Source organism: Gemmatimonadaceae bacterium (genome assembly GCA_036496605.1).
In the GTDB taxonomy this organism is placed as follows: Bacteria; Gemmatimonadota; Gemmatimonadetes; order Gemmatimonadales; family Gemmatimonadaceae; genus AG2.
Window position 1 is genome coordinate 1 of sequence record DASXKV010000014.1, and the last position, 57,671, is coordinate 57,671.

51 protein-coding genes (1 of these 51 running past the window's edge) are annotated in these 57,671 nt (G+C 64.1%); 17 read left to right on the top strand and 34 right to left on the bottom strand.

Going from position 1 to position 57,671, the window contains the following annotated elements:
- Positions 1–321: hypothetical protein (locus VGH98_05240; GenBank protein ID HEY2375359.1), on the top strand; the 321-nt coding region annotated here is incomplete at its 5' end.
- 154 nt (positions 322–475) lie between these two features.
- Here VGH98_05240 and VGH98_05245 read toward each other — a convergent pair.
- The 7 genes from VGH98_05245 to VGH98_05275 form a co-directional block, all read right to left on the bottom strand.
- On the bottom strand, positions 476–799 hold the full coding sequence (locus tag VGH98_05245; protein HEY2375360.1) for a hypothetical protein: 324 nt from the start codon (positions 797–799) through the stop codon (positions 476–478).
- Positions 800–904: 105 nt separating this feature from the next.
- Positions 905–1,180 carry a 50S ribosomal protein L27 gene (gene rpmA, locus VGH98_05250; protein ID HEY2375361.1) on the bottom strand — a complete coding sequence of 92 codons (276 nt, stop codon included), beginning with the start codon at positions 1,178–1,180 and terminating at the stop codon, positions 905–907.
- A gap of 14 nt (positions 1,181–1,194) precedes the next feature.
- On the bottom strand, positions 1,195–1,512 hold the full coding sequence (gene rplU, locus VGH98_05255; protein HEY2375362.1) for a 50S ribosomal protein L21: 318 nt from the start codon (positions 1,510–1,512) through the stop codon (positions 1,195–1,197).
- Between the two features lie 111 nt (positions 1,513–1,623).
- Positions 1,624–3,189 (bottom strand): Rne/Rng family ribonuclease, encoded by a 1,566-nt coding sequence (locus tag VGH98_05260; GenBank protein ID HEY2375363.1) that lies wholly within the window; start codon positions 3,187–3,189, stop codon positions 1,624–1,626.
- A 530-nt stretch (positions 3,190–3,719) separates the two neighbouring features.
- A complete protein-coding gene (locus VGH98_05265; protein HEY2375364.1) occupies positions 3,720–4,937 on the bottom strand; it encodes an acyl-CoA dehydrogenase in 1,218 nt (405 codons plus the stop codon).
- An 8-nt stretch (positions 4,938–4,945) separates the two neighbouring features.
- Positions 4,946–7,000, bottom strand: a complete 2,055-nt coding sequence (locus tag VGH98_05270) for an ATP-dependent DNA helicase RecQ (GenBank protein HEY2375365.1) — start codon at positions 6,998–7,000, stop codon at positions 4,946–4,948.
- Positions 7,001–7,073: 73 nt separating this feature from the next.
- Complete coding sequence (locus tag VGH98_05275) at positions 7,074–9,569, bottom strand: U32 family peptidase (protein ID HEY2375366.1); 2,496 nt, start codon at positions 9,567–9,569, stop codon at positions 7,074–7,076.
- Positions 9,570–10,035: 466 nt separating this feature from the next.
- Here VGH98_05275 and VGH98_05280 point away from each other — a divergent pair, with 466 nt between their 5' ends.
- On the top strand, positions 10,036–10,761 hold the full coding sequence (locus VGH98_05280; protein ID HEY2375367.1) for a hypothetical protein: 726 nt from the start codon (positions 10,036–10,038) through the stop codon (positions 10,759–10,761).
- A 450-nt stretch (positions 10,762–11,211) separates the two neighbouring features.
- Positions 11,212–16,008 (top strand): tetratricopeptide repeat protein, encoded by a 4,797-nt coding sequence (locus tag VGH98_05285; protein ID HEY2375368.1) that lies wholly within the window; start codon positions 11,212–11,214, stop codon positions 16,006–16,008.
- Here the strand turns inward: VGH98_05285 and VGH98_05290 are convergent.
- The 14 genes from VGH98_05290 to aspS are packed head-to-tail and all read right to left on the bottom strand — an operon-like array spanning position 16,005 to position 31,424.
- Positions 16,005–16,205 (bottom strand): hypothetical protein, encoded by a 201-nt coding sequence (locus VGH98_05290; GenBank protein HEY2375369.1) that lies wholly within the window; start codon positions 16,203–16,205, stop codon positions 16,005–16,007. The genes VGH98_05285 and VGH98_05290 overlap by 4 nt on opposite strands.
- Positions 16,206–16,223: 18 nt before the next feature.
- Positions 16,224–16,586 carry a hypothetical protein gene (locus tag VGH98_05295; GenBank protein ID HEY2375370.1) on the bottom strand — a complete coding sequence of 121 codons (363 nt, stop codon included), beginning with the start codon at positions 16,584–16,586 and terminating at the stop codon, positions 16,224–16,226.
- Positions 16,583–17,950 carry an acyclic terpene utilization AtuA family protein gene (locus VGH98_05300; GenBank protein ID HEY2375371.1) on the bottom strand — a complete coding sequence of 456 codons (1,368 nt, stop codon included), beginning with the start codon at positions 17,948–17,950 and terminating at the stop codon, positions 16,583–16,585. The genes VGH98_05295 and VGH98_05300 overlap by 4 nt, the downstream gene beginning before the upstream one ends.
- The gene (locus VGH98_05305; protein HEY2375372.1) at positions 17,947–19,617 is read right to left on the bottom strand and encodes an acyl-CoA carboxylase subunit beta; all 1,671 of its coding nucleotides are present in this window, start codon (positions 19,615–19,617) and stop codon (positions 17,947–17,949) included. The genes VGH98_05300 and VGH98_05305 overlap by 4 nt, the downstream gene beginning before the upstream one ends.
- The gene (locus VGH98_05310) at positions 19,614–20,024 is read right to left on the bottom strand and encodes a cobalamin B12-binding domain-containing protein (protein HEY2375373.1); all 411 of its coding nucleotides are present in this window, start codon (positions 20,022–20,024) and stop codon (positions 19,614–19,616) included. Before VGH98_05310 ends, VGH98_05305 begins: the two co-directional genes overlap by 4 nt.
- 41 nt (positions 20,025–20,065) lie before the next feature.
- A complete protein-coding gene (locus VGH98_05315; protein ID HEY2375374.1) occupies positions 20,066–20,944 on the bottom strand; it encodes a methyltransferase domain-containing protein in 879 nt (292 codons plus the stop codon).
- A complete protein-coding gene (locus VGH98_05320; GenBank protein ID HEY2375375.1) occupies positions 20,857–22,569 on the bottom strand; it encodes a methylmalonyl-CoA mutase family protein in 1,713 nt (570 codons plus the stop codon). The genes VGH98_05315 and VGH98_05320 overlap by 88 nt, the downstream gene beginning before the upstream one ends.
- Positions 22,566–23,657, bottom strand: coding sequence for a methylmalonyl Co-A mutase-associated GTPase MeaB (gene meaB / locus VGH98_05325; GenBank protein ID HEY2375376.1), 1,092 nt, complete (start codon positions 23,655–23,657; stop codon positions 22,566–22,568). Before meaB ends, VGH98_05320 begins: the two co-directional genes overlap by 4 nt.
- A gap of 20 nt (positions 23,658–23,677) precedes the next feature.
- Entirely contained in the window at positions 23,678–24,679 is a 1,002-nt protein-coding gene (locus tag VGH98_05330; protein HEY2375377.1) for a CNNM domain-containing protein, read from the bottom strand.
- Positions 24,676–25,917, bottom strand: a complete 1,242-nt coding sequence (locus VGH98_05335) for a hemolysin family protein (protein ID HEY2375378.1) — start codon at positions 25,915–25,917, stop codon at positions 24,676–24,678. The genes VGH98_05330 and VGH98_05335 overlap by 4 nt, the downstream gene beginning before the upstream one ends.
- Complete coding sequence (gene ybeY, locus VGH98_05340) at positions 25,914–26,405, bottom strand: rRNA maturation RNase YbeY (GenBank protein ID HEY2375379.1); 492 nt, start codon at positions 26,403–26,405, stop codon at positions 25,914–25,916. Before ybeY ends, VGH98_05335 begins: the two co-directional genes overlap by 4 nt.
- Positions 26,402–28,609, bottom strand: coding sequence for an HDIG domain-containing protein (locus tag VGH98_05345; GenBank protein ID HEY2375380.1), 2,208 nt, complete (start codon positions 28,607–28,609; stop codon positions 26,402–26,404). Before VGH98_05345 ends, ybeY begins: the two co-directional genes overlap by 4 nt.
- A complete protein-coding gene (locus VGH98_05350) occupies positions 28,606–29,637 on the bottom strand; it encodes a PhoH family protein (GenBank protein ID HEY2375381.1) in 1,032 nt (343 codons plus the stop codon). The genes VGH98_05345 and VGH98_05350 overlap by 4 nt, the downstream gene beginning before the upstream one ends.
- Positions 29,634–31,424, bottom strand: coding sequence for an aspartate--tRNA ligase (aspS, locus tag VGH98_05355; protein HEY2375382.1), 1,791 nt, complete (start codon positions 31,422–31,424; stop codon positions 29,634–29,636). The genes VGH98_05350 and aspS overlap by 4 nt, the downstream gene beginning before the upstream one ends.
- 420 nt (positions 31,425–31,844) lie before the next feature.
- Here aspS and rlmN point away from each other — a divergent pair, with 420 nt between their 5' ends.
- The gene (gene rlmN, locus VGH98_05360) at positions 31,845–32,948 is read left to right on the top strand and encodes a 23S rRNA (adenine(2503)-C(2))-methyltransferase RlmN (protein HEY2375383.1); all 1,104 of its coding nucleotides are present in this window, start codon (positions 31,845–31,847) and stop codon (positions 32,946–32,948) included.
- On the opposite strand, the gene VGH98_05365 is transcribed toward rlmN, so the two are convergent.
- From VGH98_05365 to VGH98_05415, 11 genes are read right to left on the bottom strand one after another with little or no spacing between them, the layout of a single operon-like run.
- Positions 32,877–33,290 (bottom strand): LytR C-terminal domain-containing protein, encoded by a 414-nt coding sequence (locus VGH98_05365; GenBank protein HEY2375384.1) that lies wholly within the window; start codon positions 33,288–33,290, stop codon positions 32,877–32,879. The genes rlmN and VGH98_05365 overlap by 72 nt on opposite strands.
- On the bottom strand, positions 33,287–33,823 hold the full coding sequence (locus tag VGH98_05370; GenBank protein HEY2375385.1) for an HD domain-containing protein: 537 nt from the start codon (positions 33,821–33,823) through the stop codon (positions 33,287–33,289). The genes VGH98_05365 and VGH98_05370 overlap by 4 nt, the downstream gene beginning before the upstream one ends.
- Positions 33,824–33,841: 18 nt before the next feature.
- The gene (gene folK, locus VGH98_05375; GenBank protein ID HEY2375386.1) at positions 33,842–34,264 is read right to left on the bottom strand and encodes a 2-amino-4-hydroxy-6-hydroxymethyldihydropteridine diphosphokinase; all 423 of its coding nucleotides are present in this window, start codon (positions 34,262–34,264) and stop codon (positions 33,842–33,844) included.
- Positions 34,264–34,701, bottom strand: coding sequence for a dihydroneopterin aldolase (locus VGH98_05380; GenBank protein HEY2375387.1), 438 nt, complete (start codon positions 34,699–34,701; stop codon positions 34,264–34,266). Before VGH98_05380 ends, folK begins: the two co-directional genes overlap by 1 nt.
- A complete protein-coding gene (locus tag VGH98_05385; protein HEY2375388.1) occupies positions 34,698–36,779 on the bottom strand; it encodes a methyl-accepting chemotaxis protein in 2,082 nt (693 codons plus the stop codon). Before VGH98_05385 ends, VGH98_05380 begins: the two co-directional genes overlap by 4 nt.
- Entirely contained in the window at positions 36,776–37,573 is a 798-nt protein-coding gene (gene trpA, locus VGH98_05390; protein HEY2375389.1) for a tryptophan synthase subunit alpha, read from the bottom strand. Before trpA ends, VGH98_05385 begins: the two co-directional genes overlap by 4 nt.
- Positions 37,551–39,050, bottom strand: coding sequence for an HD domain-containing phosphohydrolase (locus VGH98_05395; GenBank protein ID HEY2375390.1), 1,500 nt, complete (start codon positions 39,048–39,050; stop codon positions 37,551–37,553). The genes trpA and VGH98_05395 overlap by 23 nt, the downstream gene beginning before the upstream one ends.
- Positions 39,047–40,741, bottom strand: coding sequence for a HEAT repeat domain-containing protein (locus tag VGH98_05400; GenBank protein HEY2375391.1), 1,695 nt, complete (start codon positions 40,739–40,741; stop codon positions 39,047–39,049). The genes VGH98_05395 and VGH98_05400 overlap by 4 nt, the downstream gene beginning before the upstream one ends.
- Positions 40,738–41,943, bottom strand: a complete 1,206-nt coding sequence (gene trpB / locus VGH98_05405; GenBank protein ID HEY2375392.1) for a tryptophan synthase subunit beta — start codon at positions 41,941–41,943, stop codon at positions 40,738–40,740. Before trpB ends, VGH98_05400 begins: the two co-directional genes overlap by 4 nt.
- On the bottom strand, positions 41,930–42,580 hold the full coding sequence (locus VGH98_05410; GenBank protein HEY2375393.1) for a phosphoribosylanthranilate isomerase: 651 nt from the start codon (positions 42,578–42,580) through the stop codon (positions 41,930–41,932). The genes trpB and VGH98_05410 overlap by 14 nt, the downstream gene beginning before the upstream one ends.
- Positions 42,570–43,391 (bottom strand): indole-3-glycerol phosphate synthase TrpC, encoded by an 822-nt coding sequence (locus VGH98_05415; GenBank protein ID HEY2375394.1) that lies wholly within the window; start codon positions 43,389–43,391, stop codon positions 42,570–42,572. Before VGH98_05415 ends, VGH98_05410 begins: the two co-directional genes overlap by 11 nt.
- A gap of 104 nt (positions 43,392–43,495) precedes the next feature.
- Between VGH98_05415 and lexA the strand changes: the two genes are divergently transcribed.
- Complete coding sequence (lexA, locus tag VGH98_05420) at positions 43,496–44,104, top strand: transcriptional repressor LexA (protein HEY2375395.1); 609 nt, start codon at positions 43,496–43,498, stop codon at positions 44,102–44,104.
- Positions 44,105–44,137: 33 nt separating this feature from the next.
- On the opposite strand, the gene trpD is transcribed toward lexA, so the two are convergent.
- A complete protein-coding gene (trpD, locus tag VGH98_05425) occupies positions 44,138–45,178 on the bottom strand; it encodes an anthranilate phosphoribosyltransferase (protein ID HEY2375396.1) in 1,041 nt (346 codons plus the stop codon).
- Entirely contained in the window at positions 45,168–46,475 is a 1,308-nt protein-coding gene (locus tag VGH98_05430; protein HEY2375397.1) for a GAF domain-containing protein, read from the bottom strand. The genes trpD and VGH98_05430 overlap by 11 nt, the downstream gene beginning before the upstream one ends.
- A 269-nt stretch (positions 46,476–46,744) precedes the next feature.
- Here VGH98_05430 and truA point away from each other — a divergent pair, with 269 nt between their 5' ends.
- From truA to purL, 12 genes are all read left to right on the top strand, one after another.
- The gene (truA, locus tag VGH98_05435) at positions 46,745–47,521 is read left to right on the top strand and encodes a tRNA pseudouridine(38-40) synthase TruA (GenBank protein ID HEY2375398.1); all 777 of its coding nucleotides are present in this window, start codon (positions 46,745–46,747) and stop codon (positions 47,519–47,521) included.
- Positions 47,518–48,177 carry a transaldolase family protein gene (locus VGH98_05440; protein HEY2375399.1) on the top strand — a complete coding sequence of 220 codons (660 nt, stop codon included), beginning with the start codon at positions 47,518–47,520 and terminating at the stop codon, positions 48,175–48,177. The genes truA and VGH98_05440 overlap by 4 nt, the downstream gene beginning before the upstream one ends.
- Entirely contained in the window at positions 48,174–49,580 is a 1,407-nt protein-coding gene (locus tag VGH98_05445; GenBank protein ID HEY2375400.1) for a trypsin-like peptidase domain-containing protein, read from the top strand. The genes VGH98_05440 and VGH98_05445 overlap by 4 nt, the downstream gene beginning before the upstream one ends.
- Positions 49,577–51,022 carry an adenylosuccinate lyase gene (purB, locus tag VGH98_05450; GenBank protein HEY2375401.1) on the top strand — a complete coding sequence of 482 codons (1,446 nt, stop codon included), beginning with the start codon at positions 49,577–49,579 and terminating at the stop codon, positions 51,020–51,022. The genes VGH98_05445 and purB overlap by 4 nt, the downstream gene beginning before the upstream one ends.
- The gene (locus VGH98_05455) at positions 51,019–51,951 is read left to right on the top strand and encodes a phosphoribosylaminoimidazolesuccinocarboxamide synthase (protein ID HEY2375402.1); all 933 of its coding nucleotides are present in this window, start codon (positions 51,019–51,021) and stop codon (positions 51,949–51,951) included. The genes purB and VGH98_05455 overlap by 4 nt, the downstream gene beginning before the upstream one ends.
- On the top strand, positions 51,948–52,601 hold the full coding sequence (locus VGH98_05460; protein HEY2375403.1) for a phosphatidylserine decarboxylase family protein: 654 nt from the start codon (positions 51,948–51,950) through the stop codon (positions 52,599–52,601). The genes VGH98_05455 and VGH98_05460 overlap by 4 nt, the downstream gene beginning before the upstream one ends.
- Positions 52,598–53,725 (top strand): CDP-diacylglycerol--serine O-phosphatidyltransferase, encoded by a 1,128-nt coding sequence (pssA, locus tag VGH98_05465; protein HEY2375404.1) that lies wholly within the window; start codon positions 52,598–52,600, stop codon positions 53,723–53,725. The genes VGH98_05460 and pssA overlap by 4 nt, the downstream gene beginning before the upstream one ends.
- A complete protein-coding gene (purS, locus tag VGH98_05470; protein HEY2375405.1) occupies positions 53,722–53,979 on the top strand; it encodes a phosphoribosylformylglycinamidine synthase subunit PurS in 258 nt (85 codons plus the stop codon). The genes pssA and purS overlap by 4 nt, the downstream gene beginning before the upstream one ends.
- A complete protein-coding gene (purQ, locus tag VGH98_05475; protein HEY2375406.1) occupies positions 53,976–54,668 on the top strand; it encodes a phosphoribosylformylglycinamidine synthase subunit PurQ in 693 nt (230 codons plus the stop codon). Before purS ends, purQ begins: the two co-directional genes overlap by 4 nt.
- A gap of 16 nt (positions 54,669–54,684) precedes the next feature.
- Positions 54,685–55,335 carry a hypothetical protein gene (locus tag VGH98_05480; protein ID HEY2375407.1) on the top strand — a complete coding sequence of 217 codons (651 nt, stop codon included), beginning with the start codon at positions 54,685–54,687 and terminating at the stop codon, positions 55,333–55,335.
- 194 nt (positions 55,336–55,529) lie between these two features.
- Positions 55,530–55,814 (top strand): zf-TFIIB domain-containing protein, encoded by a 285-nt coding sequence (locus VGH98_05485; GenBank protein HEY2375408.1) that lies wholly within the window; start codon positions 55,530–55,532, stop codon positions 55,812–55,814.
- Positions 55,780–57,671, top strand: partial view of a phosphoribosylformylglycinamidine synthase subunit PurL gene (gene purL, locus VGH98_05490; protein HEY2375409.1) — the 5' portion only. The gene runs 415 nt beyond the window's last position; 1,892 of the gene's 2,307 nt are visible here — the first part of the coding sequence; its start codon is at positions 55,780–55,782; its stop codon lies beyond the right edge, outside the window. The genes VGH98_05485 and purL overlap by 35 nt, the downstream gene beginning before the upstream one ends.

The window sequence follows — 57,671 nt, forward strand, 5'->3', positions numbered from 1 at the left end:
CAGCCGGTGTTCGTGGAGAATGGCCGTCCGGAGGACTTCGCCGACGCGCTGGTGGCGGCGGCGGGGGCGGTGCGTGCGTCGGTCGACTCGCGTGCGAACAGCATCACGAGTAAGGCAGGGGCACGCGAGGGAATCAAGACCACCGCGACGCGGGCGCACCTGGTATTGCGGTTGCTCGACGCGCAGGTGAAGAACGCGCTCGTGGATGATCCGAAAGCGCTGGCCGCGTGGAAGTCGGCCAAGCGGATCGGCAAGGGGAAGGTGGTGCCGATCGAGGCGACGCTTCCGGCTCCGACGACGACTGAAGTGAAGGCCGCGTAGGGGCGGGACGAGGGTCGGGGCGGCGGCCCCGGCCCTCGCGCGGATGTGTCGGCTCCACTGCATGAGTGCCGCGCCGTCGTGCGCGTTCGGTTGGCATTGAATGTTCGTTAGGCTACTCGCGCGACGAACAAACCGAACGCCAATTAGAAAGCGCTCACCTAGACCCGGGTCCCGGGTCCGTCGGTTGCGATAAGCTCTGCCGCCGGCGCGCGGCGGCCTCGTCGATCAATCGACGATAGCGCTCGACCTCGGCTTCCGCCTGCTCGATCGCGCGTGCAAGTGCGGTGTACTCGTCGCTCGCGAGCTCGCGCGATTCGCGTTTCGCGCGATAGATGGCGTAGCCGAGGCCCTGCGCGGCGGTGTCGGCGTGGCGACGTGCGCGGAGCATCTCCAGGCGCAGCCGGCCTTCATCGAATGCCTGCTGCGCGACGCGTCCTGCGCGGTCGAGTTCAGTTCGTACGCGATCCCAGAGAGCCATTGTGCGCTCGCGGCGAGCAACCTCACGAAGTGAATACGCGCTGCCGGGAAAACGAAAGCCCCCGCATTGCGGGGGCCAGGAATGCTGCTCGATAGGCTAGCGAACTTACTCGCCGGCGGCGACGGCGCGCTCAGGATACACGCTGACCTTGTACCGCTTGCGGTTCTTGTGCTCGAACTTCACGACGCCGTCGACGAGCGCGAAGATCGTGTAGTCCGTACCAAGGCCGACGTTGGTGCCCGGATGATATCGCGTGCCGTCCTGGCGAACGATGATGTTCCCGGCGCGCACGCGCTCGCCGCCAAAGCACTTGATGCCCTGGTATTTCGGATTGCTGTCGCGGCCGTTGCGCGAAGAGCCGACGCCTTTCTTATGTGCCATCTGCCTATCCTCGCTCAGCCGAGGCTGATGTCGTTGATGCGGACTTCGGTGAAGCCCTGACGATGCCCGCGCTTGCGCGCGTAGTTCTTCCGGCGCTTGTGCTTGAAGACGATGATCTTCTCGCCGCGACCGTGCTTGACGATTTCGCCTGTGACCTTGGCACCCTTGAGCAGGGGCACGCCGGTGCGAGCGTTCTCGCCGTCGGAACCGAACAGGACTTCGTTGAACTCGATGTCGCTTCCGGCGTCGCCGACGAGCGACGGAATGCGATAAGTCTTACCCGGCTCGACACGGTACTGCTTGCCGCCGGTTTTGATGATTGCGTAGGGCATGGAAGTAGAGTCTGTAGAGCCCAGAAACCTAAGTGGAAGAGGAGCTTGCTGGTAGAGGGTAGAGGGTAGAGCGTTCACCCTCTGCTCTCTGCTCTCAACCCTCTACCCGACTCACGCCACCGCGTACTGCTGCGTCACGTCCCTACCTGCCGCCTTCACGACCAGCTTGAACTCGTCGGGCCGAAGTAACGGGTCATCTCGCAGTTCGAGGTTGAACCCAGCCAGCTTTTCGAGCTTCTTGAGCAAGTCTTTCTCGTGCTCGAGCACGTACATCGCGACGTCCGGGTGAAGCTTGACTATGAGATGGTCCCGCTTCCCCTCCACTCCCATCCGCCGAACCGAGCGCTCTACGCGCCTTACGACGGTCTCGGCGGTAAAGACGCGTCCTGTTCCGTGGCAGGTCGGACAGGACTCGGTCATGTTCTGCAAGTGGCTCTGGCGGACACGCTGCCGAGTCATCTCGACGAGTCCCAGGTCGCTGACGGCAAAGGCCTTCGTCCGCGCGCGATCGCGGCCAAGGTGGGTTCGCAGCTCTTGGAGTACGCGGTCGCGGTTCGCCTTTGTCTCCATGTCGATGAAGTCGCAGACGATAATACCTCCGATATCTCGCAACCGAAGCTGACGCGCGACTTCGCGCGCGGCCTCGACGTTGGTCTTCAGAATTGTTTTTTCCGGATCGCGCTTGCCGGTGTAGCGTCCCGAATTGACGTCGACCGAAACGAGTGCCTCGGTGGGCTCGATGATGAGGTAACCGCCCGATGGTAAGTCACATCGACGCTTGAACAGGTCACGGATCTCGTGCTCGATGTTGGCCTTATCGAAGACTGGAACGACGTCTTCGTACAGCTTCACGCGATCGATGAGCTCGGGAGCAATGCCCTTCAAGTACTCGACGATCTCGTTGAAGACCTGACGCGAGTCGACGGTGACTTGTTCGACCTTCGTGCTGAAGACGTCACGCATCAAACCGCGCGTCAAACTCGTTTCGCGGTGCACGAGCGAGGGCGCGCGCACGAAGTGCGTTTTTCGCTTGATGCGCTTCCACGTGTTCATGAGCGTGTTCATTTCACGCTCGAACGTGTCCTCGGTGACATCCTCGCCGACCGTGCGGACGATGATTCCGCCGGAATCGTCGGGCAGCAGCTTCTGCATCTGTTCGCGCAGCCGTTGCCGCTCGGCGCGATCGCCAATCTTGCGGCTCACGCCGACGCGGGACGCGAATGGCATGTAGACGAGGAACCGGCCGGCGAGCGAGATCTGCGCCGTGACGCGCGGCCCCTTCGTCGAGATCGGTTCCTTGGAGACCTGGACGGCGATGTCCTGGCCCCGCTTTAGTAAATCCTGAATCGGCGGCGTCTTGCCGCGGCGGCCGCGAGGCTCACCGTTGGTCTCCTCGCGCGCGTCGTCCTCGGACTCCTCATCGTCGTCGTCGCGATCGTCGTCGTCATCGGGGAATACGAGATCCGAGGCGTGCAAAAACGCGCTCTTCTCAGTTCCGATGTCGACGAATGCGGCCTGGATGCCGGGTAAAACGGCTTCCACGCGTCCGAGGTAAATGTCGCCGACCATGCGACGAGCGTCGGGTCGGTCGACTAGTAATTCAACTAGCTCGTCGTCCTCCAGAATCGCGACGCGGGTCTCCTTTGGCGTCGCATTGATCAATAGTTCTCGTTTCATCGTGAACCGCACGGATCCTCGACATCGGCGACTCAGCGATGTCGGGGGCGCGGCATAGAGGTTTGTCGTTGCTGGCGACGAGAGCGCGTCGATGCGCGCTCACAAAGTCGATGGCGAACGGTGTCGGGTCCCAGGTTGTCCGGTTGATCGTCCACGCCGATTCCGGCTGAGGCGCCAGGGCAGCGCGCTTCAGCAGTGATCGGATCGGCGTGCGATCGACTCTCATCACGAGGTCTCGCACCGGATCGAGGACAAGCGCACGAAGCAGCGATTCGAGGATCGCTAGCCACGTGCGCCATGGACTCGCACGACGCGCCGAGTCGCGGGCCGTCATGCGAGTGGTGAGAACTGCGGTAGTCGTCACGATCGAAAGGATAACCGACTCGCGGGGCTTTATGCAACGATGGCAAGGAGTTATCGGTGGTGGTGGTTTGGTTGTTGGTGGTTGGTGGTTCGGATGAGCCGGCGAGCAAAGCTCGCCGGCCCTCCCTTTCTACCAGCTACCAACGACCAGCCACGAACGACCAACGTCAGTCCGCCAACTCCTTCAGCAGCTGTCTCGCGATGACAATCCGTTGAATCTCGGAAGTCCCCTCCCCGATCTCGCAGATCTTCGCATCCCGCATGAAGCGCTCGACCGGATAGTCCTTCGTGTAGCCGTAGCCGCCGTGGATCTGGACGGCCTTGATCGTCGCACGCATCGCGAGCTCGGAGCAGAAGAGCTTGGCCATCGCGGCTTCCTTGCCGTACGGCCTGCCAGTCTGAGCGAGCCAGGCAGCGTGATACATCAGATGCTTTCCAGCCTCGATCTCGGTCGCCATGTCGGAGAGTTGGAACTGGATCCCTTGGAAGTTGGCGATCGCCTGGCCGAATTGACGCCGCATCGATGCGTACCGCAGCGCGTGCTCGAGCGCTCCCTCGGCGATTCCGAGCGATAGCGCCGCGATGCCGATGCGTCCGGAGTCCAGCGTCTTCATGAAGTTGACGAAGCCGTTGCCCTCCTCGCCGAGGAGATTCTCGGCCGGCACTTCCACGTCTTCCAGGATCAGCTCGGCCGTATCGGACGCGCGCCATCCGAGCTTGTCCTCCTTTTTCCCTGCCCGAAAGCCTTTCATGCGCGGCAGGCTCGGCTCATCGCCGACTCCGACGCGTCGCGCGGACGCGATGTCGCTCGTTTCTTTAGTGAGTATGAAAGAGCTGATACCCTTGGTGCCTTGCGAGCGATCGGTGACCGCGGTGACGACGAAGATCTCGCCGACGCTGCCGTGCGTGATGAATCGCTTCACGCCATTGAGCACGTAGTAGCCGTTCTTACGCACCGCTGTCGTGCGCGTGCCACCCGCGTCACTGCCGGCATCGGGCTCGGTGAGGCCAAAGCCGCCCATCACGCGTCCCGACGCGAGCCAGGGCACGAATCGCCGCTTCTGGTCCTCGTTGCCGAATCGCACGATCGGCGATGTGCCGAGCGTCGTGTGCGCGGATACGGTGAGGCCGTGCGACGCATCGACCTTCGCCAGCTCCTCGATGACAATCATGAAGCTGATCGTGTCGAGGCCGGCGCCGCCGAGCTCCTCGGGCCACGGCACACCGAGTAGCCCGAGCTCGGCCATCTTCTTGATGTTCTCCCACGGGAACTTTCCTTCCGCGTCCCAGTGCGCCGCGGTCGGCGCCACTTCGTTGCGCGCGAACTGGCGAACCATCTCGCGCGTCGCCAGGTGCTGCTCGGAAAAGTAGAGTGCGTCGTCCATGATAGTCGTTAGGCAGCTTCGGTTCCATCGGCGGAACGCAAGACGCTCAGGAAGCGCTCGCCATATCGTTCGAGCTTGGTTGGTCCTACCCCATGAATCCCCGCGAGAGCCGTCAGCGTTCGCGGACGCTGAACCGCCATCTCGGCGAGGGTGCGATCTGGAAACACGACGTAGGCCGGCACCTGCTGCTCCTTTGCAATGGTTCGGCGAAGCACGCGCAGTCGCTCGAGGAGCGCGCCGTCAACGGCATCGATGACGATGTCATCGGATGCCTTCGGCCGCTCGCGCTCGAAGGACCGACGGCCCCTCGCATTCTTTCGCGACGGACGTCGCAACTGCGAGGTATCGACGTGCGTTCCGAGACAATTGTCACAACCACCACACTGGGATCGGGCGGCAGGATCGCCGAAATAGCGCAACACAAAACCACGTCGGCAGCTCTTCAGATACGCGTACTGCTGCATCGCGTCGAGCTTCGCCAGGTCGGCACGTCGCCGGCGATCGAGTGTCTCCCAGTCGACGTTGAACTGCGCGAGCTCTCGCCGCGAATTGTCGACGACGTTGCCACCACCGCCACGTTTCCACTCGAGGAATTGACGACCCTCGAGTGCGTCGAGCAAAGGCGCCACGCCGCTCGCCCCGCCGAACCCCGGAGGCAAGCCGTCGAGATCGATCGACGCGCCTTCGTGGAGCGCAGTACCGGCGACGCGCCACATGGCGCGCAGCAGGCCGAGCTCGAGCGAATCCGGTTCGCTGCCCAACTCGCGCTTGATCCGCTGCGGCGTCGCGAGGAGACGCACCTCCGCGCGCGTGCCGCTTTCGGGCTGGCGGCAATAGGCGCCGGCGTTCGCGAGGATGCGGAGCGCGCCTTCGACTTCGCGCACGTTCACCTTTCCCCGCACACTCGACGCGATGTCCTCGGCACTCAGCTGCGTCTTCCCGGTCGCCGCGCCGCGCCGGAGCACGCGATAGACATCCTCGACGAGCGTCCGCTCCGGATACGAACCCTTGATGAAGAACTCGTGGGTGAAACGGTCCTGGAACGAATGCAGCAAGAAGCAGTCGGCGTGTTCGCCGTCGCGCCCAGCGCGTCCCGCTTCCTGATAGTAGGCCTCGAGGGTGCCCGGCATCGCATAGTGCGCGACGAGCCTCACGTTCGGCTTGTCGATGCCCATGCCGAACGCGTTCGTCGCGACGATGACCCGGACGCGCTCCTTCATGAAGGCATCCTGCACTTCGCGCCGGTTTGCGTCGTCCAGGCCGGCGTGATACGCGACGGCGGCAATTCGCGCGTCGTTGAGCACATTCGTAATTCGCTCGACGGTGCGCCGCGTGGACGCGTATACGACCGCGAGACCTGGCGACTGCCGAAGGATGCCGACGAGGGCTTCATCCTTCTCCTGCTCGGTGCGCGTCGCGACGACGTGGTATCGCAGGTTGCGGCGATCGAAGCCCGTGATGATCGTCCTGGCGCTCTCGAGCTTCAACTGACGCACGATATCCGTGCGGACGTGGGGTGTCGCCGTCGCCGTCAAGGCGACGACCGGAGGCCAGCCGAGCCGCTCGCGCACCTTCGCGATGCGAAGATAGCTGGGCCGAAAGTCGTGTCCCCACTCGCTGATACAATGCGCCTCGTCGACGGCGAGCAGCGAGACGCCAGTGCTCTTCAGTCGCTCGGCCGTGCTTCCGACGTCGAAGCGCTCGGGGGCGACATACAGCAGTTTGAACTCGCCGCGCTGCGCGCGCGCGAGCCGATCGGCAACCTGCGTCGCGGTCAGCGAGCTGTTGACAAAGGTCGCCGGTAATCCGCGCCGCGTCAGCGCATCGACCTGATCCTTCATGAGGGAAATCAGTGGCGAGATCACCACTGTCAGGTGCGGCAACATCAGCGCAGGCACCTGATAGCAGATCGATTTCCCGCCGCCCGTCGGCAATACGACGAGCGTATCCTGCCCCAGGAGGACCGATTCGACCGCCTGCATTTGTCCGGGCCGGAAATCGGGATAACCAAAGTGCTGACGCAGCGCGCCGCGCGCGTCGTCGATCGATGTGGAGGCTGTCATGCGCTCAGATTCGCGACGACACGCAGCATTCCGGTAACCGTTAGGCGGCGCCGCACATCGAAAGCCCGCATCATCATACCGCGCGAACGAAATGACCGCGTGTGAAGGCTCCCAGGAGCACGTCCCGGATCCCATCCGTCTGCGTGTGCTCGAATCGGTCACCCACCGCAAGACGCTCGAGCATGCGACGGTACGAACCGACGACCTTGGCGATCGGCTCTCCGGGAACATTGAACACGAGCTGGTAGCCACGAATGCCCGCGGTCCAGATACGCGCGAGATACTCCGAACCTTCCACGGGGCGCGAATGGAGCAGCCGATTGCGGCACGCCGAGTCGGTGGCGACGGCAAAGTCGTAGCCGGCGGGATCGGTGAGCGTGACGTTCGAATGCTTCTGCACGCACAGATCACGGCAGGTCGTCGGCTCACGATCGAATGCGGCGGAAAGGATGCAGTGCTCGATGGTCATCCCTTCGGGGCGTCCATACAGGAAGACGTCGAAGCCGCTGCCCTGCCATGGTGCGACGACCGCGCTCATTTCGTCCGCCGTGAGCTCGACCGAGAGCACGATGCGGCCCGCACCGAGCTTGAACAGCCGCGCGGCGCTGTGCTGATTCATCACGTTGACCGCGTAATCGGCGACGACGTCGCGTCCAGCGCGCGACAGCTCGGCCACGAGCCCGAGGTGTCCGCTGAGCAAGGGAAGTCCGCTGTCGAGCCACTTGCCAATGCCGCGGCGTTCTTCCGGACGTACGATGGTGGGCGTGCGGAGCCGAAACGTGATGCCGCGTGCGCCTAACGACTCGGCGAAGGTGCGAACGCGCGTAAGCGGCGGCGCCGGGTGACGCAGGAACGGATCGAAGACGATCTCCGTCGCGCCGGCATTCGCGGCCGCTTCGGCGTCCTCGAGTCGGAAGACCTGCGCGGAGAGCGTGAAGGCGACGTTTGACGGCGCGCAAAATGGCGTCGCGACGGTGGAGATGGCGCGCTCGATCCGCTCGGTGCGCTCGGCACGCGTGGCTTCGAGCGACCAGTCGCGTTGCGACGTGAGCTGCACGATGGCGCTCTGCCGCATGTGATTGATCTCGCGCACGGGCAGGAAGAGATCGACGTCGAGCCCGCGGTCGTCGAGCTCGGCGAGCGCGAAAGGCGTTTCGCCCAGTCGGCCGAACTGCTCGCGGAGGACCGTTCGTTCGAGGGCTCGGTTGCTCGCCGGGACGAGCTGCGATTCGCTGCGCACTTCGACGGTGGCCCCCCCACTACAAAATAGCGCTTTGAGGTGCGAGCCCACCGAACCAAAAACGCGCACGTCCAACCGAATCTTCTTCAGCATCGACGCCTGGCTCAGCGCTTCGTAGCTCGCCTTCGAACGCGCGAGGAGACTCGCCTGCGACGTCCGCACGACACGCCAGCCGGCCGCGACGCGAGTCCGCGTGCGCACTGCCTGACGATGACGAGGAGAGCCTCCCAGCTGCCTAACCGCAGTCGCGGCGAAGCCAACCGTTGGACCACCGATCGCATCCGGCGCCTCGAACGCCAGTCCGTCGCCGACCTCCACGGGGCGATCGGTATCGATGAGCAATTCTCCCTTCTCGTAGCCGATCACTTCGCCGATGACGATGCCGCGGTTGTCGGGCTGCGTTCTCGTCACATACTCGCGCCCCTCGCGACCACCATACATACCACTCGTGAATCCGCGACTGAAGATCTGCACGAGTGGCTCGACCTCCGTCGCGGCGGGCGGCGTCTCGTCGCCCCGGCGCAGCCGATCGAGAAGTTCGCGGTACGTGTGCGTGACCGTCGCAACGTACTCGGGACGCTTCTTTCGCCCCTCGACCTTGAGGCAAACAATCCCGAGGTCGGCGATTGCCGGCAGATGTTCGTATGCCGCCAGATCCTTGCTTGATATCAAGTAGCCCCGATCGAGCTCCTCGTCCGTCACCGCATCCTTGAGGACGTAGTCCTTGCGGCACGACTGCGCGCACGAGCCACGATTCGCGCTGCGCTCGGAGATCATTCCGGACATGAAACACTGGCCGGAGTACGAGATGCACAGCGCGCCATGGATAAACGTCTCGAGGCCGAGATTCGGGACACGAGCGCGGATGGCGGCGAGATCCGCGAGCGTATTTTCGCGCGCCAGGACGACGCGTTTGACACCGAGCTCCTCGAGCACGGCGGCGCCCGCTTCGTCGTGCACCGTCATCTGAGTCGAGCCGTGAATCTCGAGATCAGGATAGATCTGGCGAATCAGATCGATGAGACCGAGATCCTGAACGATTGCGGCATCGATGCCGCAATCGATGGCTTCCCCAAGAAACGCGAGCGCCTCGACCAGTTCGGCCGGCTTGACGAGTACGTTCAACGTGAGATAGATGCGGCGGCCGCGGCCGTGCGCGATGCGGCAGGCTTCGGTCAGCTCCTCGAGCGTGAGCTGAGCGCCTTCGTCGCGCGCGTTGAAGCGTTGCGCACCGAGATAGACGGCATCGGCGCCGTTGGCGACGGCCGCGCGAACGGCGTCGAGCGAACCGGCGGGTGACAGGAGCTCGGGAATCGACCGCGTACTCATAAGTCCTGAAAATTAACGCCGCGTTCGCATTTCGCGGCATTCTCTTGCGCTTCGCGAATGCACCGGACGCCGCGATCTCGTCGCCGTGCCCGAAACGCTCGTCGGAATGACCGACAGGCTATGTCGCGCCGCTCGGCGTCGGTGAGGTTGTCCGATTTGGCCGTCGGATGTCGGTCGGCTCGCCTCGTTTCCGTGGCGTTAAGCGCACGGAACAGCGTTTGCCCTAGGTAGCGCCTAACGCGCGGAGCGCAGCCGATTGTGTAGTTGTTAGACAGTTCTAAACCGCGCAAGTGACAAGAATGCGAACAGTTTAGAGCATTCTAAGCTCAGCGTGTGAGGGGCGTCACTGGTTCCGACAAGTGTTTGGTGCAGTTTTGACCGTGTTCATTGGCGGTTCTTTCGAGCTGTCCCTTGCCGCCGACCGCAGTACTCACGGCAGCTCACTCTCATGAGGGCAAAGGCAATTATGCGCGTATCGACGCTGGTACGTTGGTGTACGGCGCTCACCGTGGTGGTTCTTGCCGCGGCGTGCTCCGACACCGCGACCGCGCCACCCACTCCTGCTGCGCGGCCCCGACTGTCCGTCGGGAGCTATGAGCAGTGGCTGCTGGACAACGGTGGCGCGAGCCGCGATGGACGCGGCCGCAAGAACAAGACGGATTCGGGCTGGACGCAGGATTTCACTGTCGATCCGACCCAGCCGTACACGCTCAAGGCTGGCGATCACGTCGTCACCTTCCCGGCGAACTCGATCTGCGACCCGGCGACGTCGGGTTACGGCGAGGCGCTCTGGGACGCGCCCTGCACCCCGCTGCAGGCGCCGATCACGATTCACGCGAGCTGGAGCAACAAGCTGGGTCACGCGTTCATCGACTTCCAGCCGGCGCTTCGCTTCGCGCCCACGAATGATCCGTCGAAGTATGTGACGATCAACATGAAGGATTCGTGGGACCTCGACACGACGTATCACTATCCAATCTTCTGGCGGCGCCCATCCGATAGCGTCTGGGTGGACGAAAGCCTGGCCGATCCCTCGATGACTTCTGTCGAGGATCTGAAAGGAAACCGCGTCTCACGACGCCTCAAGCACTTCAGCGGTTATCTCGTCGGCGTCTCCGAGGTATGTGATGCCTGGGGCGGCTCCGACTGTAGCTCCGTGTTGTCGTTCTCCGGCTATCTGATGGGATTCTGAGCCTCCGCATACGACAACTCTTCCACTTCAACCCTTATTCGAACCCGACGGAGGCTCGATCCAACATGTCTCGAGTAACCATGCCGGTGCTGGTCCGGCTGCTGTTGTGCGCGGCGTTGTTCGGCGTGTTTAGCGCCAGCACGACTCCCTCGAATCAATGGTCATACGAGGGCGATAGTTCGGCAGCCACGCACCTGCCAACGACCAACTCTTTCTCAGGCTATATCATCGCGGTCGGATGAACTGACCGCTATCAAGAAAGAACATCGGGCCAGACCGGGATACCTCGGCTGGCCCGATGACCTTTCCCGCCTTCGGGGCGTCATAAGTCGAATGCGCTGCTGCACCTTCGTTGCGCCGGGGGCCGCGGATGGCGCGGCCAAAACTTCACTCGATTCATAGCCGCCGTTTGCCTCGACATCACTGTCCGTCGTCGCCGCCCGAGGACGCATGAGCGACTCGCCGAAGCCCCTGTCGGACACGCACGAGCAGCCGCTCCAATCGCGGTTGCTGGCGGCGGCAACGTCGACAGCGGCGCTCATCGATCGGGCGCAACTCGCCGAACGTCAGGGTCGCACGCAGGAAGCACGGCAGCTGTACGAGCAGGCGCTGGGCCAGTTGCGTTCACCAGAAGAGGCGCCGATTGCGGCCTCGCTCCTGCGCTGGATCGGCATCACGCACGGTGTCGAGCTGAACCTCGACGCGGCGTTCGACTGTCTCGAGGCCGCGCTGGCCGTCGCCGAAGCGCTCGGCGACGAGGCCGCCGTCGGCCACGCGGTGAACGTTCAGGGTTTGCTCAATTACAAGATGGGGCGGCTCGACGAAGCAGAGCGCCTCTATCTCAAGGCGCGCGAGAGTGCACGTCGTGCCGGCGAGGCAAAGCTGGCGGCGATGACCTCGCAGAACCTTGGCGTCATCGCGAACATTCGTGGTGAGCTCGAGCAGGCGCTCTGGCACTATGAGGCGAGCCTCGCCGACTATCGCGCGCTGGGGCTCGCCAAGTACATCTGCATCACGCTCAACAACCTCGGCATGCTCTACACCCGCATGGAACGGTGGGAGACCGCCGAGCGTGCATACGAGGAGGCGATTCCGCTCAGCCAACAGATCGGTGACGTCGGCGTTCGCGTCATTCTCGAGGTCAACTTCGCCATTCTCTGGATCTCGCGAAAGGAATTCGCCAAGGCTCGTCAGGCGTGTGATCGCGCGCTCGCGATCGCCGAAGAGACGCAGCACACCGAGGCCATCGGCGAGGTGCAGAAGTGCTACGGCGTGATCTTCCGCGAGACCGGCGACTTCGGTGCCGCCGAGGAGGCCTTCCGGAATGCCGTCGATCTCGCCGATTCACGACAGGATCTCCTGCTCTCGGCGGAAATCGCGCGCGAGCTCGCCGAGCTCTATCGCTTGCAGGGCCGCAATCGCGACACGCTGCAGAGCCTGAATCGTGCGCACCGGCTCTTTACGCAACTCCACGCCCGCCCCGATCTCGCCGACATCGATCGTCAAACGACTCGGCTCGAGAGCGACTTCCTCGACGTCGTCCGGCGCTGGGGTGAGTCGATCGAATCCAAAGATCACTACACGCAGGGTCACTGCGAGCGCGTTGCCGATCTTGCGTGTGCACTCGCGGCGGAAGCCGGGCTCGATCAGAAGTCACTCTTCTGGTTCCGCATCGGTGCATTGTTGCACGACGTCGGCAAGCTGATGATTCCCCCGGAAATTCTCAACAAGCCGGGCCGCCTAACGGCAGAAGAGTGGGTGATGATCAAGAAGCACCCCGTGTGGGGAGTCGAGATGCTCGCGGACATCGACTTCCCCTGGGACGTACGCCCGATCGTCGAATCCCACCACGAGCGCTGGGACGGTGCCGGCTATCCGCACGGACTCAAGGGGGAGGAGATTCCGCGAACGGCGCGCATCCTCTGCATCGCCGACGTGTACGATGCGCTGACGTCCGAGCGCAGCTACAAGAAGCCGGTATCGCACGATCAGGCGCTCGACATGATGCGCAGCGATGTCGGGCACCAGTTCGATCCCGAGCTCTTCCCGCAATTCGAGACGATCATGGAGCGTCTCGGCCCGCCACGGCGCGGCCTTGCTGATCCGACGACGCCAGCCGAGCACGTTCACGCCGCGTCACCGAGCGAGGTGCCAGGTGAAGTCGATGACCTCACCGGCGTGCTGGTTCGTCGCGCCTTTCTCGACGCCGCGAACACTACCCTGCTCCGCCGTCGCACGAACGACCCTGCCTCAGCGCTCCTCGTGATCGACGTCGACCACTTCAAGCTGGTCAACGACACGTACGGCCACCTCCAGGGCGACGACGTGCTCAAAGCCGTCGTCGCGCTGCTCAAGCGCGGTGTACGCGGTGGCGACGTCATCGGTCGTTATGCAGGCGACGAGTTCGTCGTGCTGCTCCCGCGCACGACGATGGATACGGCACGCGAGGTGGCGGACCGGCTTCGTACGGCCGTCGAGCGCGAGCGGATCTCATTGCGGGGCACGCCGAGCGAGACCGTTGGCGTCACACTCTCGATTGGTGTCGCGACGGCGGAGCACGCAGACCACGTCGAAGCGGTGTTCGCCGCCGCCGACCGCGCGCTCTACGAGGCCAAGCGCGCAGGGCGAAACGCGGTTGCGCTCGCAGGCACCGCGACCGAATCGTCGCAGCCGCAGCTCAACCTCAATCGGTTCGTCGGTCGCGTCGAAGAGCTCAAACGCCTCGTGCGCATGCTCGATACGTCGTTCCGAGGCGAACCCCGTGTCGTCGCCGTCGTCGGTGAGGCCGGTGTCGGCAAATCGACGCTGCTTCGCCAGCTCCTGCCCGAAGTCCGTCTCCGCGGTGGCTCACTCGTCATGGGTCGCGCGCTCGAGGCGGACGTGAAGCCGCCCTATGGTCCGTGGGCAGAGATTCTATCGTCGATCAAGCAGCGCGTGAACGCGCCCGGTCGCGTCTGGCGTGAATTGCCGCGACTCGTTCCCGCCCTGTCCGATGGCAGCGAGCCACGCCCGGAGAGCACAGGCAGCAAGTACGCGTTGTACGAGGAAATCGTCGAATACGTTCGGCTCGCGGCGGCCACCTGCCCGCTCGTGCTGGTGCTGGACGACATGCAGTGGGCCGACTCGGCCACCTGGGACACACTCGAACACCTCGTGCCGCAGCTCGATCAGGATCACATCTTCATCTGCCTCACGATCCGCGCCGAGGACAAGAGCAAGGACGTCATGGATCGGCGGCGGCGCCTCTCGCGCGACGAGCGATTCAGCGAGATCTCGCTCCAACGCCTAACGCGAGCGGAGCTCGAGCAGTGGCTCACCGCCGCGTCGCGCGGACAGGAGCTCGGACGCGAGCTCCTGCCGGTGCTCTATCGTCACACGGAAGGCAATCCGTTCCTCGTCGTCCAGGTGCTGCGCGCCCTCGTCGAGGAAGGCGAAATTCGCTACGAGGGCGAACGGTGGATCTGGAAACAGACGTCCGAGCTACGGCTCCCCGTCGCGGTGAGCGACTTGATGGCGCGCCGTCTCGACCGACTCAGTGAGCGCACCCGCAACATTCTGACGACGGCGGCGGTCATTGGCCGCGTTTTTGACATCGACCTCGCGCTCGCCGCGGGCGCCGGCACCGAAGACGAATTGCTCGACGTGATCGACGAAGCGGTCGCCGCCGCGGTGCTCGAGCCGTCGCGCGGCGACGCCGACTCCTACGCATTCACGCACACGCTGCTCCTCGACGCAATCAAGGAGACGGCGAACCCGCGTCGCTTGAAACGCATTCACCACGCGGTGGGTGAAGCGCTCGAGAAGCGTAGCTCCAACGCCATCGCCGAGTTGGCCGATCACTTCGACCAGGCCGGCGTGAGCGACAAAGCATATCGTTATGCTATGCAGGCGGGCGAGAGCGCGACGACGGTATACGCGCACGACGAGGCCGCGGCCTTCTTCACGATGGCGCAGCGCCACCCCGCGACGCCGTCGGAGCGTCTCAATGCCTTCATGGGCGCGGTCAAGGTGGCCGAGGTCTCCGGCCGATATGCAGAAGCGGTCGAGTTGTGCAAGACGGCGCTCAGCAGCGTCCAGGATGACGTCACGCCGGCCGAGAAGCTGCCACTTCTCATCTTGTATGAACGGGTCCAGGCATTCCTCGGCAAACCGCTGACGCAGACGCTCGAGGTCTACCAGTCACTCCTCAAGCAAGCCGAGGAGATGGGTATGCAGAAGGAGCGCGTCTCGCTTCTCACAATGCTCTCGACGACCTACGGCAGCCTGGGCGACCCCGCCACCGCACAGCGGTTGGCGCGCGAGAGCGCCGACATGGCCGAGCGGATCGGCGAGCGGCTGTTGCATGCGCACGCGCTCATGCGTGTCGGCTGGACGCTATTCGAGGCAGGCTCAGAGGAAGCGATCGTCCATTATCGGCGCGCGCAGGAAATCTGCAGCGAGATGGACGACCGGCATGGTTACGTGCGCTGCCAGATCACAATCGGCGTCAGCTACTCGAAGGTTGGAAACATGGCGGCGGCAATCGAAGCGTTTCGAAGCGCGGTCGAACTCGGCTTGCAGGCGGGTGCCCCGGACTGGGCGGGTGTCGCCGCGCTCAACCTCGGCGTGCTCTTCATGTGGAGTGGTCGCTTCGACGAGGCGCGGCAGCGTTTCGACGAAGCGCGAAAGCTGTTCATCAAGCTCAAGAACGAGCTGCACCGCGTCGCAACGATCTACAACATGGGTCACCTCGCGAGGGAGAGCGGCGATCCGACCCGCGCGCTGGAGCTTTACGAGGAGGCAGCAACGAGCGCGCGACGCCTCGGTCAGCTGGACATGGAAATCGGCGCGCTTGCCGGCGCCGGCTTGGCCGGTCTCGATCTCAACCGTCGCGACTACGCATATACCGCTGCGCGTAACGCCGAGACGATGGTGGGTGAGCGCTTTGACTGGTGGTTCCAGAACCGCGAGCTCGTCGAGGCGCTGAGCGTACGCGTCACGCTGGAGCTTGGCCGTCGCGACGAAGCCGAACAGCGCTTCCGCACCGCCCTCGCGGATACGGAGCCGCGCGATGCGCGTTGTGCCGCCTGGTTGGCTGCAGAGTGTGCGCCCGCGCTCATTGCCGCCGGCGCCGATGTGTGGGATTTCGTGAGGAGGTTCTCGCAGCGCGCCGATGACCTGGGGTATACGGCACTCGCGACGCGATTCCGATCGTTGCTCGCGCGCCACGGCCGATCCTCGGGCGGGCGCCACGCGATGGGCGCCTAACGGTTCTCATCCCCCGCGTCGTCCGCGGAACGGCGGCGACGTGACGACCGCGGTCCGATGAATCGGAGTGCGGCCGCGGCGGCGAGAAAAGCGATACCGATCCAGCGCAGGCGTCCCGTGTCGGTGCGAACACCGTAACCAAAGAGCACGAGCCCGATCAAAGTGAGCCCCAACTTCAGCTGCGTGAGAGCGCTCATGGCTTCTGCACGCGCGGGCTACCTGACGCCGCCTTCCGGCAGGCCGTACCGCTTCGCGTCCGTATCGGGAACCTCGATCACCATGCGGAGTAGCGCCGTCGAGAACACCTTCCCTTGCGCGTCGGTCTTGAGCGAGAGCGTGCCTCCACCGTCCAGCGCGCCGTGCAGCAGAAAATTGAGCGCCTTGAGATTGGGCAACTCGTAACGCTCGACGTCACCGGTGATGACGGCATGAAAGTGATCGCGCACGCGTTCGCGCGTCACGTACTTCTCGAGCAGCGGATACCACTCCGGTTTCAGCGCAATGAGACCGACGTTGGCAGTGTCGCCCTTGTCACCCGAGCGCGCGTGCGCGACCGCAACGAGCTGAACTCGCATCATGCCACCTCGACCTTCGTCTGGACGACACGCTTGTCGATCAGCGCTGGCCAATAGGCGACAATCTCCTCGACTTTGGGGCGTCCGCCGGCAAAGCCCGTGACGGTGGGCGGACCGTTCAGCACGAGCGGGGCCAGCTCGCGGGTGAATCGCTCGACGACGGCGCGATCCGGCGAGCGGACACCGACGCGCAGTTGGACTTCGGCGGCGTCGTGACTCTCGCCCGAGAGCGGGCCATGGGCTGCCGACACGCCAACGAACTCGGTGAGTATCTGGTCGAACTCGAGACCGAGATGGTCCAGCCTGGCCCGGAGAACTTCATCTGCCTTACGAGCCTTGTCGAGGGCATCGGGCCAGGCATACACAAGCGTGCCGACCGCCTTGAAGCCGGCGCGATAGGCAATCGAGACCTTCAGCTTGTCCGTTGGCGGTCGGCCCTTGATGCCAAAGACGCGCACCCGATCCGGACCGTCCGGCGCGAGCTCGATCGTTGTGAAATCGGCGATCACGTCCGGTGTGATGTACGAGTGCGGATCACCCATCTCGTACACGAGCTGCTCGGTGACCGACTGCACGGAGATGCGGCCACCCGTGTGGGGATGTTTAGCAATCACGAACGTGCCGTCAGGATTCGCTTCGACGATCGGATAGCCGACGTTCGCGAGGTCCGGAATGTTTCGCCAATCGAACAGACAATTTCCCCCAGAGCACTGCGCGCCGCATTCGATGGTGTGGCCGGCGATGATGCCCGCCGCCAACTTGTTCCAGTCGTCCGCCGCCCAATTGAACTCATAACGAATCGGCGCCATCGTGAGCGCCGTATCGGTTGACCGGCCCGTGATGACGACATTCGCGCCCCGCTCGAGCGCCTCGACGATCGGCACCGAGCCGATGTACGCATTGGCGGATAGCACTCGATCGCGGACCGTCGCCAGCGCTTCGCCGGTATCCATGTTACGCAATTCGTGTCCAGCTGCGATCAACTCGTCGAGTCGCGGCAAGAGATCGTCACCCGTGACGACGCCGACGCGCACAGTCCCGCGCGCGCCACCTCGCTCGGCGACGCCACGTATTGCCTCGGCGCATGCCGGCGGATTCACGCCGCCCGCGTTCGCGATAACGCGCACCCCACGCTTCGCGATCGCGGGCAGAATGCTCTCCACCGCGCCGACAAAGTCGCGCGCGTAGCCGAGCTTCGGATCGCGTTCCTTCTGCTTTTGCAGAATGGACATCGTCACCTCGGCCAGGTAATCGAGCATGAGGTAATCGATGTCGCCGCCCTCGACCTGACGCCGTGGTGCCTCGAGCCAATCTCCCCAGAACCCCTGGCCCGAGGCGACGCGTACCAATTGCTTTCTCCTCGTCATGCCTGGTCCAGCTGCGCGGGCAGAACGAATGCGCCAAGGTGTGGTCCCGGATTCTGTAAGGCGGCGTCCAGCGCCATCGCGACGAGCTCACGCGTCTCTTCGGGCGCCACGATCGCATCGACAAATCCGCGCGCGGCTGCATAACGAGCATCCAATTGATGCTCGTAGTCTTCGCGCATCTCTTCGACCGCCTCGACGACGCCCGGAGCGAGCGCCTTGCCTTTCTTCTTCGCCTCTTCGATCGCCGGACCGTGTACTGCCTGGATCGCCGACTCTCCCTCCATGACGCCCATCCTCCCTGTCGGCCAACTGAAGATGAAATCGGGATCGAAGCCTTGCCCGGCCATCGCATAGTAGCCGGCGCCGGACGCGTGATTCACGGTGAGCACGAGCTTGGGGACGCGCGCGGTCGCCATGGCTTCGACGAAGCGCGCTCCGGCGCGAATGATCCCTTCGTGCTCCGCCTCGGGCCCGACCATGAATCCTGAAACGTCCTGGACGAAGAGGATTGGAATCCGCTGCCGATCGCAGCGCTCAATGAAGAACGCGACCTTTTCCGCGCTCTCGGCGTAGAGAATTCCACCGAATCGCGGCTTCTCGCCGGGTCGACCCTTGATCAAGCCGCGTTGATTGGCGATCAACCCGACGCCGATCCCGCGAATGTGAACGTCGCCGCAGATGATCTCCTTCGCGAGCCGCGGCTGGAATTCGTCGATCGCTCCATCGTCGACGAGCGCACGAATCACCTCGTGCATGTCGTAGGACATCCGGTGATCGGTGGGCAGCACGTCGTATAGCTGCGTACCGTCCGGCTCGGCTCCGCTCGATGCCGAATGACGCGTCTGCTGCGGCAACATCGCGACGAGCTCGCGGAGTTTTGTCAGGCACGCCGCATCGTCGTCCACCGCGTAATGGGCGACGCCGCTCGTCTCCGTGTGCGTCGCCGCGCCGCCTAACGTCTCGGCGTCAATCGTCTGACCCGTCGCGCCCTTGACGAGATTCGGCCCGCCGAGTCCCATGAACGACGTGCCCTTCACCATCACGATGAGGTCGGACAGCGCCGGCAGGTACGCTCCACCAGCGATGCACGGCCCCATGACGGCGGCGATCTGCGGAATGCGCAGATATCGTCGCATGATCGAGTTGTAGTAGAAGAGGCGCGCCGCGCCGTACTGACCGGGGAATACGCCGCCCTGATACGGCAAGTTCACGCCGGCGGAGTCGACGAGATAGATGATCGGAATGCGGCATCGCATGGCCAGTTCCTGCGCGCGCAGCATCTTCTTGATCGTCTCGGGCCACCAGGAACCGGCCTTCACGGTCGCATCGTTCGCCACGACGACGACGCTGCGCCCCTCCACGATGCCGATGCCGGTGACGACGCCGGCGGCGGGCGCCTGTCCATCGTACTCGTCATAGGCCACGAGCAACCCAATCTCGACGAAGCGCGAACCTGGGTCGCAGAGGCCGGCAATTCGTTCGCGAGCGGTGAGCTTGCCCTGCTTGTGCTGCTTCGCGATGCGATCGGGGCCGCCACCGTGCCGAAGCTGGTCCTCGAGCGCCCGAACGGCAGCCACGAGGTCGCGCAGCCGTGAGTGTCCACCCTCGGTCTTCCGTGCGGTTCCGCCCGCGGTGCCGCCGGCTCCTCTGCCCGCCGTGCCTGTCACGCTTCCTGGCGTTGTCGCTCCGCGAACCAGCCGCGAATGTAGTCGATCAACTCACTCGTCGGCGTCCCTGGCCCGAAGAGCTTCCCGATGCCGCCCTGCCGAAGCTGCTCCATGTCCTCGCGCGGGATGATGCCGCCGCCGGTGATGAGTATATCATCACGTCCTTGCTCGGCGAGCAGATCCCGGACCCGCGGAAAGAGCGTCATGTGGGCACCGCTCAACACCGAGAGGCCGACGACGTCGACGTCCTCCTGAATTGCCGCGCTGGCGATCATCTCCGGTGTCTGGTGCAGCCCGGTATAGATGACTTCCATGCCCGCGTCACGCAGAGCAGCGGCGACGACCTTCGCACCACGGTCGTGACCGTCGAGACCTGGTTTTGCGACGAGAACACGTATCGGACGCATGTGATGGCGTTGAGTGGTTCGCGTAGAGCGCAGAAAAGAAGCTAGCGGCGCGGCTTGCGACCGGGCAACATGCGCACGGCACGCGGCTTCCTCGCAACGAGGAGCATCTCCGTCGAGTGACGGGTGAGTGGTCGATCTCGCCAGCCATCATACGCTTCCTCGACGATGAGACCCGCCACCGCGCAGAGTTCGGCGAGCCGCGTCGCGGTGTAGAGACGAATGTGATGCTCGCGCGTGCCCGAGCCACCGGGACCGCTCCACCGAGAGTCGACGGTGAGAATGCCGGACAGCGGATCGAAGCGTCGGTCCTGGGCGTGCAGCGTTCCGTCTGACGTCTGCCACCAATCGCGCTCGAGGAAGCGCGCCATCACGCCGTCGCGGCTTCCACCGTGCCACACGAGTGTCCCACCCGGCACCAGCACTCGGGCGAACTCCACGAGGACCAGACGATCGTCGGCCGGGACGGCGAAGAAGCCAAATGAGGTAAAGAGATTCAGAACCGCATCGAAGCGACCTGTCCACTCGGAAGGGAGCTCACGCATGTCACCGCGATGATACTCGAGCGTCGGCCCCGTGCCCCGTTTCTTCGCGCGTTCGAGCAGCGTCGTCGAAAAATCGAGCCCATCGACGCGGAATCCTGCCTCTGCGAGCAAGTGACTGTGCCGTCCCTGGCCGCACGGCACGTCGAGTACTCGCGATCCGGTGGGCAGGCCGAGCACCTCGATAACACGCGCGACTTCGCGCCGGTCGCGCTCGAGCGTGAACAGCGGTTCGTATTCGCGCAGGTACTCGAGGTCGAAATACCGCGCCCACCACTCGCCTTGCGGAGGCGTCAGAAGAACACGGGCTCCCGATACGCGCCAAACACACTCTCGAGCGCGGCGCGGATCTCGTACAGCGTGCAGTAGCGTCGCGCGCACTCGAGAATGTAGGGCATCGTGTTTTCGGCCGCCCCGGCTGCATTCCGCAGCGCGTCGAGTGCCTGACGACAGCCGGCGTCGTCTCGTTCGTTGCGTATCTTCGCGAGCCCGTCGCGTTGCAGTCTGTCGGCGTCCTCACCGACTTTGAGCAGCGGAATGGTGAGCTCCGGTTCGTCAGTGACGAATTCGTTTACGCCGACGATGACGCGACGATGCTGTTCGATCTCCCACTGCTGCCGTGACGCCGACTCTGCGATCTTCCGCTGGAACCAGCCCTGCTCCAACCCTCGCACCACGCCGCCAATTCGCTCGATCTCGCTGAAAAGTGCCTCGGCTTCCTGTTCGAGCTGATTGGTCAGTGACTCGAGATAGTAGGAGCCGCCAAGCGGATCGATGACGTTAGGCACACCGGTCTCGAACGCGAGGAGTTGTTGCGTTCGCAGCGCAACCTGAACTGCCTCCTCGCTCGGCAGCGCGAGCGTTTCGTCCATCGAGTTGGTGTGCAGAGACTGCGTGCCGCCGAGTACCGCCGCGAGCGCCTGGTAAGCGACGCGCACGACGTTGTTCATTGGCTGCTGCGCGGTGAGCGTGACGCCCGCGGTCTGCGAATGGAAGCGCATCATCCACGAGCGCGGACTGCGTGCGCCATAGCGCGATTTCATGTGCCGAGCCCAGATGCGGCGCGCGGCGCGGAGCTTCGCGATCTCCTCGAAGAAGTCGTTGTGAATGTCCCAGAAGAACGAGAGCCTCGGCGCGAATTGATCGACGTCGAGGCCCCTGGCGATACCACGCTCCACATAGGTGAAGCCATCCGCAAGGGTAAACGCGAGCTCTTGGGCCGCGGTCGCACCCGCCTCACGAATGTGGTAGCCGGAGATCGAGATCGTATTCCACTGCGGCGCGTTCTTCGCGCCCCACTCGAAGCAGTCGACGATCAGGCGCAGCGCGGGCTCGATCGGGAAACACCAGGCGTGCTGCGCCATGTATTCTTTCAAAATGTCGTTCTGAATAGTGCCACGCAGGTTCTCCGCGGAGACTCCCTGTTTCTCTGCCGCGGCGATGTAAAACGCCCACAGAATGATCGCCGGCCCATTGATCGTCATCGACGTCGACACCTGATCCATGGGAATGCCGTCGAACAGCGTTTCCATGTCGGCGAGGCTCGAGATCGCGACGCCCGTCTTGCCCACTTCCCCTTCCGAGCGCGAATGATCGGAGTCGTAGCCCATCAACGTCGGAAAGTCGAAGGCAGTCGAGAGACCGGTTTGACCGTGTGCGAGCAAGAACTTGAAGCGCTCGTTCGTGTCTTTGGCGCTGCCGAATCCCGCGAACTGACGCATCGTCCAGAGCCGACCTCGATAGCCAGTCGGGTGGATGCCGCGCGTGTAGGGGTATTGACCCGGGACACTGATGTCTGTCGCCGTTTCTGGGGGCACGTCGAACGCGGTATAGAGCGGATCGACCTCGCGTTCGGAGTTCACGAAGCCGATGTCACGCAGCTCGCCTTCGGTGTAGCGACGTCGCCATTCGGCGACTTCAGCGCGCAGCCGTTCGAGCTCGCGGCGGCCGTCTCCATCGCCATCGCCGCCCAGCTTTCCTCCCCGCAGATCTCGCGTGGACGTCATCGTGCTTTGCTCTCCGAGTTCGTCAGTAGGTTCGCGCTGCGGTCGAGCAGCTCGTCGGCGACGGCGAAGGGATTGGTTCGCCCGCTTTCCAGCTCCTCGAGACGCGCGTCGAGCCAATGGTTGGTAGCGTCGTCACTCCAGAGGCGACTTCGCACTTTGCTCTCCACCACTTCGACGACTCGAGCGCGAAGCCGGGCTCGGCGGCGCTCGCGAAGGAGGCCGCTGCGCTCAAGATAACCGAAGTGACGGTCGACCGCCTCGACGAGCTCCGCAACGCCTTCGCCCGTTGACGCTACGGTACGCAGTACCGGCGGTGTCCAGGACGCGCCGTCGTTCTGGGTCGCCTCTCGGGCGGCGCGAGCGGGATTCATCGCGAGCTTCTCGTCGCGCGTGAGCGGTCGGCGCAGATCAACCCCGTGATGCGCGGGGACGTTCTTGAGTGTGTTGCCGCCACGCAGACCGAGCATCAGCTCGAGCTCGTGCCGGAGCCGGTCGGCGCCAGGACGATCTCCCTTATTGACCACGAAAATATCGGCGATCTCCATCAGCCCGGCCTTGAGCGTCTGAATCGAGTCGCCGGATTCCGGCACGAGGACGACGACGCTGGAATCGGCTGTGCGTGCAATGTCCAGTTCACTCTGTCCGACACCGACCGTCTCGATGATAATTTGCTCAATACCGAACGCGTCGAGGACATCGGCAACTTCGCGCGTCGACGCGGCGAGCCCACCAAGCGAACCGCGCGTTGCCATCGATCGGATGAAGACACCGGGATCGAGCGCCACCGACTCCATCCGAATGCGATCGCCGAGGAGGGCGCCGCCCGTGAATGGTGAAGTTGGGTCGACGGCGACGACGCCGACCGACTGCCCTGCGACGCGATATGCCGCGACGACTGCGGTCGTGAGCGTGCTCTTGCCTGCGCCCGGCGGTCCCGTGATCCCGATCCGGCGCGCCCGCCCGAGCCGCGAATGGAAGCTTGCGAGCAACCTCTCGAAGCCACGTCGATGGTTCTCGACGATACTCACGGCGCGCGCCAACGCGGCTTTCTTGCCGGCATCAAAATCGGCGAGAAGATCGTTGTGCATCGGGGCCGACGCGGACGCAGTCACGGCTTGGCCCGCGACGCGCTCTGGGCGCGACTGGCGTCGGGCTCGTCGTGTTCGTCGCGAATGTCGCCGACCAGTTCCTCGAGCAGATCCTCCAGCGAGACGAGACCCACCGTCGCGCCATTCGGATCACGCACGACCGCGAGGTGCCGTCGCTCGCGCAGCATTCGGAAAAGGAGTTCGTTGCAGTGCGCCTCGGGGGTTGCCATCGCGACCGGCCGCAACGGGGGGAATTTCTCGGCGCCCGCTTTCAACACGTCGAACGCGTGTACCATTCCCCGCACGTCGTCGAGCGAGCCGTGATAGATCGGAACGCGACTGTAGTTCGATTGGGCGATGCGCAACGCGAGTGTGCGAGCTTCGAGCGCGTCGTCCAGTGCGAAGATGTCGGCGCGAGACGTCATCACGTTGCGAACGAGCTTCGCGCCAAACTCCACCACGCCACTGATGATCGCAATCTCCTCGCGCTCTCCTACACCTTCGAGCTCGCCTTCGCGCAACAGATCGTGCAGCACCTCGCGTTCGACATCGACCGAAGCCCGGCCCCGCTGACGCTCGAACGGCGCGGCAGCGCGCCGCCCGAGTCCGACGATTGGCGTTACGAGCAGCTCGACGACGCGGAGAACGGGCACGACAACCGGCACGAGATAGGTTGGCCATTGGCGCGCCACGGCGCGCGCGAACACCTGGCCCGCCAGTACGACCAGGACGACGAACAGCGCGACGTCGGCGATGAGCTGGGGTCCGGTGTGCTTGAGCCCGAGCATGATACCCGAGATCACGAGCGTGAGCGCCACTCCCGTGCTGGACCCAATCAGCAAACGATGCGGGCGCTCGAGGTATGTCACCGCCGCCGCCGATCCGCGCAGCCGCTGTTCCGTCCAGTGGCGAAGCCAGATGCGACTCACGGAGCGCACGGCCATCGCGCCTGCAGTGAGCCAGCCGACGACGAGCAGGGCCACCACGAATACATATGGCCGGTCGAGGAGATCCAGGTTCATCGAGGACCTCCCGCCGTCAACGCGGGCTGCAGACGCTCGAGGTACACCCGCTCGACACGTCGCCGCCTAACGCGTTCGACGACGAGCCGGACGCCGGCGCGTGTCAGCGTCTCGCCCGCGTGAGGAACGCGGCCGAAGAGCGCGTACACGAGGCCACCGACGGTCGTTACATCGTCGACACCGAAATCGACGCCCATCAACTCGCGCAGCTCATCGACCGGCAGGCGTCCCGCCACCCAGAAGCGTGTTGCGCCCTCACGTTCGACGTCCGGCTCCTCGACGTCGTATTCGTCACGGATCTCACCGACGATCTCCTCGAGAACGTCCTCGATCGTCACGAGTCCTGCCGTTCCTCCATATTCGTCGCTTACGATTGCGATGTGCGTTCGGCTGTCCTTGAAATCACGCAGCTGCGCGTCGATCGTCTTCGTGGTCGGAATGAACACGGCGCCGCGCACCAGCCGTAGCCATCCTCCCTTTGGCTCGTCGGCCGCGACGATAGCGCCCAGCAGGTCCTTGGCGTACAGAATGCCGATGACGTTGTCGAGCGTGTCGTCGTACACCGGAAATCGCGCGTGCTCGGAGCTGCGCACGCGGTCCAGTACTTCGGACCACGGCGTCGTCGCGGCAACGCCGACGATGTCGACGCGCGGCACCATGATTTCGCGCACTTCCGTATCGCCCAACGAGAAAACGCCATGCAGGAGCTCCTCTTCGGCGCTGGAGACGTCGGCTTCCGCCGCCACGACCTCACGGAAGCGCTCTGCGCTGTGCTCTTCCTCCGTCGAGCCCTCGGTCGCGGGAAGAACGCGCTGCAGCGACCGCTCGAGCACCGCACCGAGGGCAACGATCGGCCGCAACAGCACGGTGGTGACGCGCACGAAATCACGCAGCGCATCGAATGCGCGGCTGCCGAGGCCATAGCCGATGGAGCGCGCCATCCCCTCCGTGAGGGCGACGAGGACAAGGCCGAGTGCGACGGCCACCATCGCACGCGTCCCGAAAGACCAACCCGCGAACACAAGCCCCTGGGCGATTGCCGCACCAGCGGCGACGTGCGCCAGTACTCGAAGAGCGGACAGCGCGCGATGTGCACGTTCGCGCTCGTGAATCGCTCCGCCAGGATGCTCCGACGGAGACGCCGCGGGATCGAACGCGAGCAGTGCTCCGTCGGCGACAGAGCACGCCGCAGCAACGAGCGCGGCGATGGCGCAGAGTAGCCAGGCCGTGAGCGTCACGCGGCGGACCTCGCGCGTCGAGTCCCGCGCGATCGGCGTCGCGGAGTTCGGATCACCGATGCCACCAGTTGCTCCTGCCGCCGCCACATGGGCGAAGCGGCACGATCCCGTCCTTCCGGATGATCGTGGCCTAACACGTGGAGCACGCCGTGGACGACGAGTCGCGTCAGCTCTTCGCGAAGCGTTACGCCGTTTGTCTCGGCGTTTCGCCGCGCGACGCTCGGCGCGATATAGATGTCACCAACGAGCCGAGCGCCTGGGACCTCGGGAGCGAGAGTGAAGGAGATCACGTCCGTGCTACCGCGGTGGCCGAGATGGCGCCGATTCAATGCCGCAATCCGGCGACTGGTGACGAAGCTGATCGACACGTGCGACGGGGGCCGCCGTCCCCCTTCGGCCCGCAGCACGGCGCGCGCAATCGAGGCGACTTGCCGGCGCGCGAGCGGCACGCGAACGCCGTCGTCGTCGATGACTACGACGTGGCTCATACCGAGGCGAACTCGGACGTCACACCGCCGCTCGACGCAGGGTAGTCGATGCGGTTGTGGTACATGCCGGTCAGCACGCGAGTGAACTCGTCCTTGATGATGTCGAGCTGCTTGAGCGTGAGCGGCGCGTCCCGTAACTGTCCCTGTTCGATGCGTTGCCGAACGATGTGATCGACGACATCGCGAATCTTCTCCTGCGTCGGCTCGCCGAGTACGCGCGTCGATGCTTCGACGCCATCGGCGAGCATAACGACGGCGGTCTCCGCCGTCTGCGGGAGCGGTCCCGGATAGGAATACTCGACGAGATCGGGCACCGTGCCGTCCTTCTCTTTCGCTTTTTCAAGGAAGAAGGAGATCGCCCCCGTGCCATGGTGCTCTTTGATGAAGGCGCGGAGAGCGCGTGGGAGCTTGTGTTCCTCGGCGAGCTCGAGTCCCTCGCGGACGTGATTGCGAATGATCTGCGCGCTCGTACCGGGCTTGAGTGCGTCGTGCGGGTTACGACCCTTGGCCTGGTTCTCCACGAAGTACTGCGGCTTGGCGATCTTACCGATGTCGTGGTAGTACGCACCCACGCGCGCGAGGAGCGCGTTGGCGCCGATCGCTCGACAGGCAGCCTCGGCCAGATTGGCAATCGCGATCGTATGCGCGTACGTCCCCGGCGCCTCGAGGCTGAGGCGCTGCATCAGTGGCCGATTGAGGTCGGACCACTCGAGCAGCGTGAGGTCGGTCTCGATGCCGGTGAACGACTCCGCCATCGGGAGCAGGAGCAGCGCCAGCAACACCGACACGATGGCGTTCAACGCCCCATAGCCCGCGGAGATGAAGATATCGTGACCCGGGAGATCGAGCGTCAAGCCGATCGCAATCGCTGTCGTTAGGTACGCCGCGGCAATGGCGAGAATCCACCGATAAGTCTGGTTGCGTCGATTCACGACGCGTACCGTAAATGCGGCGACCGCGCCACCGACGAGGTTGATGAACAGGGCGTTGGTACCGCGAAACACGCTCTGTCCGCCGACAAGCATTGTGATCACCATCACCGCGATCATGCTGATGCGCTGATCGAAGAGCGCACTGAGCACCACGGCCGCGATCGTAACGGGTATCAGTTCCGGATGTACCGGTCGCGCATGTCCGATGATCGCCCCGCCGACGAGCACGATCACGATTGCCGCCGCGAACATCAGCAGCGATCGCAGGTCGTCGTACACCGCGGGCCTGAAGATCAGGATCGTTAGGCCGAGTAGTGAGATGATGAGCGCATTGAACATGATCGCGCCGATCGTCCGGCGCGCGCCGCGCTCGGTGGCCCGGCGGTGATCGACCGCGTCGTGGAGTGCGCGCAGTTTGTCGTGCTCCTCGCGCCCGACCACCTCGTTTGCGCCGATGATCTTCTCGCCAACGCGTACTTCGTACTTCGACGTAGGCACCGAGCGACGCATGTCGTCGCGCCGGAGCTCCGTCGCGGCCGCATCGGGGACGATGGTCGGGTGGAAGAACGCGCCGAGCAGCCGGAAGTAGATCCCGTCTCCCACCACCGAACCCGGGTCGGGATGGATGAGACGAGCGCGGCTGATGAGCATCGAGAACGTCTGGACGCTATCCGACGAAATACGCTTTTCGTCTTTGCCATTTCGCACGATCACGTCGCCACGCACGTTGTCGAGCGCGCCGCGCGAGGCGATCCCCGACCCAAGCCAGCGATCGAACACACGCTCCGCGGCGCTGAGCATCGCCGCGCGGCGCCGATCCTGGGCCAGGTATGCCGCCTCGGTCGGCGTCAGCGTGATCCCCTGCGACGCAGCTGCCTGCTGAATCCCGAGCACCGCGTTGCGTGGATCTACCGCCACGGCCGCCGCGTTCACCGCTTGCGCGAAGGCGGCAACCTGGTGCCGCGTCGAGTCGACGGCCGCGGGCACGTAATCAAACACCGGCTCGACCGTCGCCGCGGCGGCGTCCCGCTCCTTCAGCAGGTCGGCGTCGGTTTTGGGAACACTAAACGCGAAGGGTGCGATGACATTGTCCGATGCCACCGAGCCGACCTCGTACACCGGGAAGTCGACGGCTGGCGACGCCGGAAAGAGCAGATACGTGAACACGGCGAGCGCCAGCGCCAAGCCGACGCGCACGCCGTGGTCGCGCAGCCGGTTGCGACGAGGCGGAGCCTTCGCCGCGCTCGCTTCGCCCAGCTCTCCGGAGTTCATCCGATGGCCTGCTCGGCCTCGTGTCGGTCGTACGCATGCACGATGTCGCGCACGAGTCGATGGCGGACGACGTCGCTTTCGTCGAAGTAGTGGAAGCCGATGCCGTCGATGCCAGGCAAGATTCGCTCGACGGACAAAATGCCTGACTCCTCGCGCTTCGGCAGGTCGACCTGCGTCTTGTCGCCGGTGATGACCATCTTTGAATTCACGCCCAGTCGCGTGAGCAGCATCTTCATCTGCATCGACGTGGCGTTCTGCGCCTCGTCGACGATCACGAACGCGTCGCCTAACGTACGGCCGCGCATGAACGCGAGTGGAGCGACCTCGATCGTTCGCGTCTCGAGGGCGCGCTGAATCCGCTCGAACGGCATCATCTCATCGAGTGCATCGTAAAGCGGGCGCAGATACGGGTCCACTTTCGCCTGCATGTCGCCAGGCAGAAAGCCGAGACTCTCCCCCGCTTCGACGGCGGGACGCGCGAGCACGATACGCCGAACGCGTTTCCGAGTCAGCGCGTCGACTGCCGCGGCGACGGCGAGGTAGGTCTTTCCCGTTCCTGCCGGCCCGATGCCAACGACGATGTCGTTCTCTTGGATCTTTCGCAGATACTCAGCCTGCCCAGGCGTCTTCGCCTGGATAACGCGGCGGATGCCCGGCAGTGCGATGCGCTGGCTGTCGACGCCGACGCCACCACCGCCGTTGGTGTACGGACTCTCGTCGCCATAATCGCCATTCTCGCGAGCGTCGCCGCCGGAGCGTCGCCGATCGACTTCGTCGCTGATGCGGAGCACGTCGTCTGACGAGAGCTCGACGCGCTGCCGCGCCGACTCGATCATCCGCCGAGCGATGTCCGCAGCGCGGTCCACAAACTCGATGGGACCGGTGATGCTGAGTGTTTCGCCGCGCAGAGCGACCTTCACCCCACCGATGCGCGACAGTTCGATGAGATTGCCGTCGTTGACTCCCGCGAGCGTGAGCAGGTCGGCGCCTTCGGTGTTGAGCTTTTGCGTAACGCTGCCATCGCTCACGGGCTCGACTCCTCCACGCGAATGTGAAGCTCATGCAAATCGTCCGATGGAACTGGCGAGGGTGCGCCCTCGAAAAGGGCGCGTGCCGCCGTCGTCTTCGGGAAGGCGATCACATCCCGCAGCGACGACGCGCCCGAGAGCTGCATGGCGATGCGATCAAAGCCAAAGGCAATGCCGCCGTGCGGTGGCGCTCCCGAGCGCAACCCCTCGAGCAAGAAGCCGAAGCGTGCGTTCGCCGTCGCTTCGTCGATGCCGAGCAGGGAAAAAACTCGCGATTGAAGGGTTGGATCGCTGATTCGAATACTACCTCCACCGAGCTCCGTTCCGTTGAGTACCACGTCGTACGCCTGCGCGCGCACCTGTTCCGGCGCGCTTTCCAGCTTGTCGATGTCGGCGGCATGCGGCGCCGTGAAAGGATGATGCACCGCCTGCAGACGACCGCTGGCTGGATCTTTCTCGAAGAGAGGAAAATCCGTCACCCACAGAAAAACTCTCGTGTCTTCCTTCACGAGCGAGAGCCGGCGCGCTACGTCCTGCCGAACGCGATCGAGCGCCGGGCTCGAGATGTGATTCGGCCCAGCGACGAGCAACGCCAGATCGCCCTCGACGAGGGCGAGTTTGTTCGCTGCACCGTCATGCAGGAACTTCGCCGCGGGTCCCTCGAGTTGACCATTAGTCCGCTTCAACCTGACGAGACCGCCTGCGCCAGCGCTCTTCGCTCCAGCTTCAATCTCGTCCAGTTGCTTTCTGGACAGGAGGCTTCCGCCCGGAATCCGGATTCCACGCACGCGCCCGCCCTGCGCGATGGCGGATCGCGCGATCGAGAACTCCGAATCGCCGAAAGCGTCGCTCGCGTCGAAGATCTCGAGCTCAAACCGGAGATCGGGTCTATCCGAGCCGAAACGCTCCATCGCGTCTGCGTAGGTCATCCGCTGAAAGGATGGCGGGATGCCGACACCCACTTCGTTCCATAACGCGCCGATGAGACCTTCAGTGAGCAGGAGGACATCGTCCTGCCGGATGAACGAAGCCTCGATGTCGATCTGAGTAAACTCGGGTTGGCGGTCAACGCGAAGATCCTCGTCGCGAAAGCACCGCGCGATCTGGAAATAGCGATCAAAACCAGCGACCATGAGTAATTGCTTATACAGCTGCGGCGACTGCGGCAGCGCATAGAACTCACCCGCGTGCACGCGGCTCGGCACGAGGTAGTCGCGAGCGCCTTCCGGCGTCGGCTTCGTGAGAATCGGTGTCTCGACCTCGAGAAAGCCTCGCTCACTCAGGAAGCGCCGCGTCGCCTGCATGAGCCGATGGCGGAGAATGATGTTCTCCTGCAATTCCGGTCGTCGCAGATCGAGATAACGATGACGGAGACGCAGCTCCTCGGCGGGCAGCGGCTCGCCGCGCACACGCGCAACCGGAATTGCGGGCGGGGCCGCAGGTCCGACAACCGTTAGGCCCTTCGCGCGAACCTCGACGTCGCCGGTTGGCAGGTCCGCATTCCGCATCTCCGTCGGGCGCGCGACGACCTCGCCCTCGATGAGGACGACGCATTCCGGTCCAACGGTCGCAGCCAACTTCACAGTATCCAGGGGCGTGAAGCGAGGGTCAAAAGAGATTTGAACGAGGCCTGTTCGGTCCCTTAAATCGACGAATACCAGCTCTCCAAGGTCGCGCTTGCGGTGAACCCAGCCGCCGAGTCGCACTTCGGCACCGGCGTCCGCGGCGCGGAGAGCGCCGCAGGTGTGGCTGCGAATTGTGGTTGCAAGGTTAGGCGATGACGGCATCAGAGGGGATCGGTCCTGGTCCTATTTGCCGCGTCCGGCAGTGGATCGGATTTGACCGGCCCGCGAGGGCTCAACGCCAAACACGAAGATGAGGCTCGCGGTCGGGCTGCGGCCATGCGGCCGCGGGTCTGGCGGGGATTTCGCGCGTTGGGCGCGCCAGCGGGTCGGATGCGGTGAGCGCCCACGTTACGTAGTTCCGGGCGCAATCAGAATGAGCCCGAAGGGTATAGCGGCGCATCCGCCAAGCGAGCGCATGCTGCTTCGCTGAAGGGGTCATTCGAGATTTGAAGTCTAATTGTGGAGCGAAGTTCATGGTAGAGCGTCGCTTGACCACCGTACCCTCGTCGCCTAGCGTGCACGCGTCGCGCCGAGCACCCAAGACAGTATGTTTTCAGATGAACGCGTGATCCCAGTCGCCTGATGACGACCACCAATTTCCCGGCAGCCGAACGCGAAAATCTGCTCGACCTCGTCCCGACCGAGGCTGAGAAGCGGCTGCTCGCTTTTTGTTCCGAGCGTGGCTTGCCCCCGTATCGGGCGAAGCAGGTGGTCCGCCGACTGTGGCTGAACCCGGCGGGCGATTTCGACGGGATGACCGAGCTCCCCAAGGTTGCGCGAGAACAGCTGGCGGCCGCGTTCGACCTGCCGCGGCTGAAGATCGCTGCGCGGCAGCGCTCCACGGACGGCACCGAGAAGTTCCTGTTCCTGCTTCGTGACGGCCAGGCGATCGAGTCGGTCGCCATCCCCGAGAACGATCGACTAACGCTGTGTATCTCGTCGCAGGCTGGGTGCGCACTGCAGTGCGCCTTCTGCGCAACGGGAGCGATGGGGTTTCAGCGCAACCTGGACGTTTCCGAAATTGCCGGACAGGTGCGCGAGATGCGCCTGCTCGATCCTCCGCTCGCGGTCACGAACGTCGTATTCATGGGCATGGGTGAGCCGCTCATGAACTGGCGCGCCGTCGATCCAGCGCTGACGATCCTGAACGACCCGTTAGGCCTGGGTCTCGGGGCCCGGCACATAACCGTGTCCACGGTCGGCGTGCTCCCAGGCATCGTCGCGTTAGGCGAGCGTCCCGAGCAATTCCGCCTTGCGATCTCGATTCACGCGCCCAGCGATGCGTTGCGACGCGAGTTGATGCCGGTGAACGTCAAGTACCCGCTGAAGGACGTGATCCAAGCGGCGAAGCGATTCGACCGGCGCGTAACCTTCGAGTATGTGATGCTCGGCGGTGTCAACGACGCCGTCGAGCATGCCATCGGCCTCGCCGAGCTGGCCAAGGAGTGCCGGGCGTTCGTCAATCTCATTCCGCTGCACCCCGGTGGGGGTGGTGGTTTCGTCCCGACGCCCGCGCAACGAATCGCGGAATTCGCCCGGGAGCTGCGACGCCGCGGCGTCGAGGTCGCGGTACGAAAAAGCCGCGGCGTGGATATCGCCGCGGCGTGCGGGCAATTACGGGTAGAACGGTTGGGCCGGCGGCCGCCACGAAGCCCCGACGAGCACGGTGACGTCCAGGTAGCGTGACGAGTCGGGCCGCGATTCGACGCGCACCGTACCTAACGACGTCGCGACGTTGCGTGCCCAGTCCGGGTGCTGCGAGCGATCGAGCACCAGCGTTGTATCCTGCGTGGCCGACGTCGTGCCCACTTCCACGACATCGAATCCTTGATCGCGCAGATACAACATCGCGCGCCGCCCCAAGCCGCGTGTCCGTGTCGCGTTGAGTACCTGAACCCTCACGCGAGGCGTACCAGGTCCCGAGCGAGTAACCGAGCGCGACAAGCTCTTTCGCGCGGGCAGCGCTGCGGCCGTCGCGGCCACGGCAACGAACCCGATTACAGCGACAAAGGTGGTCCTGCGAGTCATCGAATCGAATTCCAGAGCTGAACAGTCTCGGGAAAGAGCGTGTGCCCCTCGTTGAGGGCGTACACCAGACGCATTCGCACCACCTGACGAAACACACGGTCAAAATCGTGGGGGACCTGGGCGGCAAGGAAGGCCCGGTCCTCGCGCGAGAACCTCCTACCAGGTTCGAGAAAATCGCCCATGTAGAGAGCCCGGCCGGTGCGATCCCACGCTGGCGAGCCAACCGTGTGATATCGAATGGCGTTGAGGACGTTGAGCCGCCGCTCACCCTCGAGAGCGAGCATTTCCGCTGCGGCCGGCCCGTGCAGCATCTCGGATTCGTAGGGAGCGTCGCCAGCCATTCGCCTCAATTCCTCCCGTGGGGCGTCTCGGAGCGCGTCGTGCCATTTGGCCGCGTCGAGCCAGTCCCGACGCTCGTTGGCCGAGATACACATGGCCTCCGCCCAGCGCTCGAGGAGCGTTGCGACACGCTGGATGTGAGCGCGACGCTTGTCGCTCACCTGCGCCCAGGAAGGAAGTTCGACGGCCGACACGAAAGCCAATGTAGGCGATCAGCCGCGGCCAAGCAGGGCACGCAATTCCGCGAGCTCGCGGCGCCAGAAATCCCGCGAGCCCTCGGCTGGATGTGGCACGATGAGATCGGTCTCGTTCGCCGTTTGCTGGTCGAAGCGAACGATGTCCAGATCGAGCGTACGCGGGCCCCAGTGCACCTCGCGCGTCCGCCCCGCTGCATGCTCGATACGTTGCAGCTCGAGAAGCAGCTCCCTCGGCGAGAGGTCAGTTTCCAGCGCGACCATCTGATTGAGATAGGGTCCCTGCGCCACAGGGCCGAGCGGCGCCGTTTCCTCGACCGCGGAGCTGGCGATGACGCGGGTTCCTGGAATGGCGGCGAGTGCGCGGCGTGCGCTGGCGAGCCGTTCGTCGCGGTCGCCGAGGTTCGAGCCGAGCGCGACGTATGCGATATCGCGCGACACTATTTTGCTTCTCTCCCAGTGTCCCGGTAACGCCTAACGACGACCTCGGCGTAGGCGAGCGGTCCGGGAAGCGCGACATGCGGCTTTCGAATGGCGACTCGTGCCTGACAAATTCGTGAATCTTCGAACGACGCACGAATGATCCGGTCAGCCGCGGTCTCGAGATAATCGATCGGCCCAGCGGTGATGATGCGCTCGACCATCTCGTAGAGCCGTCGATAATCGAGAATCCCGCCGCTCGCGGCGCTCCGGACGGTGAGGTCTATCTCAACTGGCTGCCGGATGGTGTGTTCGTGCTCGAGGATCCCGATGAGCGCATGAAAGCGCATCGCGCGCAGCGTGATTTCCCGCTCCTCACTGGCGGGCGTGTCACGCGCGGACGCCGCCGCGCGGCGGCGCGCCGGGTCGGTGCGCCGCGGCGTGCTCTCCCCGCTCATGCGACGCTTGTGATGCGGTGCGTCAGATCGCTGAGATAGACAGCGACGCTGCGCAACTCGTGCGCCGCGCCTTCCAGCTCGCGCAGCGCCGCCGCCTGATCTTTCGCCGACGATGTCACGTCCTCGGCGCCCGCGCGATTGCGGCGCGAGATTTCGGCGACGCGCATGACGCGGTCGCGAAGCCGCGAAAACTCGAGCTCCTGGTCGCGCGAGGTCACGGCGATCCGCTGGGCACCCTGCGCGGCCGCCGCTGTTGCCTCGACGATCTGGTCGAGCGCTTGTCGCGCTTCCTCGGAGAGCGTTTCGACGTCGCTGACGATCGACTGTCCTCGCTGCATCTGCGACGCGACGCGGCGCATCTGCTCCTCGAAACCGAGGACGATGTCACCCGCTTCGTCGGAGGCGCGCGCGCTCTGCTCTGCAAGCTTGCGAACCTCGTCCGCGACGACGGCGAATCCCTGCCCGTGCTCGCCCGCGCGGGCGGCTTCGATTGCGGCGTTGAGGGCGAGGAGGTTCGTTTGATCCGCGAGCTCACGGATGACCGTGATGAACTCGGTGATCCGTTTCGTCGTCCGCACGAGCTGGTCGATCTGCGAAGTACTCTCGGCGACGAACCCTTTCGCGCTCACGAGACGCTCGATGGCCGTGCCAATCGTCAGGCGATGCTCGGACGCAATCTCGGTTGCCTTCTGGCTCGCGTTCGCCGCTGTGCTGCCATGCTGGACGACCTGCGCCGTCGCCTCGTGTAATGAGTGCGTGGCCTCCAGACTGCGTCCCAGCTGATCGCTCTCCTCAGTGATGCCGCGCGAGATGTCGCCAATGGTCTTCGCGACCGATTCGCCGCCACCGCGCAGCGCCTGTGCCGATTCATTGAGCGTCTCGAGCTGGGAGCTCACGCGCCGCATCGCCTCGAGCAGCGGCGTTTTCAGCTCGTCGATGTGCAACGTCGTCGCGAGCTGGTTCGCGAATCGCCGGATCATCGCCACATCTTTGACGGTGTACGCCGCGCGTTTGTGATGCTCGAGCTCGAGCAGCCCGACGTTGCGATCGCCGAACCGCATCGGTAGTACGACAATGCTCATCACCTCACGGGGACGCGATTCGAGCCGTTGGTCCTGAGTCGCGTCGGTTACGATCACCGCTTGCCCCGTCTCGAGCGCCAGCCGGCGAAGACGCGTGCCGAGCACGGGCTGCGGCTGCGTCGTCCCAAGAAAGCCGAGCCCCGAGCTCCACGCGAGCTGCGGGCCACCGGCGTTCAGGCGAAACACACGGAACTCGCGCCAATCAACGAGGCGATGGGCGAGCGCCTCGATGCGCAAGAAGGCATCGGCCAGGCTCATGTCGGACGATACGACCTGTTCCATCGCCAGGATCTTATTGAGCTCTTCCGCCGAAACCGCTTCCTCGAAGATGCGCTTTACGAGCACACCGACGACGACGAGCGTCGCGCCGACGAACACCCAACCGACAGGTCCGATCGAGCTGATCGTCGCCAAGACCACGGCGACTGCGATCAGCCCCGCGCCGAAGCCGATGACTTCGTAGCGGAGAATGAGCGACTTCTCTTCCTCCAGCAGTTTATCGCGCCAGAGAAGGCTGAAGTAGAGCAGCGCGCGGCTGAGGATGAAGTACGAGAGCGCGAACAGCGTCAACGCCGGCAGCCCGTCCGTTGTCATTCCCGCACTGCGCACTGCGCCGGTCACGATCGATGCCCAAGCGAAGAATCCGTAGGCGCTGATAAGTGCAAGCACCTCGCGTCCGGCGTTGATCCAGCTTGGTTCGGTGCTCTTTCGCAGGATGAGCAGATCCGTAACGAGCACTCCAGCGTACATCCCCAGGGCCGTGCTGGCCGCGCCGTTGATGATGGCACCGGCGATCGCGGGGAACGCCAGGAAATTCAGCGCGCCGTACTTCGTCAACGGAACCTGATAGGTGCGCAGCAGGATCGTCGCCGAGAAGACGAGAATCGTTCCGATCCAGGCGTCCGTCCACCGGTGATCATACATCATCGCGGCGGCCAGGAGCGCCATCCCGATGACGCCTAACCCGCGCGAGAAGCTCGAGAGAAAGAGTTTCATGGCGACACCGCGTCAATGGCCGCGCGCAACGACGACGCCAGGCTCACCGCACTCGAGATACTCTCGTCGGCGGCACGCACGATCGCGCTCCCAACGACGACACCGTCGGCGAGCGTCGCCACCGCGCGCGCCTGCTCCGGCCGAGACACGCCGAACCCGACACAAATCGGCAGCTCAATCGCTTGGCGCACGCGCCTAACGGTTTCCGGCAGCTCGGTCGGCAACTGATCCCGAACACCGGTTACACCGAGGCGGCTGATCAGATATACGAAACCGCTGCCGTGCTGTGCGATCTCGATCATCCGTTGCGGCGGCGTCGTCGGTGCGACGAGCCGAATGAACGCCAGCGGGCCCTCGCCGAGCCACTGCTCGCGCTCGGGATCGGCGCCGACTGGCAGATCGACGACGAGCACACCGTGCAGGCCCGCTCCCGCAGCGCGGGTCAACGCGTCGCGACCCGCCGCAAGCAGTGGGTTCAAATAGGTGAACAGGATCACGGGGATGCCGAGCCGTGCGCGCGAGACGATCTCGAGCACGCCGTCGAAGTGCATGCCGTTCGCGAGCGCCTTCTGCGAGCTGGCCTGAATGATCGGCCCATCAGCCATTGGATCGGAGAACGGAACTCCGATCTCGATGACGTCCGCGCCGGCACCTTCGAGGCCTCTGAGCAGCTCCATCGTCGCCGCCGGCGATGGGTGCCCCGCCGTGATATACGGTACGAGCGCGCGTCGGCCGGACGCGCGCAGCTGCGCGAAGCGCTCAGCGACGCGCTCAGATGAAGTAGTCGCCGACACGAATGCCGTACCGATCGGGTTGGTCCGTCTTGATGATGGTTCGTTTGAACGCGCCGTCCTGCCCGCGATCGGCGAGATCGACGAGATAGCCCGGGAACAAGATATTCCCCCTCGCGTCGCTGACGATTCGCACGATCGGTCGCGACAGCATCTCCGCGATGGGGTTCCCCGCATGCACCAACCCCAGCTCGAACGTATCGAGCACCACCGTGGTGCCGACTGGGAAGATACCCGTGAGATTCACGAAGGCTTTCACGAGCACCGGGTCCATGCCGCGCCGCGGATTGTCGCGCATTTCCTTCATGACGTCGGCCGGATTGAGCGGCGTCGTCTGATACGAGCGTCGCGACGTCGCCGCGTCGAATCCGTCGGCCACCGCCACGATCTTGCTGAACACGCTCATCTGTCGCGGCCGCACCGCTCGCGGATAGCCGGTGAGGTCGATCTTCATGTGATGCTCGTGAGCGACAACCATCGCGCGATAGTGCAGATCCTGTGTTCCGCGCAGTTGAAAGAGAGAAAGGACACCCATCCACGGATGCGCCGCGATCATCTTCCATTCTTCGTCCGTGAGGCCATCGGCCTTGTTGAGCACGTCGGATGGCACGCGCGACTTGCCGATATCGTGGAAGAGCGCGGCCATGCCGAGATCATAAAGCTGTAATTTCGTTAGGCCGAGTCGCTTGCCGATGGCGACGGAGAAGATGCAGACGTTGACGCTGTGCGTGAACGTGTATTCGTCGTAATCGCGAATCGCGGTGAGGCCGACGAGCGACGTCTCCTCGTTGAGGATCTGATCGACGATGCCCTGCACAACGCGTTTGATCTTCTTGATGTTCGGACTCTTCCCGAACCGCACTGCCGTCATGAGATCTTTCGTCACTGCGACCGACTGCGCGTACGTCCGCTTGGCGCGCTCCTTCGACTTCTCCTTATCGTCGTTGTCCGACTCGGCAGGTCGCGCGAGCGTGAATGTCCGCACACCGGCGTCCTCGAGCTTCGCGAGGAGCACATCGAAGCGCTGCTCGGGCTCTTCGTTGCCGGGAGCGGATTGCAGTAGCGAAAGGAACACCAGCCAGTCGCGCGCCGTCACCGACGGATCGATATGCTGCGCGCCGAGTCCTGCTCGCCGGTAGAGGGACAGGAGGTGACTGAAGCTGGCGTAGTTGTCGAGGTCGAGCCGAAGCCGCGTCGCGTTGACGAAGATGAATTCGCCCGACGTTCTGATCTCGAGCTCCGACTCAGCGGCGATCATCTCGCGGCTCAGCGTCGTTAGCTCGTCGAGTGCGCGCTGCACGGCCGCGTTCTCCACCGGATAGAGCTTGATCGCGCGCAACGCCGCGTGATACGCGTAGACGAGGCTCCGGCCGGCGCGTCGAGTGTACGAATCCCCCGAGTTGGGATCGGGGCTCGAGCCGCCAGCGGCCGCCGTCAGGGGAGACGCGGGCGCCGCGGCGAAGGACCGCGACGCGGTCACGTGATCGCTCCGCGGAGCGCGCGGTTCACTGCATTCCGAACGACGACGTCCTTCTCCGATGACGCCTTGCGAAGTACTTCCGTCGCTTTCGGTCCGGCGATTCGTCCGAGCGCGATCGCGGCGCACGCGCGCAGTTCCGAATCCTCGCGCCGCCCGAGAAAGCCTTTGCCGTTCAGCACCGAGTCCAGGTACTGCACGCCGCCATCACCAGCGAGCGTCCCGAACGCCTCGAAGAACGCCATTTTCTCCGTGAGATCGGCCTCTCGCACCGCTTTGCCTTTCACGGCCGCATCGATACGCGGCAGCACGAGCCTGTAGGTGCGCGCTGTGAACGCGCGCACGGTCGAGATTCGAACCTCGCGGTCCGAATCCTCAACGCCGCGCTCGAGCGCCTGAAGCGCACTGGGCGAACCGATCTCGGTCAACGCTTGCACCGCCGTTTGTCGGAGCTCGACATCAGGCCCGCTGAGGACCTTCGATAATGACTGCACTGCCGCAGGCGTCTTCAATGCGCCGGCGCGCCGAATCGCCTCCAGAGCAACCTCGCGCTCGGGAGCCACGATCAGACGCACCAACTCGGTCGTGTTCAGCGAAGCTAGACGCTCCGCCGCCGCCTCGAGCAACGGTCGCACCTTCGGGTTGTGCATTCGACGGAGCCAGCTGAACACCGTTCCCAGCGCGATGGGCCGGAGCTGATCGAACATCTCCATCAGCTCCGACTGCGGGGGCAGCTCGGCCGTGTCGTCGAGCGACTGTAGCAGCTGCGCCAACGACTCGGGCGCGCTGAGCCGGATGGGCAGCTCGTTCAGTGCGTGCTTATGCTCCGGCGACAGATCCGACGCGCGCTGCATCGTTGCCTGCACCTCACGCAACAGGTGAGCGACGCCGCGGAAGTGTCCCGTTGCGAGCAGGTTGACGAGCGTCGAATCGAGAATCTCGAGAATCTCCTTGCGGACCTCGGCGTTGCTCTGCTGCTCGAAGATGTCGAGCAACGTCGATGTGACGCGCGAGCGCAAATCCCCCTCGTACTCACGAGAGATCTCGCTGTGGAGATACTCGATCTCGTTTTCGTCGAGGAAGTACAGGGTCGTGTCGAAGTCGGACATGTTCACGATGCCGGCCGCTTGCTCCGTGACCGACGTGTGCGCCGCCTGGGCGACCTGGTCGGGTGCCACGTCCGTCTTCGGCGTGTTGTCACTGATCGGCGCTGCCGCATCCATCGCCAGATCCTGGTAGCGATATCGCGCGTACGCGAAATCGGCTTCCCAGAGCATCGTTAGGAGATCGTCCTCATCGGGCGATGCCTTACGAGCTCGCTGCAAAATGCCGAGCAATGCGACGACTTCCTTGTCCTCGAATCCCTTGAGCAATTCCAGCTCGCGAACGCCATCCTTGAAGAACAGCCACGACAGGCTGTCGCCTCCCTTGCTCGGCTCGGACAGTACGACGTGGTCGTACCAGAATATCTCGGTCTCGGTGAGGGTGAGCGTGAGCTCGTCGATCTGCGCCCAGATCGTCGTAAAGCCGGCGCGAAGCGCATCGAGCGCCTGCTTGTAAATCGGGTTATTCGGGAGGTATAGCTGATGAGCGCGCCCCGCCTTGACGACGAGTCGGAGCAACTCTTCGACGGGAGCTGGTGGAAACGGAGCTTCCTCCGTTGCCCCTGCGGTGGGCGCGGAGGTGGCTGTCACGGCGCAAGAATACCCATTTCGCTGACCTGTGCGACGTCCTTGTCTCCACGGCCGCTGATGCATACGAGTACGGAATCGTCGGCTCGCCATCGCCCGCGTTGTGACGCGAGCCAGCTCACCGCGTGCGCGCTCTCGAGCGCGGGTATGATTCCTTCGAGACGGCTCAGCAGCTTGAATCCTTCCAATGCTTCTCGATCCGTTACCGCCACGTAGGTAGCGCGGCCGATGTCCTTCAGATATGCGTGCTCCGGCCCGACACCGGGGTAATCCAGCCCTGCGGAGATCGAGTGCGCCGGATGCACCTGTCCCGCAGCGTCTTGCAGCAAATAACTCAGCGTGCCGTGCAGAACTCCCGGCTTGCCTTTCGAGAGCGACGCGGCATGGTGCTCCGTGTCGAGTCCCTCCCCGGCGGCCTCTACTCCGACGAGTTGAACGCCCGGATCGTCAATAAAAGCGTGGAACACTCCCATGGCGTTCGAACCACCGCCGACGCATGCAATCACCGTCGTCGGGAGCGCTCCGGCCTGAGCCAGTATCTGCTGTCGTGCCTCGCGACCGATCACCGATTGGAAATCGCGCACCATGCGCGGGTACGGCGCGGGTCCGACGACCGAGCCGATGACGTAGTGCGAGTCGACGACGGTTGCGACCCAGTCACGAATCGCTTCGCTCGTCGCGTCCTTCAGCGTGCGCGTTCCGCTGGTGACCGGCACAACCGTCGCGCCCAGGAGCCGCATGCGCCAGACATTCAGCGCCTGGCGACGCATGTCCTCTTCGCCCATGTAGACGACGCAGTCGAGCCCGAAGCGCGCGCAGACCGTCGCCGTCGCGACGCCATGCTGGCCGGCGCCTGTCTCCGCGATGATGCGACGCTTTCCCATACGCCGCGCGAGCAGCACCTGTCCCACGGTGTTGTTGATCTTGTGGGCGCCGGTGTGGTTGAGATCCTCACGCTTGAGCCACACGCGAGCGCCGACCTGCCCCGACAGCCGCGGCGCGTCGCTCAACGGCGAAGGGCGACCGACATACGTGGTCAGCATGTGTTCGACCTCCGCCTCGAAGGCAGGGTCGGCACGCGCTTCCTCGTACTGCCGCTCGAGCTCATCGAGCGCCGGGATTAGCGTTTCTGGAACGTACCGGCCGCCGAACACGCCAAAGCGGTCGGTGGTCTCGGGCGAAGTCGCTAGCTCATTTGCTGGCATCTACGGCGTCCCTGAATGCGCGCATGCGCGCGTGGTCCTTGATCCCGGGTGCCGTCTCCACACCTGAGGAGACGTCCACAATCTCGGGTCGCAACAGGCGAATTGCTTCCATCACGTTCTCGGGGCGAAGTCCGCCCGCGAGCGCGAGCTTGGCATTGCCGAGAGTACGAAGTCGGCTCAACTGCTCCGGCAAATCACTCCACGGGAGCGTGACGCCGGTCCCTCCGAGTTTTCCAGGCACCTTCGCATCGAGCAGCACGGCGTCCGCCGTGTCGAACAGCTCCGCGGCGCGCGCGGGCACTCGTCCGTCTGCAATTCGCAGAACGGCCCACACCGCGCCTCTGAAGCGCCGCCGTAGGGTTTCGACGTCGTGCGCGTCGCAGTCGCCGTGAAGCTGGACCACGTGCAAACCGAGCTGCCGAGCGCTATCACCGATAATCTCCCCATGCTCGCTCGAGAACACTCCCACGCGGCGCACCGAGCGCGGAAGCTCGCCCAACACCACCGCAGCTCGATCGATCGTCACTTGCCGTGGCCCCCCGGCGAATATTACGCCGACAAACGCCGCGCCCAGCCGCGCCGCCTCGCGCGCGTCCTCGGCCCGCGTCATACCACAAAACTTGATCTCAGTGGCCACGTGCAATCCGCGGCACTCCCGTTAGGCATCGCACCGCCTCCGCCGGGTCCGGGGCGGCGGACACGCTCGAGCCGACAAGGACGGCGTCGGCTCCAACACGGGCAAAGCGTTCGACATCCAGCCGCAGTGATACCCCGCTCTCGGCGATGGCGATGACGTTTGCCGGAACGCGCCCGATCAGCCGCTCGCTCGTAGCGGGATCGATGACCAGCGTTTCAAGATTCCGGTTGTTAATTCCGACAATCCTGGCACCACACTCCAGCGCGAGGTCCAACTCTCGCTCGTCGCGGACTTCCACGAGAACCTCGAGCGCGAGCTCGCGAGCGGAGGTCATCATCTCGGGAAGGCCGAGCGGCCCCAGCGCACGTACGATTAGCAGCGCCGCCGACGCGCCAATCGCCTTCGCTTCGAGCAGTTGAATTGGCGCGACATGAAAATCCTTCTTGAGGAGCGGCGCCGCCACACTGCGTCGTGCCTGAATCAGATCGTCCGTGGATCCGGCGAAGTGCTCGGGCTCTGTCAGCACCGAGATCGCGCTGGCACCCGCGTTCGCGTACGCACGCGCTTGCGTCGCAGCGTCCATTCCCCGCTGTATCCACCCCTTGGATGGCGACCGCCGCTTCACCTCGGCAACGACGGCGACGCTGCCGGCGCGAAGTGCTGCGCCGAATGCGAGGACACCACTGACGGACGTCGCTTCTCTCCCGAGAGCAGCGGCGCGAGGTTCCAGCGCTCGAGCACGCGCACGAGCCTCGTCGACGATGCGCCCGAGCGTTCCGGAGGGAGGGGTCCAGGCAGACGATGCTTGCACTTCGGTCCTTCTTCGGATATCGTAAGGTAAGATTCGGTGCTTGTTCGGGATCCGTGAGACTCCGAGCGCAAACTCAGCCCGCAACTCAGACAGGGTCGTCAGCCATGCCGCTCACGAAGCGCCAGCGCGAAATACTAAACTACCTCGCGAACTACACCGAGCAAAACGGCTACGCGCCTAGCTTCGAGGAGATCGCGGAGCAATTTCGCTACTCTTCGCTCGCCACGGTGCACGAGCATCTCTCGAATCTCGAGCGAAAGGGATATATCAAGCGCTCGTACAACGAGAGCCGCGCAATCGAGATTCTTCCCACCGAGGCAACGCCCCGCGCAATCGAGCTACCGGTGTTCGGAAGTGTCGCGGCTGGCGTGCCGATCGAGTCGATCGAGCATGGCGAAACGATGGTCGTGCCCGATTCATTTGTGCGACGCGGCGGCAATCACTACGTGCTGCGAGTTCGCGGGAATTCCATGATCGACGAGCAGATTCGCGACGGCGACTTCGTCGTGATCAATGAGCGCCGCAGCGCGGACAACGGCGAGATGGTGATTGCGCTCATGAACGGCTCATCCGCGACGGTCAAGAAGTTCTACCGCGAGCGAGACGGACGTATTCGGCTGCAGCCGGCGAACGAAACGATGCCGGCGATCTATGTCAACGAGAATGACGTCATGATCCAGGGGATCGTCGTTGGCGTCATGCGGCGTTACTGACCGACGCGACGTCCAGCTCGCGACGGTCTCTCGTTAGGCCGATGCGCTGAACGCCCCTCGCAAGCGTTCCAGGGCTCGCAGGCCGGTGCCGTCTCGAACCGCGTGCTGCGCAATCGCAACGGCGTCATCGAAAGTCGCCACCGAGCCGGACACGTAAATCGCCGCCGCAGCGTTGAGCACGACAGCCGCCGTCGCGCCGCTACTCCCCGCTCCGCCTAGTACCGCCAGCACCGTCTCGGCGTTTTCCTTGGGCGAACCACCCGCGAGATGCTCCTGCCGGGAATCGCTGAAGCCGTAGCGCTCGGGTTCGATCGTCCATTCGCGCATCACGCCGCTCCGGATCTCGATCACACGCGTCGCTCCGATTGGCGACACCTCGTCCAATCCGGGGGCACCGTGCACGACCAGAGCGTGCATCGTCCCGAGCTCGCGCAGCGCGCCGGCAATGAGCGGAAGGCGCTGCTCGTCCGCGACACCGACTACCTGACGGCCCGCGAAGGCCGGGTTCGCGAGGGGGCCGACGATGTTCATCACCGTGGGAATCGCCAGTTCGCGCCTAACGGGGCCGACGTGTCGCATGGCCGGATGCATCAAGGGCGCGAACATGAAGACGATTCCAGCGTCGTGCAGCGTTCGCTCCATCACCGGAAGCGGAACCTCGATCGATACGCCGAGCGCCTCGAGCACGTCGGCGCTGCCACAGAGCGAGGTGAAGGAGCGGTTACCATGCTTCGCGATGCGCACCCCGGACCCCGCGGCGAGCAACGCCGCGGCAGTGGAGATATTGAACGTGACAATGGTTCCACCGCCGGTGCCGCATGTATCCACCAACTCCTCGGGTCGATCGGCGTGCAGCACGACCATCACGTTGCGCATGGCACGCGCGACGGCGGCAACCTCTTCGGGTCGTTCGCCCCGGACGCGCAATCCGATCAGGAGCGCGCCGATCTGCGCGGGTGTCGCCTCCCCCGCCATGACGCGATCGAACGCCCGCGTCAGCTCGTCACCGGGGATGGGTTCGCCGTGCGCGAGCCGCTTGATCGCGGTGGTGAGGGCCGTGCCGTCAGCCGACACTGAGCATCTCGCCGAGGCGCTCCGGCAGGCGCGCTCGTGAGGCCACCAGGGCGATCACCAGACCGAGGAGCCGAACGCGCTCGACATCCTCTTCACCGAAGATCCCGTACATCGCTCGATTCGTGAGATTCACGACGCCAACCAGGGTGTCGTGATACACGAGCGGGAAGCTGATAAAAGAGCCGGTGGTGAAATACTGATCCCTGAGCAACGGGTGCTGCTTCGCTTCGCTCACGTCCCTAACGAGGAGGGGCTCGCGCGAGGCGGCGACCCGGCCCGCGACGCCGTCGCCGATGCGGATGCGGGCGCCCTCCGTCACGCCAGGTGCGATGCCTCGCGCTGCCGCGAGGTACATCCACCCCGGTTCGCGTGCCCGCAACATCAACGAGCAGCGCTGCGATTGCATGTCGTCGCCGACCAGGGAAAGCAATCCGTCGACAAGCTGTCGCGGATCGTCGGTGCTCGCGTCGAGGTTGAGTACGCGATCCATCAGATACAGCGTGCGCGTCTTCTGACGCAGCAATTCGTTGCGGCGCGCAAGCTCGATGTGCGCCTTCTCGAGCTGTTCCACTGCCGAGACCACCGTCGCCTCGACTGCCTCCGCGCGCCGTGTTGCCTGACGAGTCGATTCCTGTGATCGTGCGAGGTCCCGCTCGAGCGCGACGACTCGCTCCGACGCGGCCGCGCTGTTACCGCTCGAGCTGTGTGCCTCCGCGAGTCCCGCCTGGAGTTCGGCCAATCGCCGATCGTATTCGCCGTGTACCCGCTGTGTCACTCCCTCGAGCGTTTCCACCGCCTCCCGGCGCGCATCGTGCTCGAGAAATCGTACCAGCGCGATGTCGAAGAGCGCCGCCGATGGTCCAAATCGCTCCGATGTGCGCGTCCCGAAAATTTTTCGGGTCTCGTACAGCACGAGAATCGCGCTGAGCTGCCCTTCGAAACGAATTCCGCGGGCCGAGAGCCAGCCCACTTCGTCGAGCTCGCGCAGACCGAACAACCGCGCGAATTCTTCGACGCTGTCGGTGAAGTCGATGAATTGACCGCCAGCTGTTACGCCGACGCGCTCGCGATTCGGAATGTGATCGATCGTCGTCTCGAGCGCCGCTACGTCAACCGTGCCATCGCGGGGGACAAGACGCTCGCGCAACATGCTTCGCCGATGATCGTATCGGATCAGCGCGATCTGCGCCGACCGGTCGATTTCGACAAGCGACTCTCCGAGCGCACCGAGCGCTTCCTGGATATCGGCGGCGACGGTGAGCGCATGGGCGAGGGACGCGAGCGTGCGCGGCGGCATCGAATGGCGATCTGGTGCGGCTGGAGAATTGAAGGGAGATGCTGTTTGACGAGCGGAGGGGGAGCGCGCGCAACGTCTGGCAGTTTCAAATAAACTGCTTCGGCGAGCGGAGCGGGAGCGCAGAGCGTATGTCTGGCTCCAAATTGGTGCGACGCGATCGAGCACAGCGGGCGAGCGGTTCGTAGGTCAAACAGAGTCAATCAGTTCCGCACGCTCGCCACACATTCGGGTTGCTTGACACACCCCCTCGTACTAGTAGTTTTCGTGCAATGGCCGAGCGTACCGTGCAGCTCGTTTTGCACTACGACGGTGCACGATTCAGCGGATGGCAGCGGCAGCCCGACCAGCGCACCGTTCAGGGGGTCGTGGAGCAGGCACTCGAGCGTTTGTGTGCAGGGCCTATTCCGGCACTCGGCTCAGGAAGAACTGACGCCGGTGTGCACGCGAGAGGTCAAGCGGTCGGTGTTCGCCTCCCCGAGCGGTGGGATGCGGTCCGAGTCCGACGTGCGCTGAACGCGATCCTGCCGCAAGACGTGTGGGTCGTCGCATCGTACGAGATGCGCCCCGAATTCCATGCCCGCTATAGCGCCATCTCGCGGCGCTATAGTTATTACGTCGGCACCGACGACGAAGCGCGGTCACCGTTCCGGCGTCCGCGTGAGTTTCCGGTCGCTCAGCCGTTGGATCGCGCGAAGCTCGACCACTGCGCCTCGAAGTTGGAAGGCGAGCATTGCTTTCGTGCCTTCGCCGTTCAGGGAACGGCGCCGGCCCACGACGACCATCGCTGCCTCGTGCAATCGGCTCGTTGGTGCGACCGGCCCGGCGGTCTGTACTTCGAGATCGAAGCAAATCGATTTCTTCATCATATGGTGCGATTTCTCGTCGGCACGATGATCGATGTCGCCAGCGGGCAGAGGCCACTCGAGGACATTTCGACGCTCCTCGAGGCGTCGGATAATCGTGGTGTTTCACCGCCCGCGCCGCCGAGCGCGCTGTTTCTCGATCATGTTGCCTACCCACGTTCACTGTATCTCGAGGAGTCATGAGAATTCTTCTCGCGAGCACTGATCTGGACGACATTGCCTGGGCCGCGGCGAACGGATTCCTCGACGGCGTGATGACGACGCCGGCGCTCTTTCGCGAGCAGGATCGCGAGGAGCGCGATCAGCTCGTCGACATCTGCCGTGCGGTGGATGTGCCGGTCTACGCCACCGTGCGCGCCGTCGACGCCGAAGATGCGTTTCGCGACGGCAAGGAGCTCGCGCGCATTTCGGACCAAATCATTGTTCAGATTCCTCTCATCGAAGACGCCGTGAGCGCGGTTCGGCGTCTCGCGAATGACGGCGTGCGCGTTGCCAGCCTGCTGGTGTTCAATGCCGCTCAGGGCTTGCTGGCGGCGAAGGCGGGCGCGTCTTCCGTCGTCACGCCAATCGACCATCTCGATCAGGTCGGCCACAGTGGCATCGACGTCGTTCGCGAATTGCGGGCAGCATTCGACGCGTCCGGTACGGAGTGTGACATCATTGCGTTGCGGCCGACGACGGCGATGCAGTTCGCGGCGTGCACGCTCGCCGGCGCCGATGCGATTGCGGTTGGACCGAGCGAGTTGCGACACCTGCTCGTGCATCCACTCACCGACCGCGGAATCGATCACTATCTCAGCGAGATCGCACGCCAGCATCAGGCGTGGGCCCCCGCATGAATCGCTCAATACGCGCGATCGCGCTGACTCCTTTCGTATTGCTCGGCGCCTGCGGACGCACCCAGGAGTCCGAAGCGGCACCGGCAGCGGCTCAAGCGTCGACGAGGCAGGCGTCGGTCAGCACGACGCGACGTACCGCCATCACCGAGGCGGTCGCTCGCGTTGCGCCGGCCGTCGTCACGGTGCAGACGGAGATTCTCCAACGCGTTGCCCCCGATCCCTTCGACTGGTTCTTCGGTGGCGGCGGCGACTCGCAACAGCGCTCGGCCGGTCTCGGCACGGGTTTCATCGTGCGGCCCGAAGGCGTCATCGTCACCAACGCGCACGTCGTTCAAGGCGCGACGCAGATCTCGGTCATGATGCGCGACGGCAAGACTTTCCCCGCGAAGATTCTCGGTTCCGACGAGACGAACGATCTCGCGGTGATAAAGATCGACGCCACGGGCCTCCCGGTTGCGAAGCTCGGCAACTCCGACAACCTGCTCATCGGCGAATGGGCGATCGCGATCGGCAATCCGTACGGTTTTCTTCTTGGGAATGCGGAGCCGAGCGTCACGGCGGGCGTCATCAGCGGCACGGGACGCAATCTCGTCGCGCGCGGCGAAGGTTCGGCGGCCTACTTCGACATGATCCAGACGGATGCGTCGATCAATCCCGGGAATTCGGGTGGCCCACTCGTCGACGCCGATGGTGAAGTGATCGGCGTGAACAGCTCGATCTACTCGACGAGTGGAGGGTCGATCGGCATTGGATTCGCCATTCCGATCAATCGCGCCTCTCGCGTCGTTGAGGATCTGCTCGAGCACGGATCCGTCAGGCGTCCGTGGATCGGCGTCAAGCTGCGCGTCGCAGGCTCGGATAACGTGCGCGCAGCGATCGCGAACGGCGCGGTCATCGCGACGGTCGTCCCCGGCTCGCCAGCGGCGAAAGCCGGATTACAGGCCGGCGACATCATCCTCCAGGAAGGCAATCGTCAGGTTCGCAATCAATTCGATTGGGAAGCTGCGTTGCTCGATCTGCGCGTTGGTCAACCAGCGATCCTTCACATTCGGCGCGGTAGTCGCGACCTCAACGTGCAGGTGCCGGTCGCCGATGAGCCAGAGGTCACCGCCCCGAAAGTTCAGGTCCTCAAAGAGCTCGAGTTGGTCACGGTGACGCCGGCCATTCGAGCGGAGCGAAGTGTTCGCTCGACGCAGGGTGCACTCGTGTTCAATGTCAGCGATCGCGTCGCCAACGATCTGGACATCAAACGCGGCGACGTCATCGTGCAGATCAATCGTACACGGATTAAGTCGGCGGAGGACGCCGCACAGGCGCTGAACTATTACGGAGGACGAGGACCTATCCGCATGTTCCTCGAGCGGGACGGACAGATCTTGTTTACCGATTTCTACATTCGATGACGCGTTCCCCCGCTTCCGCGGAGACCTATACGTCGCCTCTCGCGGAGCGTTATGCGTCCCGAGGGATGCTCGAGCTCTGGTCGCCGCGTACGCGCTATGGACAGTGGCGGCGCCTATGGCTGGCGCTCGCCGAGGGTGAAAAGGCGCTTGGCCTTCCTATCCCTAACGACGCTATCGAGCAGATGCGCGCGCACCTCGACGACATCGATTTCGAGGTGGTCGCCACTTACGAACGCAAGCTGCGCCATGATGTGATGGCGCACATTCATGCTTTTGCAGATGTCGCGCCCGCGGCGCGACCGTTCATTCATCTCGGTGCCACGAGCGCATTCGTAACGGACAACACTGATCTGATTCTGATGCGGCGTGGCCTGCACCTGCTTCGTGCGAAAGCCGTCCGCGTGTTGAGCGCGCTCGCGGCGTTCGCCCGCGAATGGCGCGACGAGCCGACGCTCGGCTCGACCCATCTGCAACCCGCGCAACCGACGACCGTCGGCAAGCGCGCCACGCTTTGGATGCAGGACCTCGTGCTCGATCTCGGCGACATCGATTTTCGGATCGACACGCTGCCCTGCCGAGGCGTCAAGGGCACCACGGGTACGCAGGCGAGCTTCCTGGCCATCTTCGACGGCGATCGCGAGAAAGTCCGCCGGCTCGATCAACGCGTCGCGGCGGAGATTGGTTTCAAGACTTCTATACCCGTATCGGGGCAGACGTATACGCGCAAGCTGGACGCGCAGGTCATGAGCGCGGTCGCCGGCGTCGCCGCGAGTGCGGCCAAGTTTGCCAACGATCTCCGCGTATTGCAATCCGTTGGTGAAATCGAGGAACCGTTCGAGGAGGAGCAGGTCGGCTCCTCGGCGATGGCGTACAAGCGCAATCCAATGCGCTGCGAGCGCGTCAACTCACTCGCCCGCTTCGTGCTCAACCTCGAGCCGAACGCGAACCAGACGCACAGCGTGCAGTTTTTCGAGCGTACGCTCGACGACAGCGCGAATCGTCGCTTATTCATTCCCGAAGCGTTCCTCGCGACCGACGCCATCCTCGTCCTCATGGAGAACGTCGTTTGCGGTCTCGAGGTGCACCCGGCGCGCATTCGCAAGCGACTCAACGACGAGCTTCCATTCATGGCGACCGAGGAGCTCATCGTGCGCGCGGTGCGGGCGGGCGGTGACCGGCAGGGCGCGCACGAGCGGATCCGCCAAGCGAGCATTGCTGCGGCGCGCGCGCTGAAGGATGGCGCATCGCGCAACGACATGCTCGAGCGCCTCGCCGCCGATCCCGAGTTCGGTGTCTCCATCGATGAGATGCTCTCGACGCTCGATCCACATCGGTTTGTCGGTCGCGCGCCGGAGCAGGTTGATGAATTTCTAAACGAGGTCGTCGCGCCACTGCTTGTTCGACACGACGACGACGGAGAGGGTGACGAGGTGCGAGTATGACGAGCGTTTCTCCTGCTTCGGTGGAGCAACTGCCGTTGCGCCATCTGCGACGCGGTAAGGTGCGCGAAGTCTACGAGGTCGACGCGGAACGCCTTCTGCTCGTCGCCAGCGACCGCGTGAGCGCCTTCGACGTCGTGATGCGCGAGCGCATCCCGCACAAGGGCGCCGTTCTCACGCAGCTGACCGCATGGTGGTTGCGCCAATTTTCCGCAACGGTTAGGCACCACATGCTGAGCGCCGACGCCGACGAGATCGTCTCGTTGATTCCGACGCTCGCACCATACCGCACGTCGATTGCGGGACGTGCGATGCTGTGTCGCCGAACCGAGGTATTTCCCGTCGAGTGCGTCGTGCGCGGGTACATTTCGGGATCCGCTTGGAAAGAGTACCGCGCTCAAGGCACGCTCGCTGGGGAAGCGCTTCCATCGGGCCTCGAGGAGAGCTCGCGCTTTCCGGCCCCGATCTTCAGCCCGGCGACCAAGGCTGAAATCGGACACGATGAGAACATCACCTTCGAGCGCATGGCAACAATGATCGGCGCGGATGAAGCCGCCGACCTGCGACGTCTCAGCCTGCTCGTCTACGACCGTGGACGCGCAATCGCCGCCGAGCGGGGAATCATCATTGCCGACACGAAGTTTGAATTCGGCAATGACGCCGAGGGCCGGGTGACGCTGATCGATGAAGTGCTGACACCCGACAGCTCGCGCTTCTGGCCCGCCGATCGTTATGCGCCGGGACACACGCAGCCGAGCTTCGACAAACAGCCATTGCGCGATTATCTGGACGGCGAGCGGCGCGCCGGTCGCTGGAACGGTGAAGCGCCGCCACCGACCTTGCCTGACGAGGTAGTGCACGCGACCAGCGTTCGGTATCTCGATGCCTTTCGGCGGATCACTGGCCACACTCTGACGACGGAATCGACGTGAGCTTCGCGCGTGAAGGACTGCTGTTCATCGTGATTGCGGCCCTCATCGCCGCCGGAACGTTTGCGTTCGCGCTCAATCGCCGCTCATGGCCCCTCTGGCTTGCGGCGGTTGTCCTGGTCGTCGTCGCGATCTGGGTCGCGTACTTCTTTCGCGATCCCGAGCGCACGGGCGAACGCGGCGAGCGCCTCGTCATCGCCCCGGCCGACGGCAGGATCGTCCAGATTACTCCTGTCGACGAGCCGTCGTTTCTACACGAGAAGGCGATACGGATTTCCATCTTCATGAACGTTTTCAACGTCCACGTGAACCGGTATCCGGTGAGCGGCACGGTTCGCTACGTCCATTACAACCCGGGCAAGTTCTTCAACGCTGCGCACGACAAAGCGAGTCTCGAGAACGAGCAATCATCGGTCGGTATCGAAACCGGCTCCAATCGCGTGCTCGTTAGGCAGATAGCGGGATTGATCGCGCGCCGCATCGTCACCTACGGCAAGGATGGTCAACGCGTCACGCAGGGTGACCGTATGGGCATCATCCGATTCGGGTCGCGCGTCGACGTCTTCCTGCCAGTGAGCGCGCGACCCCGCGTGAAGGTGGGCGAGCCGACCTTTGCCGGCGTCACGGTGGTTGCGGAGCTCTCCGGTCAATGACGGCGCGCGTACGGCGTCCGACGATCCGCCGGGCAATCATCTATCTGCCTAACGGCTTCACACTCTTCAACCTCTTTTGCGGCATCTTTGCGGTCGTCCTCGCGTCACGTCAGGACTTCGCCAAAGCCGCGCTCTTCGTCTTCCTCGGGGGGATTGCCGACGCGCTCGACGGTCGCGTCGCTCGCGCGACGGGCTCCGGTAGTCGCATGGGTGAAGAGCTCGATTCCCTCGTCGACGCCATCTCATTCGGCTTTGCACCGGCGATGATCATGTACTTCGCTGTGTTCAACACCGAAAACTGGGAGTGGCTGTTCGTCTTCATGTACACGGCGGGGGCCGTGCTGCGCCTCGCGCGCTTCAACGTCGAGCAGGCTGGCCGCGCAAAGACGTATTTCCACGGACTGCCAAGCCCCGCCGCCGGCCTAACGCTGGCCACGTACTACTGGTTCAGCCAGACGCCGCTCTACAACCAGGCGATCATCCTCTTCACGGACAACAAGACCCTCTCCGAGCTGCCCTGGCATGCGATGCTGCCCGGCCTCATGGGCCTCCTCGCCGTCTTGATGGTGAGCAACGTACCGTACCCGGCCGTCCCCATCATCGGCTGGAAATCGCTGAAGCAATTGACCGCGAGCGTAGTTCTCATTGTCGCGATGGTCTTGAGCTTTTTCCGGCCGCGTCAATTCTTCTTCCCGGCGCTCCTCGCCTACGTGTTGTACGGAGCGCTCAAGTGGATGATTCTCGGCCTGATCGGCAGTCGATCCCAGCCGGAGGAGCTGTACTTTCAGCTCGAGCCGGAGGAGGAGCTCGCCGCGGCCGCATCGGCACCATCACACCGACGCACTCCACCAGTCGGCGTTCAACCGGCCGCCAGCACGGAGAGCGATGGCGTGTCGACCGGAAGACGACGACGACGGCGCCGTCGACGCAGCGACGGACAACGTGGCGAGCGCCCAAGCAGTGGAGAGTCACAAGAGCGAAGCGGCCGGAGCGACCGTCCGAATCGTCTCACCCCGAATCGCCCGTCGCGTCTGCCGTCGCCGCCTAACGATTCCCTGTCCGCGCCGAAGCCGCCAACGCTGATCCCACCTCCTTCAACTGCGCCCAAGGACGACACCGAATGAGTCGTTTTCGCGTCGCTGTTCACATCGTTCCTCGCCGCGGCTTGCTCGATCCGCAGGGCAAAGCGGTTACCGATGCCTTGCATACTCTCGGCTTCGCGTCCGTTCAGGACGTCCACGTCGGCCGCCATCTCGTCGTCGAAATGGACGCCGCCGACAAAGCGGCGGCCGAGCGTTCCACGCGCGACATGTGCACCAAGCTCCTGGCCAACCCCGTCATCGAAGACTTCGAGATCGCGAGTGTGAGCACAGTATGAAGTTCGGCATCGTGACGTTTCCGGCCTCCAACTGCGACTACGATGCGTATCACGCTGTGGTCGATGCGTTGGGTGAAGAAGCGGTCTATCTCTGGCACAAAGACCACGATCTCCGCAGCAGCGATGTCATCGTGCTTCCGGGCGGTTTCAGCTACGGCGACTATCTGCGGGCTGGAGCAATCGCTCGATTCAGCCCCATAATGCGAGAGGTCGTCGCCCATGCGGAACGAGGGGCGCCAGTCCTCGCGATCTGCAACGGCTTTCAGATCGCTTGCGAGGCGGGTCTCCTTCCGGGCGCGCTCCTGCGCAACGCCAGCCTGAAATTCGTTTGCGAAGCGATCCGGATGCGTGTCGAGAATGCAGACACCCTGTTTACGAATCGGTACGATCGGGGTCAGCTCATAACGATCCCCATCGCCCATGGTGATGGACGCTACACGGCGGACGCCGAGACCCTGGCGCGAATCGAAGGAGAGGGTCGAGTCGTCTTTCGTTACGTGGGCGGACCCGGCGATGCGGACGAGTGGTGGAGTCCCAATGGATCGATGAACGCGATAGCGGGCATCGTGAGCGCCGCCGGCAACGTCCTCGGAATGATGCCCCATCCCGAGCGCGCCGTAGACGATCTCCTCGGCTCCAGCGACGGACTGGGCGTCTTCGCGTCCATACTTTCGCGCGTTGCCGCGTAAATCATGAGGAGGGGTCATGCTGCGTGCTGCTCTCGCCTTCGTTCTGCTCAGCGTCATCGGTACGCCGAGCTGGGCGCAAGCGCCGAAGTCCATCGATCCGGGGATGTCGGAGGCGAAGGTCGTCGAGCGGCTGGGTCAGCCCGACGTGTCGCGCACCTCAGGCGACCTGAAGTACCTGTTCTACCACAACGACTGCATCAAGCAGTGTGGCATGGACGACGTCGTGATCCTTCAGAAGGACTCCGTTGTCGACGCCATGTTCCGGGCTGCCGACCGCAGCTACACCGGCAAGAGCAGCTCGCCGAGATCGATTCCCGCCGAGGTTGCGTCACGCCAACGGCGCGGCGCTCACGACGACGCTAGCGTGGTTCAGGCGGGCGCGCCGAAGACCGATTCGGCACTGGCGCCCGCTCCTTCCGCGCCAGACTCGGCCAAAAAACCCGCGTCCACGCCAGACACGACGGCGAAGACAGCAGCGCCGGCGACGCATTCCACCAAGAAACGCTCACCCAAGCCACGAACGGTGAGCGCCGATACCGTCCGGCATGATAGTATCAGTGGAACAATTCGAATCCCGGTGAAGCCACCGAACTTTTCACCTAAACGGGCGGACTCGTCTTCGGCACGTCATGACTCTACCACGAAGCAGCCGCCTCATCAGGAGTGAACGGGAAGGCGGCCACAGTGTACGACCGGGAGCGCGCGCGAACGCGCGCGCGACTCCAAATAAGCTCGCTACGAGCGGAAGCGAGTAGCGCCTCAGAAGCCAGTGGAACGAAAATGCATCGCCATACCGAGGACCACCCAACCCGAAACGAAGACGAATACTTTGCACGCGAGAGTGCACAGCTGATCAAGGAAATGCGGTCGCTGCTCGACGAGCAGCGCCGTGAGGTCGACCGCCGCGAGCACCTCATGAAGTGTCCCAAGTGCGGCGGCGATCTAAAAGAGCGAGATTTCGAGGACGTGAAGGTCGACGTCTGCCCCGAGTGCCATGGCATCTGGCTGGATCAGGGCGAGATCGGTTTGATTCGACACATTCATGAATCGCGCGGCCCGTTCAGCCGCATCATGAGCGACATTCTCGAGATTTTTCATCATCCCAAGACAGGTGAACCCAGCTCCCCCACTTCCTCGTCCGGGTGATCCAACGATCACGCCGGCGCTCGTCGCCGAACATGGGCTGACAAACGAGGAGTATCAGCGCATCGAGCAGATGCTCGGGCGAGCACCAACATTCACCGAGTTAGGCATCGTCAGTGCGCTCTGGAGCGAGCACTGCTCCTACAAGCACTCGCGTCCGTTGCTCCGGCGTCTTCCAACGAAGGCGCCGTACGTGTTACAGGGACCTGGCGAGAACGCCGGAGTCATCGCGATTGGTGATGGACTCGCGGTCGCGTTCAAGATCGAGTCGCACAATCATCCCTCGGCCGTCGAGCCATATCAGGGTGCGGCCACCGGTGTCGGCGGCATTCTGCGCGACGTGTTCACGATGGGAGCGCGTCCGATCGCGCTGCTGAATTCGTTGCGATTCGGATCGCTCGACTCGCCCCGCGTTAGGTATCTCTTCGCGGGTGTGGTGAAAGGAATCGGCGATTACGGTAACTGCGTCGGCATTCCGACCGTCGCCGGCGAGGTTGTTTTCGACGAAGCGTACGAGGGAAATCCACTGGTCAACGCGATGTGCGTTGGCCTGCTGCACGAAGAAGATCTGATTCGCGCCGTTGCACAGGGTGTCGGCAATCCGATCATCGCTGTCGGTGCACGCACGGGTCGTGACGGCATCCACGGCGCGTCATTCGCATCTGCGGATCTTTCCGAGGAGAGCGAGGCAAAGCGCCCGCAAGTTCAGGTTGGCGACCCGTTCACCGAGAAGCTTCTCCTCGAGGCGAGCCTCGAGCTGATAAAGTCCGGCGCGATCGTCGCGATTCAGGACATGGGTGCGGCAGGACTCACGTCGTCGTCGGCCGAGATGGCGGCGCGCGGCGACGTTGGGGTGACAATCGACGTCACCAAAGTGCCTGTCCGAGAGGGTGGCATGACGCCGTACGAGATCCTGCTCAGCGAATCGCAAGAGCGCATGCTCGTGGTCGCGCACAAAGGGCGTGAGCGCGAGGTCGCCAACATCCTCGAGAAGTGGGACCTTACCGCGTCGGTTATCGGCGAGGTGATCGCCGAGCCTGTGTACCGCGTAACGGAGGGCGACCGCGTCGTGGCGGAGTTTCCTGGGACTCGACTGGTCACCGACTGCCCGACGTACACGCCCGAGGCGCGCGAGGATCCGAAGATCGCGGCGCTTCGCACGCGCGATGTCGGCTCGATTCCGGAGCGCGCGGAGGAGGCTGATCCGCGTTGGACCCTCGAGCAGCTGCTCACGTCGCCGACGATCGCGAGCAAGATGTGGGTGTATCGCCAATATGACCACACCGTACGCACGAACACCGTGATCGGTCCGGGGGGCGACGCCGCCGTCGTGCGCGTGCGCAATACCCGTCGCGCACTTGCGCTCAAGACCGATTGCAACGGCCGGTACTGCTATCTCGATCCGCGCGTCGGGACGCGCATCGCCGTCGCCGAGGCGGCCCGCAATGTCGCCTGCACTGGCGGTCGGCCAATGGCAATTACAAACAATCTAAACTTCGGCAATCCGCGGCGGGCGGAAGTGTACTACCAGCTTCGCGAGGCGACGGCGGGAATGGCCGAAGCGTGCGAGACGCTCGGCACGCCGGTGACCGGCGGAAACGTATCGCTGTACAACGAGAACCCGGGCGGCGCGGTCTATCCGACACCAGTCATCGGTATGGTCGGACTCATCGACGATATCGATCGCATCACGCGCTCACACTTCTCAACCGAAGGCGATTCAGTCGTGCTGCTCGGCACACCGACCGCGGAGCTTGGCGGATCCGAATATCTCGCCCGCGTGCACAATGTCGTCGCCGGCACGCCGCCGCGATGCGATCTCGACGCCGAGCGCGATCTGATCGAGGCCGTGCTGGCCGC

Excerpts from the sequence above, each read along its gene's own strand:
- VGH98_05245 (HEY2375360.1), bottom strand. The coding sequence starts at position 799 with ATGGCTCTCTGGGATCGCGTACGAACTGAACTCGACCGCGCAGGACGC.
- rpmA (HEY2375361.1), bottom strand. The coding sequence starts at position 1,180 with ATGGCACATAAGAAAGGCGTCGGCTCTTCGCGCAACGGCCGCGACAGC.
- rplU (HEY2375362.1), bottom strand. The coding sequence starts at position 1,512 with ATGCCCTACGCAATCATCAAAACCGGCGGCAAGCAGTACCGTGTCGAG.
- VGH98_05260 (HEY2375363.1), bottom strand. The coding sequence starts at position 3,189 with ATGAAACGAGAACTATTGATCAATGCGACGCCAAAGGAGACCCGCGTC.
- VGH98_05265 (HEY2375364.1), bottom strand. The coding sequence starts at position 4,937 with ATGGACGACGCACTCTACTTTTCCGAGCAGCACCTGGCGACGCGCGAG.
- VGH98_05270 (HEY2375365.1), bottom strand. The coding sequence starts at position 7,000 with ATGACAGCCTCCACATCGATCGACGACGCGCGCGGCGCGCTGCGTCAG.
- VGH98_05275 (HEY2375366.1), bottom strand. The coding sequence starts at position 9,569 with ATGAGTACGCGGTCGATTCCCGAGCTCCTGTCACCCGCCGGTTCGCTC.
- VGH98_05280 (HEY2375367.1), top strand. The coding sequence starts at position 10,036 with ATGCGCGTATCGACGCTGGTACGTTGGTGTACGGCGCTCACCGTGGTG.
- VGH98_05285 (HEY2375368.1), top strand. The coding sequence starts at position 11,212 with ATGAGCGACTCGCCGAAGCCCCTGTCGGACACGCACGAGCAGCCGCTC.
- VGH98_05290 (HEY2375369.1), bottom strand. The coding sequence starts at position 16,205 with ATGAGCGCTCTCACGCAGCTGAAGTTGGGGCTCACTTTGATCGGGCTC.
- VGH98_05295 (HEY2375370.1), bottom strand. The coding sequence starts at position 16,586 with ATGATGCGAGTTCAGCTCGTTGCGGTCGCGCACGCGCGCTCGGGTGAC.
- VGH98_05300 (HEY2375371.1), bottom strand. The coding sequence starts at position 17,950 with ATGACGAGGAGAAAGCAATTGGTACGCGTCGCCTCGGGCCAGGGGTTC.
- VGH98_05310 (HEY2375373.1), bottom strand. The coding sequence starts at position 20,024 with ATGCGTCCGATACGTGTTCTCGTCGCAAAACCAGGTCTCGACGGTCAC.
- VGH98_05320 (HEY2375375.1), bottom strand. The coding sequence starts at position 22,569 with ATGACGTCCACGCGAGATCTGCGGGGAGGAAAGCTGGGCGGCGATGGC.
- meaB (HEY2375376.1), bottom strand. The coding sequence starts at position 23,657 with ATGCACAACGATCTTCTCGCCGATTTTGATGCCGGCAAGAAAGCCGCG.
- VGH98_05330 (HEY2375377.1), bottom strand. The coding sequence starts at position 24,679 with ATGAACCTGGATCTCCTCGACCGGCCATATGTATTCGTGGTGGCCCTG.
- ybeY (HEY2375379.1), bottom strand. The coding sequence starts at position 26,405 with ATGAGCCACGTCGTAGTCATCGACGACGACGGCGTTCGCGTGCCGCTC.
- VGH98_05345 (HEY2375380.1), bottom strand. The coding sequence starts at position 28,609 with ATGAACTCCGGAGAGCTGGGCGAAGCGAGCGCGGCGAAGGCTCCGCCT.
- aspS (HEY2375382.1), bottom strand. The coding sequence starts at position 31,424 with ATGCCGTCATCGCCTAACCTTGCAACCACAATTCGCAGCCACACCTGC.
- rlmN (HEY2375383.1), top strand. The coding sequence starts at position 31,845 with ATGACGACCACCAATTTCCCGGCAGCCGAACGCGAAAATCTGCTCGAC.
- VGH98_05365 (HEY2375384.1), bottom strand. The coding sequence starts at position 33,290 with ATGACTCGCAGGACCACCTTTGTCGCTGTAATCGGGTTCGTTGCCGTG.
- VGH98_05380 (HEY2375387.1), bottom strand. The coding sequence starts at position 34,701 with ATGAGCGGGGAGAGCACGCCGCGGCGCACCGACCCGGCGCGCCGCCGC.
- VGH98_05385 (HEY2375388.1), bottom strand. The coding sequence starts at position 36,779 with ATGAAACTCTTTCTCTCGAGCTTCTCGCGCGGGTTAGGCGTCATCGGG.
- trpB (HEY2375392.1), bottom strand. The coding sequence starts at position 41,943 with ATGCCAGCAAATGAGCTAGCGACTTCGCCCGAGACCACCGACCGCTTT.
- lexA (HEY2375395.1), top strand. The coding sequence starts at position 43,496 with ATGCCGCTCACGAAGCGCCAGCGCGAAATACTAAACTACCTCGCGAAC.
- VGH98_05430 (HEY2375397.1), bottom strand. The coding sequence starts at position 46,475 with ATGCCGCCGCGCACGCTCGCGTCCCTCGCCCATGCGCTCACCGTCGCC.
- truA (HEY2375398.1), top strand. The coding sequence starts at position 46,745 with ATGGCCGAGCGTACCGTGCAGCTCGTTTTGCACTACGACGGTGCACGA.
- VGH98_05440 (HEY2375399.1), top strand. The coding sequence starts at position 47,518 with ATGAGAATTCTTCTCGCGAGCACTGATCTGGACGACATTGCCTGGGCC.
- VGH98_05445 (HEY2375400.1), top strand. The coding sequence starts at position 48,174 with ATGAATCGCTCAATACGCGCGATCGCGCTGACTCCTTTCGTATTGCTC.
- purB (HEY2375401.1), top strand. The coding sequence starts at position 49,577 with ATGACGCGTTCCCCCGCTTCCGCGGAGACCTATACGTCGCCTCTCGCG.
- VGH98_05455 (HEY2375402.1), top strand. The coding sequence starts at position 51,019 with ATGACGAGCGTTTCTCCTGCTTCGGTGGAGCAACTGCCGTTGCGCCAT.
- pssA (HEY2375404.1), top strand. The coding sequence starts at position 52,598 with ATGACGGCGCGCGTACGGCGTCCGACGATCCGCCGGGCAATCATCTAT.
- purS (HEY2375405.1), top strand. The coding sequence starts at position 53,722 with ATGAGTCGTTTTCGCGTCGCTGTTCACATCGTTCCTCGCCGCGGCTTG.
- purQ (HEY2375406.1), top strand. The coding sequence starts at position 53,976 with ATGAAGTTCGGCATCGTGACGTTTCCGGCCTCCAACTGCGACTACGAT.
- VGH98_05480 (HEY2375407.1), top strand. The coding sequence starts at position 54,685 with ATGCTGCGTGCTGCTCTCGCCTTCGTTCTGCTCAGCGTCATCGGTACG.
- VGH98_05485 (HEY2375408.1), top strand. The coding sequence starts at position 55,530 with ATGCGGTCGCTGCTCGACGAGCAGCGCCGTGAGGTCGACCGCCGCGAG.